This is a genomic window from Bacillus sp. OTU530, from assembly GCF_038440375.1.
Map to the genome: position 1 here is coordinate 1 of NZ_JASATP010000043.1, position 50,890 is coordinate 50,890.

The following is a 50,890-nucleotide window of genomic DNA, read 5'->3' on the forward strand; positions in this document are numbered from 1 at the left end:
ATTCAAAATTTAATTATTCCGCAATAGCTCAGCGGTAGAGCAATCGGCTGTTAACCGATAGGTCGTAGGTTCGAATCCTACTTGCGGAGCCATACAGAGAAGTACCCAAGTGGCTCAAGGGGCTCCCCTGCTAAGGGAGTAGATCGGGTAACCGGTGCGAGGGTTCGAATCCCTTCTTCTCTGCCATTTAGGCCCGTTGGTCAAGCGGTTAAGACACCGCCCTTTCACGGCGGTAACACGGGTTCGAATCCCGTACGGGTCATATAAAAAAGAGTTAGCGAAATTTCGCTAACTCTTTTTTATTTTGTGCTTTAAGAAAGAAACCCGCTAGCCAATTACGGCAGAGTAAAAAGGAACAAATCAGCATCTCTCCACGTACATTCATAACGAATACTCGCAAGTTTCGTTCCTCCTTAGAGTTTGTTTCCCTTCGTCCATGTTGAATCAGCTTCCTGCACCAGGTTGACCGTTCCTACCTCTTAGAACTGTTACAGAGCCTGAACGACAGATTGTGCTTGGGAATCACACAAAGCCGTATTGACTGACCCAACGTAGTCCCTCGCTATGGCTCACCATATACCAGAGACTCAGACTAGACAACTAAGCTTTTTCAAGCCCCCACTTTCGACCAACGGAAGTCCCCTTGTGGGAAAAACGTGTTAACGTTTAAGCGATGGGTAGTTGACTGTGCCCTATTTTGTCTACTGCAAGGATCTAATTAAATCCCCCCTCTAGCTCTTCTCTGAAAACGTCTGGTTCATTTTTGTTGATGAAATATTTTACAATTGATCAAAGCTTTTTTAATAAAGTTATGTGGATCATTAATATCGCTATTTCCTCTAAAAGTATAACTTAAAAGAATAACATGCCATATTAAAATCAAGTTTTTCTCCAAAAGGAATAACGCTTTTTAGGTTCAAAACGATTTTAATTTATTTATCGCCAATATATGATATAAAACGCCTGATTCGGCGAAAAATGACATATTTTAGCGAACGAAACTATGGGATTTTGCTCGAATTTTGCAAGGGATTTAAGCTTTTTTACAGAATACCTTTATGTAAGAAATGTTATTTATCTTTGTGAGGTGAAACACATGGTTACAACCCATCCTACAGATTATGAAGTTCATTTGTTCCATGAAGGGAGTTTGTACGAAAGCTATCAGGCCTTTGGAGCACATATAACAACCGAGGGTGGAATTGAGGGGACTCGTTTCTCTGTCTGGGCTCCCCATGCTAAAAGCATCAGTGTTGTTGGTGAGTTTAACGACTGGAGCAGAGAAGATTATGTAATGGAGAAGCTAAATCCCGAGGGCATTTGGTCCTTGTTTATTCCAAGTATTGGTCAAGGAGAGTTATATAAGTATGCGATTCAAACAAAGGACGGCCGAGTCCTGTTAAAAGCAGATCCTTATGCATTTTTCTCTGAATTAAGGCCGAATACAGCTTCTATTGTCCATCCTTTGGGAGAATATAAGTGGAATGATCAAAAATGGATGCGTGCTAAAAAGCGAAAGAAAGTATTTGAAGAACCTATGGCCATTTATGAGCTTCATTTTGGTTCGTGGAAGCTAAAAGAGGATGGTTCTTTTTATTCATATCGTGAGATGGCAGAGGAACTGATTCCATATGTTCTGGAGCATCAGTTTACACATATTGAAATTATGCCGCTTGTTGAGCATCCATATGATCGCTCATGGGGATATCAAGGAACCGGTTACTATTCTCCAACAAGCCGTTATGGTAAGCCTGAGGATTTAATGTATTTCATTGACCGTTGTCATGAGCATGGCCTCAGCGTGATTTTAGACTGGGTGCCTGGGCATTATTGTAAGGATGCACATGGGTTATATATGTTTGATGGAGAACCTACATACGAATACACAGACATCCATGTAAGGGAAAATCCAGTATGGGGGACAGCAAACTTTGATGTAGGAAAGCCTGAGGTTCAGAGTTTTCTCATTTCCAACGCATTATTTTGGCTGAAATATTATCATGTAGATGGATTTCGGGTTGATGCTGTTGCGAACATGCTGTATTGGAATGCACATGGACAGTTTCAAAAAAATGAATTAGCCGTTTCTTTTTTACAGAAACTGCATGAGGCAGTGTTCGAGTATGATCCAAGTGTTCTTATGATCGCAGAAGACTCTACCGATTGGCCTCTTGTAACGGCCCCAACATATGAAGGGGGTCTCGGCTTCAATTATAAGTGGAATATGGGCTGGATGAATGACGTGCTAAAGTATATGGAATGCGAGCCGGAGCATCGGAAGCATATCCATGATAAAATCACGTTTTCTTTGCTGTATGCCTATTCGGAAAACTTTGTTTTACCGCTCTCTCATGATGAAGTGGTACATGGAAAGAAATCACTCTTAAATAAAATGCCTGGAGATTATTGGCGTAAATTTGCACAACTTCGGCTTCTATATGGCTACTTTATGACACATCCCGGGAAAAAGCTGCTGTTCATGGGCGGGGAATTTGGGCAATTTGATGAATGGAAAGACCTAGAAGACTTGGATTGGGATCTTCATGAGTTTGAAATGCACCGTCTTATGAATGATTATTTCAAAGAATTAATGACGCTGTACAGGAATTCTAAACCGTTTTGGCAGCTTGACCATACACATGAAGGCTTTGAATGGATTGATGCGGATAATCGTGAGCAAAGTATTTTCTCCTTCATTCGCAAAGGGAGCAAGGAAGACGATATGCTGATTGTTATTTGTAACTTTACGGAACATGTGTATGAGAACTACCGAATAGGAGTTCCATCGTTCAATTCGTATTCAGAAATTCTGAATAGTGATGGCACGCAATATGGAGGGTCTGGGCAAATAAATGGAAAAAGAATCAAAACGGTTCATGAGCCATATCATAGTCAGCCGTCTCATATTGAAATGACAATACCGCCTTTTGGAATAGCTATATTAAAACCAGCGAAAGCAAGGAAGGGGAATAAAAGCGATGGGACAGAGAAAAAAGTGCGTAGCCATGCTGTTGGCCGGGGGACAAGGTAGTCGTTTAAGTGCTCTTACAAAATATTTAGCCAAGCCTGCTGTACCGTTTGGGGGAAAATATCGTATTATTGATTTCACTTTAAGCAATTGTGTAAACTCAGGCATTGAAACAGTCGGTGTTCTTACACAATATCAGCCTCTTGTGCTTAACTCTTATATTGGAATCGGCAGTGCTTGGGACTTGGATCGAAATAATGGGGGAGTTACAGTGCTGCCCCCTTATTCGGAATCATCAGGCGTAAAGTGGTATACAGGTACGGCAAGTGCAATTTATCAAAATATAAACTATCTAAAGCAATATGACCCTGAGTATGTTTTAATTTTATCAGGTGACCATATTTATAAAATGGATTATTCTAAAATGCTTGATTATCATATTGAAAAGGATGCGGATGTTTCTATTTCTGTTATTGAGGTGCCTTGGGAGGAAGCGAGCCGCTTTGGCATTATGAATACAAACGAAGCTATGGAGATTGTGGAATTTGACGAAAAGCCGCAGTTCCCAAAAAGCAACCTTGCATCCATGGGGATTTATATATTTAAGTGGTCTATTCTAAAAGAATTTTTGGAGATGGATGAGCGAAATCCAGATTCAAGCAATGACTTCGGCAAGGACATTATCCCACTTTTACTTGACGAAAACAAAAAAATTGTTGCATATCCATTTCAAGGCTATTGGAAGGATGTTGGAACAATCAAAAGCCTATGGGAAGCGAATATGGATCTGTTAAAGGGTGATTCCACTCTTAATTTGTATGACCGGGATTGGCGCATTTATTCCGTTAATCCAAATCAGCCTCCGCAGTATATTGCACCGAATGCGGTTGTAGAGGAATCGCTTGTAAATGAAGGTTGTATGATTGAGGGAGAAATCCAGCATTCTGTAGTGTTTCAGGGTGTGATTGTTGGAGAAGGAAGTAGCATAAAAGATTCCGTTATTATGCCGGATGCACGTATAGGGAAAAATGTAAAAATTGAAAGGGCAATTATTGCGCCTGGAATGATCATAGAGGACAATGCTGTTATTCGTCCGTTAAAAAATAGCGAGGATGTTATTCTCTTGGCTGATGAAATCTGAAGGGGGACTAGGTAAATATGAACGAATCCATGTTAGGAATTATTAACGCAACGTATGACTTTTCATCTTTACAGGCACTGACACAGCATCGCTCTTTAGCTGCCCTTCCTTTTGGGGGGCGGTATCGCTTAGTTGATTTTATGTTATCAAATATGGTTAATTCTGACATTCATAGCGTGGCGATTTTTACTGGGCATAAGAACCGTTCCTTAATGGATCACCTCGGATCTGGTAAACAGTGGGATTTGGATCGCAAACGAGATGGCCTGTTCGTATTTACGCCAAACAGTCAAGGTGATAACGAAGAATTTGGTTCCTTCAATCATATTGCTAGAAATATGGACTATTTTCTGCGAAGCAAACAAAAATATATTGTGATTACGAATTGTCATATTGTCGCTGCAATGAACTTTAAACCAATTTTAAGGCGTCACATTGAAGCAGGGGCGGACATTACAGAAGTACTTCATGATGGACAATCCCTGCAAACATATATTATGGAAAAGGATTTGCTGCTGGATCTATTCCATCAATATAAAGATAAAGGATTCCATAGTTTAATAGATGTTGTTAAAGAGCAATGCAGTACTTTATGCTCACATAAATATGAGTATGATGGCTATGTTGCAATCATTGATTCAATAGAGAGCTATTATAAGCACAGCATCGAAGTGTTAAAGCCGGAAGTATGGAAACAATTATTTATGACAGGGGAGCCTATATTTACAAAGGTAAAGGATCAGCCTCCAACACGATATGGCAAGGAAGCGAAAGTAGGCAATTCCATGATTGCCAATGGCAGCATTATTGAGGGGCAGACAGATAATAGTATTATCTTCCGTTCTGTGAAAATTGGAAAAGGTTCTATTGTCCGAAATAGCATCATTATGCAAAAAAGCCAAATTGGAGAGAATTGTGTACTAGACGGCGTAATCATCGACAAAGATGTTAAAATTGAGGATGGAACAATTTTAACGGGGACAGCAGAGGTTCCGTATGTAGTCGAAAAAGGAACAGTACAAGGAGCGTTGATGAATTCGTGAATATTTTATTTGCAGTATCTGAGTGCGTACCATTTATTAAGTCGGGAGGTCTTGCCGACGTAGCGGGTGCGCTCCCAAAGGAATTGAAAAAGCTTGGCATGGACGTACGCGTAATGTTGCCCAAATATAGCCTTATCTCAGAGAGGTTACGTGAATCCAGCACTTTGCGAAAAGTGATTACAGTACAGCTTGGCTGGCGTAATCAGCATTGTGGTATTTTCGAAACAGAGCTAGATGGCATTACGTACTACTTAATAGATAACGAATATTACTTTAAAAGGGATTCTTTGTACGGTCATTATGATGACGGTGAGCGCTTCTCCTTCTTTTCTAAAGCTGTGTTGGAGAGTATTCCACATCTGGACTTTATTCCGGATGTTTTACATTGTCATGACTGGCATACAGCAATGGCCAACTACTTGTTGAAAGAGCAATATAAGGGAATTGAACCGTATTCAAATATAAAAACTGCATTTACAATCCATAATCTACAATTCCAAGGGATATTCCCTTATAGTGTGATGCACGATTTGCTTGGTCTTGGAACTGAGCATTTCACAAATGACCGGCTTGAATTTTATGGAAATATGAATTTTATGAAGGGTGGCATCGTCGCATCTGACGTGATTACGGCGGTCAGTCCGACATACAAAGAAGAAATTCAATACCCATTTTTTGGAGAAAAGCTAGACGGCTTACTGCGGGAATGTAACTATAAGCTAGCTGGTATTGTGAACGGAATTGATGATGCTTTTTATAATCCGCGCACTGACCAAGAAATTGCAGTGCAATATAGTGAAGCAACACAAGAGCTTAAACAGGAGAACAAGCGTGCGCTGCAGCGCCGGTTTGAATTGCCGGAACGTGCAAATGTACCTATCATTTCTATGGTAACCCGCCTTACAAAGCAAAAAGGGCTTGATTTAGTCCAGCGTGTATTTCATGAATTAGCAGCTGAGGATGTACAAATTTTAGTTGTTGGGTCAGGGGATCGGGAGTATGAGAGCTTTTTTAACGAAATGGCAGCTAGGTATCCTGACAAGGTGAAGGTATACATAGGATTTAATGAATCGCTCGCACATCAAGTGTATGCAGGTGCTGATTTATTTTTAATGCCATCTTTATTTGAGCCGTGCGGTCTTGGACAGCTTATAGCTTTACAATATGGCACCCTGCCGATTGTAAGAGAGACAGGGGGACTGAACGATACAGTACAGTCGTATAATGAGAGTACAGGAGAAGGCAACGGGTTCAGTTTTGCGAATTTCAATGCGCATGATATGCTGCATACTATTCTGAGAGCTGTTTCGTGCTATCACCAAAAAGAAGTATGGGATACGCTTGTAAAGAGAGCGATGAGTGAGGATTACAGCTGGGGACAGTCAGCAAGACAGTATAAGGAGCTGTATGAAAGCTTAGTCGACTAGTGATAGAGAGGTGAGGCGCATGTTTTCAAGTAAAGAAGGCTTTAAAGCAGCTTTTTTGGATAAGCTCGAAACCATGTACGGGAAAAGCTTCAAAGACTCCACACCAAGAGATCAATATAATACATTAGGGCATATGATTCGGGAGTATATTAGCTCCCGTTGGATTGCTACTAATGAGAGGAATCGTACAGAAAATCATAAACAAATGTACTACTTGTCTATTGAATTTTTGCTCGGTCGTTTATTAGGCAGTAATTTAATGAATCTCAGCATTTGGAAAACGTGCGAGGAAGGACTTCAAGAACTAGGGATTAGCTTGAACGAGTTAGAGGAAAATGAAGCGGACGCTGGACTTGGGAACGGTGGACTTGGAAGGCTTGCAGCATGCTTTCTTGATTCTTTGGCTTCTCTGAATTTACCAGGACATGGATGTGGGATTCGCTATAAGCATGGTTTGTTCGATCAAAAGATCGTAAATGGCTATCAGGTTGAACTGCCAGAGCAATGGCTTCGTCACGGGAATGTATGGGAAGTGCGCCGTCATGATCAAGCGGTTGAAGTTAGCTTTTGGGGAAATGTAGAAACATCCAAGATAGGTGGAAAGTTAGAGTTTCATCATCGTAAGGCGGAGGTCATTATGGCGGTGCCATATGATATCCCAGTTGTTGGATATGATACAGAAACGGTGAATACGCTGCGTCTGTGGAATGCGGAGCCTGTGCCGTTTCCGCCGAATAATCAAAACGTACTCGTATATAAACGAGAAACAGAGGCTGTTTCAGAGTTTCTGTATCCTGATGATACACATGATGAAGGGAAAATATTGCGCCTAAAGCAGCAGTATTTTCTCGTGTCAGCCAGTCTACAAAATATTGTAAAGCTGCATCGCGAACGAAATGGAACATTAAGAAACCTACATGAGAAGGTTGCCATTCATATTAATGATACCCATCCTGTTTTAGCTATTCCTGAATTAATGCGCATTTTGCTGGATGAGGAAAAGCTTAGCTGGGAGGAAGCCTGGAATATTACCGTAAATACAGTCTCATATACGAATCATACAACCTTATCCGAGGCGCTTGAAAAATGGCCTGTTCGTATTTTTCAACCGTTACTGCCTCGTATCTATATGATTGTGGAGGAGATTAACGAGCGTTTTTGCCGTGATTTATGGGATAAGTATCCGTATGATTGGAAGCGCATTGAGGACATGGCCATTATCGCTCATGATCTTGTTAAGATGGCACACCTTGCCATTGCAGGAAGCCATAGTGTGAACGGTGTTGCAAAAATTCATACAGATATTCTGAAGAAGCGGGAGATGCAGCTGTTTCATGAGTATTATCCTGAAAAGTTTAACAATAAAACAAATGGTATTACGCATCGACGTTGGCTGCTGAAGGCAAACCCGCAGCTTGCAAGCCTAATTACTGACACAATTGGTCCAGGCTGGATTCGAAAGCCTACGGAGCTGCAGGCTCTTGCGAGTTATAAGCAAGATGCCGCATTCCGTGAGAAATTTCATGGCGTTAAGCAGCTTCGAAAAGAGTTGCTGGCAAAGCGCATTGAAGAACAAACAGGAGTACGGGTTGATACGAATTCAATTTTTGATGTGCAAGTAAAGCGTCTGCATGCTTATAAACGGCAGCTGCTGAATGTATTACATATTATGCACTTATACAATCGTTTGAAGGAAGATCAAAGCTTTACGATGCATCCACGCACTTTTATTTTCGGGGCAAAGGCTTCTCCGGGCTACTACTATGCGAAAAAAATCATCAAGCTGATTAATGAAGTGGCAGAGAAGGTGAACAATGACCCGCAAACAAGGGACCGTTTAAAGGTTGTCTTTTTAGAAAATTATCGTGTTTCCTTAGCTGAAGATATTTTTCCTGCCGCTGATGTGAGCGAACAAATCTCTACAGCCAGCAAGGAAGCATCTGGTACAGGAAATATGAAATTTATGATGAATGGAGCAGTAACAGTCGGCACATTAGACGGAGCGAATATTGAAATTCAAGAAGAAGCAGGGACGGACAATATTTTCATCTTCGGTCTAACGGCGGAAGAGGTGCTGCACTATTATCAAAGCGGGGGCTATCGTTCTAGTGACTACTATCATCATGATAAACGAATTAAAAAGGTAGTTGATCAGCTTATCAATGGATTTTTCCCGGATGGGGGAGATGAGTTTGAAGCCATTTACGACTCCCTTATTGTCCAAAACGACGAATATTTTGTACTCCGTGATTTTGCACCGTACGTCGATGTGCAGGATCTGGTTGGAAAGACCTATGAAAATCGGAACCGTTGGCTCGAAATGAGCATCTCGAATGTAGCGCGGTCGGGTTATTTTACAAGCGACCGTACCATTTCCCAATATGCTTCTGATATTTGGCACATTAATCCTGTTTTTGCTAGAAAGTGAATACAGAATTTTGGATACTGATTATCTCTATAGGAGAAAATCAATGTAAATAACCCGCGTCGATAGCGCGGGTTATTTGTTGTACTATAGGAAAGTATGAATTTCCAGCTAGAAGTTCATTTTACATAATTGTGAACTTTAGGAATACAGTGCAAGTGCAACTACGCTTCTGTCTTCGCCCAAGGACAGGCTCGCCAATCGGCGAGGTTTCTGGGGATATCTATCTCTATTTGGCAAACTGTTTGAGGATGTCGTCTACCTTTCATGGCCAGCGTTCAATTGCCGACTTATAGGTGGTAATGTGATGATTTTTAGATATAGATCCAAGGTTTGAGGTAAATGTGATGCTATTGTTAACATGAAAATATTCATATTCTTGAGATGCTTTTTCAAACTTAATCTTGTGTGGCGGGAGGAGTGGGACCACATCAAAAAGATTGACAATCCGGAAGGTTTTGGAGACCTGTAAATTGTAGTAGTTGCGGAAAGCGATATCGCCTGTTTTGGGGGCAGCGAAATTATACATCATATAATCTGCAAATGAAGTATTTACTCTAGCATCAAGCATATGGAGAATGGCAAGAGCGCCTCCTAGACTATGACCGGTTACAAGTAATCTTTTTTGCTTTGGAAGCGTGACAAGCGTTTCCATAATAGAATCACGACACGTTTCGTAGATAGAAAGAAAGCCACTGTGAACGAGACCGCTGTTTGCTGTGTACGGATAGATACGTTGGTTGATGAGAGAATCGGCAATCCAATCAGTGTCGGACTGTGTCCCGCGAAATGCGACAACAATCTCTTGTTCTGATTCGGCAATAAAGCCGAACCATTCCGTTGTTCCGATGGCTTGGGCTTGAAAACCGCATATATGCTGAAAGCCTTTTGGCGGTTGAAATACACCGTTTTGTTTGTACTGTTCATACGTTAACTCGCAGCAGTCAGCCAGAAGCATGGCGAGCTCTTTGTCGGCGGCTGAAAATAACATATTGGACCCCCCTTAGCCCTATATCGTGATGCGCAAACACTATCCAATATATGAGGAGACAGAGGCAATCATGCAGACTGGATGCTGGAGCCCAGCCTGACAAAGCTGTACTTGCTTTTAAAAAAACATATCAATCGATGAGAATGGGCGGGAGAAAACTGTGGCGAGTCCTGCACTTGGGCGAAGACGGGGGCATAGTTACATCTATACTGTATTGCTAAAATTTCCTGCTACATCGAAGGATCTTCCAACTGGAAATTATACTTTCTTACAGTGAAATATGAAACGAACCAGCATCGCTTTCGATGCTGGTTCGCTTTGTTAATCGATCCCATCTAACATACGACCGATTCCTCCAAGAACACTGCCTTCTCCACCGCCTTTAACACCTGCTGCGGAGCCAGCGATACGCTGCGCTAAACGGCTGAGGGTTAAGGATTGAATCCAGACAGTACCTGGACCTTCTAATGTGGCAAAGAATAGTCCTTCTCCACCGAATAAAGCTGTTTTCACATTACCGACAAATTGGATATCGTAGTTGATTGTCTTTGTCATTGCTACAAGGCAGCCTGTATCAATACGGAGACGTTCTCCTGGCTGCAGGTCACGTTTGTATATTGTTCCCCCAGCATGCATAAAAGCCAAGCCATCACCTTCAAGCTTTTGCATAATGAAGCCTTCCCCGCCAAAGAAGCCTGTGCCCAGCTTTTTTGTGAACTCAATGCCGATAGAGACTCCTTTTGCTGCGCAAAGAAATGCATCCTTTTGACAAATAATCTTTTCGCCGTATTGCGTTAAGTCTACTGGAACAATTTTTCCTGGGTAGGATGCTGCAAAGGATACACGGCGTTTCACGCTACTGTTATTTGTAAAAACAGTCATAAACAAGCTTTCGCCAGTTACCATTCGTTTTCCAGCACCCATTAATTTTCCAAACAGTCCTTTTGGCTCAGAGCCGTCACCAAACACTGTTTCCATGTCAATACCATCTTCCATCATCATCATCGCACCAGCTTCTGCGATGACGCTCTCACGAGGATCTAACTCAATTTCGACGAATTGCATGTCATCTCCGTAAAGCTTGTAATCAATTTCATGTGCCTTCATTTTAATTCACCTCTCCTGTTGTTTGCTGCCCTGCCTATTATCCTGTATGTATATCTCCATTTTATCGAAAAGACAGTAAGAGTGGAATGAATTTTTTGTTATTTTTTACAATTCAATCCGTAGTTTTCAGTTGACTGAATATACGTTTTCATGATAAATTAAAGTAACTATTGAACTACATATAGTCTTTCGGAAATAAAGCACGTCTTTACCCATGGTTTGATGTTTTCGTCACATGCTTGGAACAGATCGTTTTCTTTATATCCTCCTATATGTGGGGTAAATAGTTTCATTTTTTTCTTATATTTAGGAGGTACTACAATGCAAGTAGGTAAAGTAAAATGGTTTAACGGTGAAAAAGGTTACGGATTTATCCAAGCAGAAGACGGAAACGACGTATTCGTTCACTTCTCCGCAATCCAAGGAGAAGGATTCAAAACTTTAGAAGAAGGCCAAGAAGTTTCTTTCGAAGTTGTTGAAGGAAACCGCGGACCACAAGCTGCTAACGTAGTAAAGAAGTAATAAGATAATGAGCATTCCAGTAATGGAATGCTCTTTTTGTATTATGGCAAGCAACTATATTGAAAGGTGTATCGTTCATATTGTTTGAAACAACTGTCCTATTGTCTCGGATAATAACTGTTTTCTGAGAGGTCTCCTCGATAGGCTTGCTCGTCGTAGTCATCAATCATATCTTCATACAGCTCATGGTCGTCTCCAGGGTAGACCTGTGGATTTTTTCCATATATATCTGTTCCGATGAAGTTTTCAAATGACTCTACATATCCTATGGGCTCATCAGATTCATTAAACATGGAGTTATAGTGCTTACTATCGCGTCTTTCAAAATCAGAAGGCGTCTCCGATGTTCCGTAATTCGCTACATCCTGCCAGCTATCCTCGGAATCATACGCAACATTTTCCCTTTTGTTGTCCATATCATGAATACCGAAAGGCGGGTACAACACCTCTTCCTCAACTGGACGTATATCCAATCGGAGCTTATTATGTGTATGTTCTATCAGCGTTGTAGCAGTCGGCATAGCTTCTAAACGCTCAAAAGGAATCTCTTCGCCAGATACCTCGCAAATACCATATGTGCCATTTTCGATCTTTTCTAATGCATATCTTACATCCGCTAGTTGCTTTTCACGAAATTCAATGATGCCAAAATCCTTTTCTCGCTCAAATAAATCGGTCGCTGTATCGCCTGGGTGGTTGTCGTATAGAGAAAGCTCACTTGTAGCGTCGCGCATGCCATCTTTATCGTTATTGTGATGCATTTGAATGCTGTATTCCAGTTCTTTTTCTTCATGGAGCAGCGTTGCTTTGAACTCGTCCAGCTGTTGTTGAGAAAGCATACTGGTCACCTTCCTCTGTGTAATCTCTTTTGTAGTATGAACCATTTTGCTAAAAATATAAGGAAGGGAAGCGTGTAAGCCAACATTCAATTCGGTTGCTAAAATTCGTTGATTGGCGAGCCGTTAGGCAAAGAGAGAAGCATAGCTGTATTTACACTTTATTTCTAAAACTTTCTAACGATTCAATACGCTTCCAGTTGGAATTTTATCCTCCTAAAGTGTAAAAAAACGCAGGTAAGGCCTGCGTTTTAAAAGAGATAATCCAATAATAAACCAAGTGCAAACAGGAATCCAAAAATGGTGTTCGTCTGCGCAGTCGCTTTCATTGCCGGCATCATTTCAAGCGGAATGCGTTTGCCAATGAAGCCTTTTGTCGCAGCGATTGCTTTAGGAATACTCAGAAATACGATAAAAATCCAAGCCGATACCATGCCTGTAAAAACAAGTGCGACACACCAAATATAAGAGATGATGAACATCCCAGCTAGCACGCGAATCGCATTTTGACGCCCGACGAGAATAGCCAGCGTCTTACGGCCATTTTCTTGATCCCCGTCTAAATCGCGAATGTTGTTCGAAAGCAGAATAGCTCCAATTAAGATAGAGGTTGGAACCGACAGGATGATAATCTCCGGTACAATCGTTCCTGTTTGGATAAAGAAAGCGATCCCGATAATAATAACGCCCATAAATAATCCAGCTGTTACTTCACCAAACGGTGTATAAGCAATTGGCAGAGGACCGCCCGTGTAAAAATAACCGACGGCCATACTAAGAAGACCGATTAAGGCAAGCCACCAGCTCGAATGTATACAAATGTAAATGCCGATTAGCATAGAAGCAGCAAAGAAGCTATATGCCAAATATAAGACTGTTTTTGCTTGGATGCCTTCGCGTACAATCGCGCCTCCAATTCCTACAGAGCCTTCATGATCCAAACCTCTTTTATAATCGAAATATTCATTGAACATATTCGTTGCCGCTTGTATGAGAATACAGGCAAGAAGCATCATAAAAAAAAGAGGAAGATTTATCTTATCGATCCCTCCGATGTGAAGTGCATAAACAGTTCCGATAAAAACCGGAATAAATGCAGCTGTTAGCGTATGTGGACGAAGTAAGTTCCACCATACATGCCAGCTTTTTCGCTGCTTTGTTTTCGGCTCTGTAAAAGAGGAGTTCGTTTCTATTTTCATATTCATAAGAATCCTCCTTTTTGTCACATAAAGTACAAAATTAAGTTTAGGTAACCGACGTATACAGTGTCAACGTTTTCCTTCAGGAGGCTGTAATTTCCGCAAAAATGCTAAAGATTGACACAGGTTTCGTTCGGGGTGTATCTTAAAAATACAAGGGTAATTTCAGTATGTTTACCCGAGTAAGGGGGAAATCAAAGTGCTTCGAACAGAACACAAGGGATTACATCAATCGCTCCTTACTGCTATACAACAAGCTGCAATAGACACGAAAGTATTAGTCAGTGCCGTAAAGAAGGTAGAGTGGACAGATCCGCTTCTTTTTTATGCGGCCGCAAAACAATTCGGGTACACGGAGCGGTTTTATTGGTCCGATCCAGAACAACATATAGTTTTCGCAGGAATTGGATCTGCTTTCACTATAGCAAATTCTTCTCAAAAGCGCTTTCAGGATACGCAGAATCGATGGCAGCAGCTTCTAAATGGTGTCATTGTGCACGGACCGGCCTATTCGTTTGGGACAGGACCTCTGCTGTTTGGCGGATTTTCCTTTGATCCGCTAAAGCAGAAAACGCAGCTTTGGGAGACGCTTTCCGATACAGTCTTAGTATTGCCGTCCTTCCTGCTTACAATGAAGGAAGGAGAATCTTGGCTGACAATTAATCAGCTTGTAGGGCATGATGATTGTGCAGAGGATCTGTATGAGCGTATGCAAAATATGGAGGAACAGCTGCTCCAGCATAGCAGACAGCCTTTGTCAGAACAAGGAAGCGTTATTGTTAGCCAACATGAGGTACAAACGAAAAGCTGGATGGAAGCAATTCAAGCCGTTCAAAGTGAAATGAAGCAAGGACGTGTGCAAAAGGTTGTATTAGCGCGTGAATTGCGATTAACAGCAGAAAATGAATTTGATTCGGCGCATATTGTTCAAGCATTACGCATCGGACAGCCGGATTGCTATATTTTTTCAATTGATTATCAAGATACCTGCTTTCTTGGTGCAACGCCTGAGAGGCTCGTTAAAAAGGAAGACCAATTGTTCACCTCTATGTGCTTAGCCGGTTCTATTGGACGCGGCAATACGGAAGAGGAGGATGAACAGAATGCAGCAGAACTGCTGCAGGATGAGAAAAACTTAGTAGAGCATCGCTATGTTGTAGATATGATCCGTAAGGTTATGACATCCGTTTGCACTGAGGTAAATATTCCGCATCAGCCCGGAGTTATGAGGACAAAGAACCTAATTCATCTCTATACGCCAGTAGAAGGGAGGGGGGTGTGCAATTTGTTTGAAATGGTAGAGAAATTGCACCCCACTCCTGCTCTGGGAGGTACCCCGCGCGAAGAGGCGATGGAGCTGATTCGTGAACAAGAAGACCTAGACCGCGGTTTGTATGCAGGTCCAATTGGTTGGATTGACTATAAGGGAAATGGAGAGTTTGCGGTTGGGATTCGTTCTGCACTTATACGGGGGGCGAATGCTTCCTTGTTTGCAGGGTGCGGTATTGTAGAAAGCTCACAGCCGCACATGGAGTATGAAGAAACAAAAATGAAGTTCAAACCTATGCTATCCGCATTAGGAGGAAGTATGAAATGAGCTATACAGAAGCGTTATCCTATTATTTAGGGGCTTTTGTTGATGAGTTAACACGTCTTGGCGTGTGCGAAACCGTCATCAGCCCCGGTTCCCGCTCAACGCCGTTAGCTATGCTAATGGCAGAGCATGAAAGCATGAAAACCTATGTACATGTGGATGAGCGATCGGCTGCTTATTTTGCGCTTGGCATTGCCAAGGCAAAGAGGAGGCCTGTAGCTATTCTTTGTACATCTGGTACAGCGGCAGCCAATTATTGGCCGGCTGTAAGTGAAGCATTTCACTCCCGTGTGCCGCTGCTGATTCTAACGGCCGATCGACCGCACGAGCTGAGAGATGTAGGGGCGCCGCAAGCCATGAATCAGCTGAACTTGTTTGGATCCTTTACGAAGGAGTTTATCGAAATGGCGTTGCCTGAAGCATCAGAACGAATGTATCAATACGTTCGTACGACGACGGCAAGAGCCATTGCTGTCATGAACGGGGCGCCAAGCGGTCCTGTTCATATGAATTTTCCGCTTCGGGAGCCGCTTATTCCGAATTTCTCTCTGCCAAACCTTTGGGAAGGAGGGAAGGCTGGGCGCGCGAATCAGTATACATCTGTTACGTTTGGGAATTCAGTCCTTCCACCCTTCCATGCGGGATCGCTAAGTAAACGTCTTGCATCTATGGAAAAGGGGCTGATTGTCTGCGGTGAAATGAATGATCCTTCGTTTGCTGAAGAGGTTGCTGCCTTCGCCGCAGCATATCAATACCCGATTTTGGCAGATCCGCTCTCTAATGTGCGCAGCGGTAAGCACGAGAAAGAAAATGTGTTAGAGTGCTATGATGCCTTCTTGCGTAATGAGGAGATTCAGAATTTGCAGCCGGACATCATCATTCGTTTTGGAGCTATGCCTGTTTCGAAAGCATTAACACAGTATATACAGTCCAGAACGTCAGCAGTCCATCTCGTGATTGAAAAAGGGGGCTGGCGTGACCCTGCTTTAATTGCATCCGAGATGATATATGCGGACGAGGTCTCTGTTTGCAGACAATTAACCGCATTTGCTTCTGCAAATCAGAGGGAAACAGCCTGGCTTCGTATGTGGCGTGAGCTGAATGCACTTGCACGCGAGCACCTATCCTACGCTGGTTTGGATGAAGAGCCATTTGAAGGGCGTGTGATGATGGAGCTGGCAGATGTATTACCGGATCAATCGGCACTCTTTGTAGGTAACAGCATGCCGATTCGAGACGTGGACACTTTCTTTTTGACGAGAGATAAAAAGATCAACATTTTGGCCAACCGCGGCGTGAACGGAATTGATGGAACTGTTTCGACCGCTTTAGGTGCTAGTACGCATTATGAGCCGCTTGTGCTTGTCCTTGGCGATTTATCTTTTTATCATGACTTAAATGGATTATTGGCGGCAAAACTGCACAACTTAAATGCGACAATCGTTGTGATTAACAATGATGGCGGGGGGATTTTTTCATTTTTGCCGCAATATGCAGAGAAGAAGCATTTTGAAGCATTATTTGGAACGCCGCTCGGACTTGATTACGAGCATGTTGTCAACATGTATCATGGGGTTTTCAGCCGTCCAAAAACATGGGAGCAATTCCGGAGTGCAGTAGCTAACGGCATTTCCTCTAACGGCTTACATGTGATTGAGATTCGTACAAACCGTGAATCCAATCTGCAAATGCATCGTGCTTTGTGGGCAACCATTTCCACGTCTGTAACAGAGAGGCTGCGAGGGAACCGTAATGCTGATTAAGCTTGGTGGCATGCATTATGAATATGAAATTACAGGAAGCGGTGACGCGCTTTTACTGCTGCATGGCTTTACCGGAAGTAAAGATGTGTGGCGCCGCTTTCTTCCCTTGTGGAGCCATGACTTACAGGTCATTACTGTTGACCTGCCGGGTCATGGGAAAACGGACAGCCCGAGCGATTGGGCGCGTTACAGCATTGAACAGACTGCTGCTGATATGATTGCCCTTCTTGATGCCTTAAAGATAAAACAGGCGCATGTGCTCGGCTATTCAATGGGGGGACGGCTTGCTATTACGATTGCTTCTTTATATGCAGAACGGGTACGGTCGCTTGTGCTTGAGAGCTGCACCCCGGGTTTAGAAAGTGAAGAGGAGCGCGAGGAACGCAAGCGGCAAGATCAGCAGCAGGCAGATTTTATCATGGAGCATGGTCTAGAGGCTTTTGTGGAGAGGTGGGAGAATATCCCCTTGTTTGCCTCTCAACAGCAGCTGCCCTATTCTGTGAGGGAACAAATGCGGCAGCAGCGTTTGCAAAATAACACGCTCGGTTTAGCAAATAGCTTGCGCGGTATGGGGACGGGAATGCAGCCCTCTTGGTGGAGTTCCTTGCATAGGCTGTGCATGCCCGTTTTATTGCTTGGGGGAGAATATGACGAAAAGTTTCTCCGTATTTTACAATGTATGGAGCAGCGGCTTCCTAATGCTGAATTTGTACAAGTTTCTGGTGCGGGTCATACAATTCATGTGGAACAACCAGAAAAGTTTGATACAATAGTAAGGAGCTTTTTCCAAGCACAATATTTAGAAGGAGGTTTATAACATGGCTTTTGAATGGGTACAACAAGGAAAGTATGAAGATATTATTTATTCTACATACAACGGTATCGCTAAAATTTCGATCAATCGTCCAGAAGTACATAACGCATTTCGTCCAAAAACAGTGTCTGAGTTAATTGATGCATTTGCGCGTGCGCGTGATGACGCTTCTATTGGTGTGATCATTTTAACAGGTGAAGGCGGTCGTGCATTTTGTTCCGGCGGTGACCAAAAGGTACGCGGTCACGGCGGATATGTAGGAGAGGACGAAATTCCTCGTTTGAATGTACTTGATTTACAACGCTTAATCCGTGTGATTCCAAAACCGGTTATTGCAATGGTAGCAGGATATGCAATTGGCGGAGGCCACGTTCTTCACATCGTCTGCGATCTAACGATTGCAGCGGATAATGCGGTATTTGGCCAGACTGGACCGAAGGTAGGTAGCTTCGATGCTGGCTACGGATCAGGTTATTTAGCTCGTATTGTTGGCCATAAAAAGGCGCGTGAAATTTGGTATTTATGCCGTCAATATAACGCGCAGGAAGCGCTGGACATGGGCCTTGTAAATACAGTGGTTCCGCTTGAACAGCTAGAAGAAGAAACAGTAAAATGGTGTGAGGAAATTTTAGAGAAAAGTCCAACAGCAATTCGTTTCCTAAAAGCAGCCTTTAATGCAGATACAGACGGTCTTGCAGGTATTCAGCAATTTGCTGGAGATGCAACATTATTGTATTACACAACGGAGGAAGCAAAAGAAGGACGCGATGCGTTTAAGGAAAAACGCAAGCCAGATTTCGGTCAATTCCCTCGTTTTCCTTGATAGAAAAAAGGCTTGATGCATTGTCATCAAGTCTTTTTTTCACTGTAAGAAAGTAGAAATTTCCAGCTGGAAGCCAGTCGGCGTAGTCGGAAATTTTAGGAATAAAGTATAAGTGCAACTACGCCGCTGTCTTCGCCCAAGAGCGGGGCTCGCCAATCGGCGTGTTTTCGTTACTATCAAAATTTTACCGCAATCCGTAGAAAGGAGTGATGATGATGGAGACAATGCCAAATTGGCTCAAGCAACGAGAATTTTTAACACCGGATCGCATTGCTCTTGAAACAGAGAGGGAGCGGCTGACATTTCGGGAGCTTCATCAAAGAGTTGCTTCACTTGCCGGTAAGCTATGCAGCGCTGGAGTTGAGAAAGGAAGCCAGGTTGCAGTTTTAATGCGTAACAGCATGCAAATGGTGCTGACAATTCATGCCTTAGCCTATGTCGGAGCGACTGCTGTGCTGCTAAATACGAGGCTCTCAGAGGAAGAGCTTGCCTGGCAAATGAACGATGCTGAAGTGTCCCTTTTGCTAACAGACGAGGCTCTTCGGCATTATGGGAGACATGTGACTACATATACAATAGGGGAGCTCTCCTCCCTTCAGGAGCAACCTTATGTTATACAAGAGGATTTTTATTCGGATACCGTCATGACGATCATATACACATCCGGCACGACAGGGAACCCAAAGGGTGTATTGTTGACATATGGAAACCATTGGAGCAGCGCTGTCGGTTCTGCGCTTAATATAGGGTTTCGGGAGAATGATTGCTGGCTTGCCTGTCTGCCTTTTTTTCATGTTGGAGGTTTGTCGATTCTGCTGAAAAGTGTTATATACGGCATGCGCGTTGTACTTATGGAGAAGGTCGATGCAGCCGCCCTAAATCAAGCAATTCAAGAAAGGGGCGTTACGATCATTTCCGTTGTAACGAAGGTGCTTACAGATATGGTGCGCGGTCTTGGGGAGAATACGTATCCAAAGGCGCTGCGTTGCGTGCTTCTTGGCGGTGGGCCCGCTCCGAAGCCTTTGTTAGAGGAGTGTATGAAAAAAGATATCCCTGTATACCAAACGTATGGTATGACAGAGACCGCTTCGCAAATTTGTACTCTGTCCTCGGATTATATGCTAACAAAGGTGGGTTCAGCGGGTAAGCCGTTATTTTTCTGTCAACTACGGATCGAAGCAAACGGAGAGGCAGCTCCTGCAAATGTACCAGGGGAAATTGTTGTTAAAGGGCCGAATGTCGCAAAGGGGTACTTTAAGCGAGATGTGCAGCTAGAGGAGGGTTGGCTGCGAACGGGTGATATTGGCTACGTGGATCAGGAAGGATTTTTGTATGTACTTGATCGCCGGAGTGACCTGATTATCTCTGGAGGAGAGAATATTTATCCTGCCCAAATTGAAGAGGTGCTTCTCGCTCATCCAGACGTAGAAGAAGCAGGCGTTGTTGGACGAAAGGATGAAATATGGGGACAAGTGCCGGTTGCGTTTGTTCGAAAAGCAGGAACGAGTCCCGTCACGGAGGAGGAACTTCTTGTGTTTTGCGACAAAAGGCTGGCCCGCTATAAGGTTCCTCGGGAGATTCAATTTGTAGACGAGCTGCCGCGCAATGCTTCCAATAAGCTGTTGCGTCGCGAACTGAAGAAAAAGGTCGAGGGAGAATTCGTATGAACATTAAGCGAGTCACGCTCCATATTACGGAAATGAAGCTCGTTTTTCCTTTTGCAACAAGCTACGGAACATATCGGGAGCGGGAGAGTATTTTAATTGAAATAGAGGATATGGACGGCTGCATTGGCTGGGGAGAGGTCGTTGCCTTTTCGCAGCCATGGTATACGGAGGAGACTGTTCAAACCTCCTTACATATGTTACGTGAATTTCTTGTTCCAAGCTTACTGGGGAGGACTATTGAACATCCAAGCGAGCTGCCTCAGCTATTTTCAAATGTGAAGCGAAATCGTATGGCAAAGGCAGGACTTGAAGGGGCTATTTGGGATATATATGCACAGCATAAAAATCAACCGCTCGCAGCAGTGCTTGGCGGGGTACGAAGCGACATTGAAGTAGGAGTAGTAATTGGAATCGATACGTTGCCGCACATGCTCCAGCAAATTGAACGCTATGCTGCGGAGGGGTATCAAAGATTTAAAGTGAAAATTAAACCAGGGTATGATTCTGAGCTGCTGCAAGGGATTCGTCAGGCGTTTCCAAATCTCCCTCTCATGGCTGATGCTAACTCGGCTTATACACTGCAAGATAAGGATCAGCTAAAGAAGCTTGATGATTTCGGACTGATGATGATTGAACAGCCGTTAGCTGATGATGATATTTTGGATCATGCATTGCTGCAAAAAGAGCTGCAAACACCCATTTGTTTAGATGAGAGTATTCATTCTCTTGAAGATGCCCGCGTGGCGATCACGCTTGGAAGCTGCCGCGTTGTAAATATTAAGGCGGGGCGAGTGGGAGGATTGACCGAGGCGATTCGTATTCATGATTATTGCCAAGCTCATCATATTCCAGTTTGGTGCGGGGGGATGATTGAGACCGGCATATCTCGTGCTCAAAATGTGGCGCTTGCGGCTCTCCCAAATTTCACGATTCCGGGTGATATCTCTGCATCTTCACGCCATTGGGAAGAGGATGTGATTATTCCTGACATAACATTGTCCGATGGAAGAGTGCCTGTATCATCTGTGCCGGGTCTCGGGTATAAGGTGAACCGGAAAAGGCTAAGGAATATCACAATGCAAACAATCGTACTTGAAAATCACTCATGAGTAAGTTCGACTTCTTCCCATACCATCTGATTTGTTGTATAGTGAAGAAGTGAGCATTTTTTGTCGAAAGTGTTACAGAATCTTGTGAATCATGGTGTTTTTTGTCAGCTGTAAAAAGTAGAGGGTCAGTTCTTAGCTATTTTTAACCTCTTCCTCTTGACTTGTTTTCAAGCAAGGGAAGATTAAATAAAGGAGGAATTAATGTATGAGTTTATTACATGAAGTGTTAACTTTTAACGAGAAGTTTGTGCAGGAGAAGGAATATGAGAAGTTCCAAACAGATAAATATCCTGAGAAAAAGCTCGTTATTATTTCCTGCATGGATACGAGACTTGTTGAGCTTCTTCCAAAGGCAATGAACATTCGCAATGGGGATGTTAAAATTATAAAGGTGGCTGGAGCGGTTATTGCCCATCCATTTGGTAGTATTATGCGCAGCGTCCTTGTTGCTTTATACGAGCTTGGCGCTGACGAGGTATGTGTTATCGGCCATTACGATTGCGGTATGGCAAGTCTGCAAGCAGAAAAGACAATCGAGAAAATGAAGGCTCGCGGTGTTTCAGAAGAGAAACTGGATACACTTCGCTTTTCAGGCATTGATTTAGAGCGCTTCCTACATGGCTTTGAAAATGTAGAAGATAGCGTGAAGCATAGTGTCGATATTATCCGCCAGCATCCATTAATGCCAGAGGGCATACCGGTTCATGGCTTGGTTATTGATCCGAAAACAGGACGTCTTGATTTGGTTACGGACGGGTACAAAGCCTAATGATATTTTTCCGTTTTTTCCGGCACAGGGTCAAAGCCGCCTGGATGAAACGGATGACATTTACAAATACGTTTGATTGTGAGCCAGCCTCCTTTTGCCGCGCCGTGACGGCGGATTGCCTCTAAACCATAGTGTGAGCATGTGGGATAAAAACGGCATGACGGCGGCTTTATCGGAGAGATTACGAGCTGATAAAAGCGAATCAGTGCGAGAAGCATAGATTTCATGGGCTGGCTCCTTTTCATTGTCATTATTTTAGACAGTATTCTTTACTAAAATCCAACTTTCAAATATCATTATGGAGTGTATGTGAATACAATGCAGCACATCCAGAAAAAAGGAGGATTTGATTATGCCATCAGTAGAAAGCTTTGAGCTTGATCATAATATTGTAAAAGCGCCCTATGTGAGACATTGCGGTGTTCACCATGTAGGGAGCGACGGCGTTGTGAATAAGTTTGATATTCGCTTTTGTCAGCCGAATAAGCAGGCGATGAAGCCGGATGTTATTCATACATTAGAGCATTTGCTTGCTTATAACTTAAGAAAGCATGTAGAAAAATACGGTCATTTTGATATTATCGATATTTCTCCAATGGGATGCCAAACAGGCTTTTATCTTGTTGTCAGCGGTACGCCGACTGTTCGTGAAATCATCGATTTATTAGAAGACACGATGAAGGACGCGGTTGAAATAGTAGAGGTTCCAGCTGCAAACGAAACGCAATGTGGGCAGGCTAAGCTTCATGACTTAGAAGGTGCAAAGCGTCTTATGAATTTCTGGCTACAACAAGAAAAAGCCGAGTTGGAAAAAGTATTCGGTTAATGACCTGAGGGTTTATCCTCGTCTTGTTTTACATAAGGGCTATCTTCGGCACGATCGACAGAGTGTTTGTAAGAGTAGCCCTTATTAATTGTGACAACAGATAAAAGCAGCACAACAATCACAACTATTACAGCAATAACTAGTATATGAAACATTCCTCTCTCCTCCCCTTTCCTGCTTTAAAGGATAAGAATGTATTTCTTTTTACACTGTAGGAGTATAAAATTCCAGCAAGAAGCCATTCGACATAATCGGAAATTTTAGGAATACAGCGTAAGTGCAGCTACACCTCTATCTTCGCCAATCGGCGAGTTTTCTTTACAAGCAAGATAAGAAAGTATAACTTTTCGGGGTGATATCTAGCTCCCAAGGCCCGCCTTTTTTCAGTTATTGGCCTTCCCTTTTCTTTGAGACAGCGAAACAGGCTTTTCTTACATAGTACCATGTCCGCAGCGTTCTGCATATTTCTTGTATGAATTAGGAACAATTAGGAATAGAGACATTATCAGCGCGATGGCACTGTTTAAGGAACCGTAGTATTTCGCAAAGTGAGGGATAATAAATGGAGAAACAAACATACTATGTATCGATTGCAGACGGTGAGATTTCTAAGGTGAAATCCGCGAATACGTACAGCTTTGAAATTCAAGCAAGCGATATAGAAATTGTGCAGCTTCGTCAATATTTCGATGAAGCATATCAGGCAGATTTAAAAACCTTTGTTAGATCACATATCCCATTCCTTGAGTATCATCATGACCCAGAAAACCATGAATATGACGATAGCCTTCAAAAAGCATATCAAATGATTTATAGCCTGAGCAATCAGGAGACACAAGAAATCATCGCACAATTGGGCATTATAGACGGACTGTAATAATAGGCATAGGCGCGAAGAATGTGCTACAATTTGTGGTAAGAAAAATTCGCCACAATTGTTAGGGGAGCGTGTGAATGTACACTTTTAAAGATTATTACCACAATACAGTACAGTTATCCTTTGAAGATCGTCCGTTTTCCCATGAACCTAAGCATGTATGGGTTGTTTGCCGGCGTGGAGATGAGTGGCTGCTGACGCATCATTTACGACGCGGATTAGAATTTCCGGGTGGAAAAGTAGAGGACGGAGAGAAACCTGAAGAAGCCGCTGTACGTGAAGTGCGGGAAGAAACAGGCGGGATTGTATCCTATTTGCAATATATAGGACAATATAAGGTCTCAGGAAGGGATAAAATTATTATTAAGAATATTTATTTTGCTACAATTAGCGATTTGCAGGATCATACACATTACAATGAAACAAACGGATCTGTTCTGCTTAAGAAGATACCGGATGACATTAAAGAGGATAAGCGCTTTAGCTTTATTATGCGCGACGATGTGCTGCGGCACAGCCTGGCGTATATTCAAAAACATTGTTTACATGGCACAGGGATGCTAGAGAGCAAAGTACAGGAATTCTAAAGCAGATATATATCTATATACAAACAGACCGAGTCATTTATAGGCTAGGTCTGTTTGTATTACATTGTAGGAAGCATAAATTCTCAGCTAGAAGCGAATTTGACGCAGTCGGAAATTTTAGGATTACAGTGTAAGTGCAACTACGCCTCTGTCTTCGCCAATTGGTGAGTTTTCTTTACATATATTCATTCGATATGTTGACTTAATATACGTTCAAACCACTCGACAAGCACATACATAACAGTAGCCAATACGCATGTAAGCAAAACGCTCATAAGAACAAGGGTAAAGTTGAATACTTGAAAGCCATAGCTAATTAAGTATCCTAAACCTTGCTTAGAAACAAGAAGTTCACCAAAAATAACGCCAACCCAAGAAAGACCAACGTTTACCTTTAAGGTTGAAATAATGATTGGCAATGAAGCAGGAAGGATAACCTTCTGATAGCATTGCCATCTATTAGCGCCGAATGTTTGCAGCACCTTTAAATAATTTGGGTCCACCTCACGAAATGCAGAGTAAATAACAAGAATTGTGATGATGATGGAAACGATCACACCCATGGCAATGGAGGATGTAATGGTCGGTCCGAAAATAACAATAATAATTGGCCCGAGTGCTACCTTTGGCATGGCATTTAATACGACGAGATACGGATCAAGAACCTTAGCAAGAAACGGTAAGGCCCATAATATCGTTGCAATAAGTGTTCCGAGGGCAGTACCAAGAAGAAAGCCAGTAAATGTTTCTAGAAGCGTCGTCCAAATATGAGGATATAATGAGCCATCCAGTAGTTTGTCAGCCAGCATGTTAAAAATCCTGGAAGGGGAGCTGAAAAGCAGCGGGTCAATCCACTGGCTGCGGCTTCCGATCTCCCAAAGAACAAAGAAGATAACTAATATGAAAGCCTGTAACAATGCGATGGCTCGCCTTTTCTTTTGTTCTTTTTGTATATACGCTCGATGCAGGAAGGATAAATCTAAGTTTTTATACTTCAAGTTTTTCCAGCTCCCTCCATATAGATTGAAATAGATTCCTGAATTTTGGATGCTGGCGTGCCTGAAATGGAGAAAGTAAACGAATATCTTCTGGGACGAGAATGGTTTTAGCAATACGGCCGGGATTGGTGTGGAGCAAGAAAATGCGGTCACTCATAGAAATAGCCTCTTCGATATCATGAGTGACAAGGATAGCTGTTTTTTTAAACTGCTTCAGCAAGGTGCACACGAGTTCCTCCAGCTTGATTTTGGTTTGATGGTCTAGAGCTGAGAATGGTTCATCTAGCAGCAGTATTTTGGGATTGGTGGCAAGTGTACGCACGAGCGCCACTCGTTGGCGCATACCGCCTGACAACTGGCGCGGATACAGCGTCTCGACATTTTTGAGTCCAACTTCACTAAGCAGCTTCAGTGCTTGCAGCCTTTTGTCTTCATTATATGCCTTAGTAATGCGAAGACCCGTCATGATATTTTCCTCGATTGTTTTCCATGGAAACAAGTAGTCCTGCTGGAGCATATAGCCGATTGAGGAGGTCGGTCTCCATACACGCTCTCCCTCAATCTCAATGGTTCCTTCTAGCGGCCGAAGCAATCCGGCGATGATCGAGAGAAGAGTTGTTTTGCCGCAGCCGCTTGGTCCTAAGAAAGAAATGAATTCTCCCTGCTCCACCTGAAGATGAATATCAGCCAGCACGAGCCTCGCTTCCTTGGCATCGAAAAAGCAATGGTATAAATTTTGGATCGTCAAAAAGCTCATGCGGAATCACTCCTATTGATTAATGACATTTTCCGCAATCGAAGTGTCCACTAATATGTCATATGGCACTTCTTTTGGCAGTTCTCCAGCTTCCTTCATAATACTTTGCAGGTTGTTCCACTCTTCTGTATCTAAAATCGGATTTGTTGCATAAGAGTTTTGGTTTTTATAGCGCTCAATGACCTTAACGATAATATCCTGTGGTGTATCCTCGAAGAGTGGTGTTACTACTTTTGCGATTTCTTCCGGACTATGTGTATCCACCCATTGCTGCCCTTTATAGAGGGCTCTTGTGAATTTTTCGATGACCTTCTTGTTATCTTTTAAGTAGCTTTCTTTTGTCATAAAAGATGTATAGGGAACTTTACCGGATTCCTTGCCAAAGGATGCTACGATATAACCTTTTCCTTCTTTTTCGAAAATACTTGCGGTTGGTTCAAATAATTGAACGAAGTCACCTGTACCAGAAGCAAAGGCGTTTGCAATATTGGCAAACTCAACGTTTTGAATTAAAGTTAAATCTTGCTGCGGGTTGATCCCGTATTTCTTCAAGACGTATTCCCCAACCATTTGCGGCATACCGCCTTTTCTTTGCCCCAAAAATACACTTCCCTCTAAGTCGCTCCAGTTAAAGGAGTCGAGTTTCTTGCGGGAAACGAGAAATGTTCCATCTGTTTGTGTGAGCTGTGCAAAGTTAATAACAGGATCTTTCGCCCCTTGATTATACACATAAATCGATGTTTCCGAACCAACGAGAGCAATATCAATGCCATTTGAGAGAAGCGCAGTCATTGTTTTGTCGCCGCCAGCTGTTGTTTGTAAATCAATGTCCAGACCCTCATCTTTGAAATATCCATTTTGTAACGCCACATATAATGGTGCGTAGAATAAGGAGTGTGTTACCTCTCCGACACGAACTTTTTGCATATTTACTTGTTTTGTTTGATTGCATGCGACAAATGTAAAGAAGCTTAACATTATAATTGTTAATACGCTAACCAGCTTTTTCATAGATGCACCTCCTAAAGTAAGCCTATTTTACTGTATGTGAAAAAACGCCCATATGTGAGCGCCTAGAAAAATTTTTGCTTGTCCCAGAACGGAAATAGCCAAGATTGTATTAGAAAAAGAGCAGCCACGATAGGCTGCTCTTTTTCTAATATAATTCGTTTCCAACAAGCCAAGGTTTTGTTAGAAGAGTAGGCTTTCCCTAAGCGGTATGAGACAACAGGTTACATCATGGGACCGCCAAGCTTCACGATACGCTCAGGAACCGTTTTGAACTTTTTGAAGTTTTCTTTGAATTGTGCCGCAAGCTTTAATGCTGTTGCCTTGTAGGCAGCTGGATCAGCCCATGTTTTTTTCGGTGTTAAGACATCATCTGGTACACCTGGCACATGAAGTGGAATGTCTAGACCGAAAATATCGTCTTTCACCGTTTCCGTACGGTCGAGCTCACCGCTTAGCGCGGCCTGCACCATTGCACGCGTATACGCAAGATTCATTCGTTTTCCAGTTCCGTATTCTCCGCCCGTCCAACCAGTATTCACAAGGAATACCTTTGCCCCGTGCTTTTCAATCTTTTGACCAAGCATATCTGCGTAGCGGGATGCATGTAATGGCAGAAACGGGGAGCCAAAGCATGTTGAGAAGGTCGCCTGCGGAGATGTAACACCGCGTTCTGTACCGGCAAGCTTACTTGTGTAGCCGCTTAAAAAATGGTACATGGCTTGCTCCTTTGTTAATTTACTGATAGGAGGCAGTACGCCAAATGCATCCGCGGTTAAAAAGACAATTGTATTCGGATGACCGGCAACACTTGGAAGTACAATATTTTCAATTGCATCAATCCGATACGCGGCACGTGTATTCTCTGTTAAGGAGGTATCATTATAATCTGCAAATCTAGTATTCTCATCTAACACAACATTCTCTAATACAGAGCCGAAAGTAATCGCGTCGAAAATTTGAGGTTCCTTCTTGCGGGATAGGTTTACGCATTTTGCATAGCAGCCGCCTTCAATATTGAATACGCCGTTGTCAGACCAACCGTGCTCATCATCACCGATTAATTTACGGTTTGAATCGGCAGACAAGGTTGTTTTTCCTGTACCGGATAAACCAAAGAATAGTGCAACGTCTCCTTCTTCCCCTACATTGGCCGAGCAGTGCATAGAAAGGATATCTTTCTCTGGAAGTAAATAGTTCATAATGGAGAAGATGGATTTCTTCATTTCTCCTGCATATTCTGTACCTCCAATCAGTACAATCCGCTTTTCAAAGGAAATGATAATGAATGTCTCCGATTTTGTTCCATCGAGTGCTGGGTCTGCTTTGAATGTCGGAGCAGACACGATGGTGAATTGTGCTTCGTGGTTTGCAAGCTCCTGTGTTGTCGGGCGGATGAATAGCTGCTGGGCAAATAAGTTGTGCCATGCGAATTCATTTACAACCTGGATGGGAAGGCGGTAGTTACGGTCTGCGCCAGCAAAGCCCTTGAATACGAAAAGCTCCTCTTTTTCTCTTAAATGCTCCAGTACCTTTGTGTATAAGTGGTGAAAGGTTTCTTCAGCAATTGGCTGGTTCACTACGCCCCAGTCAATTTTATCCTTGACGGATGCTTCGCTGACAATAAATTTGTCCTTGGGAGAACGCCCTGTATATTTTCCGGTTGAAACAGAAACAGCACCTGTTGAAGTTAGGCTTCCTTCTTCTCGGATTAAAACCTTTTCTACCAATTGCGGTACGCTTAATTGAACATGTGCATTGCTTCCGTTTAATAGTTCATTTAACCCGATTTGGACATTCACAGTATTCATCATCAAAACCATCCTTTGTTTGAATTATAGAAAAATATCTCACATTACCCATAAAAAGTATAACACATTGTTTTAAATAGTGTATACTATTTATTGGTTTATGTTTGTGTGTTTACACTTTTTGGGGATTTTTCCTGTTATAAAAATTGATCAAGATGTTATTAGATGAATTGGTGTGTACTATTATTCGTTTTAGAATACATGTACCAACACATAATAAGCAGGATTTTTTTGCTGAAATTTAAGGGGAATGAATTGACAAAGTAGTGTTATTTCTATACTATAGCTTTAAGACGGATACTCTCTTATCCCGAGCTGGCAGAGGGACAGGCCCTATGAAGCCCAGCAACCTGACCGAAAAGGTAAAGGTGCTCAACCTGATGCAAGGCAGCAATGCTTTGAACGATAAGAGTGAAAGGCAAGAAATGACACATTCAACCTTTCCTCAGATGGAAAGGTTTTTTATTTTGCTTTCTTGGGAATTTTAAGAATGTCGTATGACAATTTAATTTAGGGATGAGTTCCGTACATAATAGATTAGGGGAGGTTTACCAATGACAAACAAGCGTCGTCTTTTCACGTCCGAGTCTGTAACCGAAGGGCATCCGGACAAAATTTGTGACCAAATTTCAGATTCTATTTTGGATGCGATTTTAACAAACGATCCAAACGCACGTGTAGCTTGTGAAACAACGGTAACAACAGGTTTAGTGCTAGTAGCTGGTGAAATTACAACTTCTACATACGTGGACATTCCAAAAATCGTTCGTGAAACAATCCGTGAAATTGGCTATACTCGTGCAAAGTACGGCTTTGATGCTGGAACATGTGCGGTATTAACTTCTATCGATGAACAGTCTGCTGATATCGCAGCGGGTGTAGATAAAGCGCTGGAAGCGCGTGAAGGCTCTATGTCTGACGAAGAAATCGAAGCAATCGGTGCTGGTGACCAAGGTTTAATGTTTGGTTTTGCATGTAACGAAACGAAAGAGCTTATGCCTCTTCCAATCTCTCTTGCACACAAGTTATCCCGCCGTTTAACAGAAGTGCGCAAGGATGATACATTACCGTACCTTCGTCCGGACGGTAAAACACAAGTAACGGTTGAATACGATGAAAATGGAAAGCCGGTTCGCGTTGATACAATCGTTATTTCCACGCAGCACCATCCAGAAGCAACGCATGAGCAAATCGAGCGTAATCTTAAAGAATATGTAATTAAGCCAGTTGTTCCAGCTGAGCTTGTTGATGAGAATACAAAATACTTTATTAACCCAACAGGCCGCTTCGTAATCGGTGGACCGCAAGGGGATGCTGGTTTAACAGGCCGTAAAATCATTGTTGATACATACGGCGGGTATGCTCGCCATGGCGGCGGTGCGTTCTCCGGTAAGGATCCTACAAAGGTAGACCGTTCTGCAGCATATGCCGCTCGTTACGTTGCGAAAAACATCGTAGCAGCAGGGCTTGCGGATAAAGCGGAAGTACAGCTTGCATACGCGATTGGTGTAGCGCAGCCAGTATCTATTTCTGTTGATACATTTGGAACAGGAAAAGTGTCTGAGGATGTATTGGTTGATTTGATTCGTAAAAATTTTGACCTTCGTCCAGCAGGTATCATTAAAATGCTTGATTTACGTCGCCCGATTTATAAGAAAACAGCAGCGTACGGTCACTTTGGCCGCAACGAGCTTGACCTTACTTGGGAGCGTATAGACAAAGCTGATACGCTTCGTCAGCAAGCAGGGGTATAATCATGAAAAAGATCTATGCAGCGCATGGGTCTTTTTTATTTGAAAAAGTATAAATTTCCGGCTAGAAGTGAGACGTAGCCGGAAATTTTAGGAATACAGTATAAGTAGAGCTACGTCAATCAGCTACACGATCAACACGGGCTGTTCGGTTCCCTGTAGTTGTGAAAAAAAGGAATGAGTGCATCGTTTCTTTTCCTCAAACAATAAGCCTGCAGATGCATTTTCTGTTCGTTCCCTTTGTGGAGCATAACCAGTGTAAAGGGGAAAGGAAGGATGGACTGCAATGATTAATAAAATTGCGTGTTTGTTTTGGCTGCTTTGTCTGAGTGTATTCTTAAGCGGGGTGGTTTGGACTACCTCCAAAGGATCCGAACATGAAAGAATTATGCATTCTGTTGTACATAAAGTACAAATACAAAGGATGTATGATACGAGGATATATGATACACAGCTATAAACTAGAGAGCAACAGCAGAATGACAAGTGCATTCGGATACAATTCCATCACATATGTGTGAAAAGCCTTGGGTCAAAGAACGTGACTCAAGGCTTTTATTACACTTTAAGAAAGTATAAATTTCTAGCTAGAAGCCAATTCGACGTAGTGAGAAATTTTAGGAATACAGTATAAGTAGGGCTACGCCTCTGTTTTCGACCAAAGGCAGGGCTCGCCAGTCGGCGGGTTTTCTTTAGTGAAACGAGTAGCATTGTTCTGGCTGTATGTTATATGCTTGAAAGGTGTTATACATAGCAAAGATCGATCTACAATTGTGTAAAGGGCGGGAGATAAAAATGGAACAAGATACTGTACAGTCTGAGCTTCGCCTCATTCGAGATCACAGGTACGCGGTGCCTGATGATACGGATGCTTATCCGTATACGCAAATAATTATGGAGGAAATTGGTTCAACTGATGCTGATTTCCGTGAGTTGATTTATGAGGTGTTAGCAAGCTGGATTGCAAACGGGGTGTTTCGTCATAAGGAGCTAAGAGGCCTATTGCTTCAAGCGTTAAGTCCAGATTATTTATTGTATGGAATTGGTGAGGATGGAACAGATTCTGTGTTTCGGCGAGCTGCTTCTGCTTCTATTTTGGCTGCTATTCTATCTTTTCATGAACGTGATCCGTTTTTATCAGAGGAGCAGCTAGAGAGTGTTGCCGAGCAAATGATAGAGTATCTGTATTTGGAACAAGATGTAAGAGGATATATAAAAGAAAAAGGAAAAGCACAGGCTGTTGTGCAGGCAGCTGATGCTCTTGCTGCAATTGCTCGTTGTTTAACAAAGGAGCAGGCATCTCTTGCATATGCGATGTTAGAGGTGATTAAGGAAAAGGTGTGTCAGGGAGAGCAAGTGTATGCTCATTTCGAAGATGAGCATTTTGTACGTGTGGTACTTGCGCTTTGGGAAAAGGGACTTATTAATGAAATGTATATGGCAGCTTGGATTGTAAACTTTGTTGAGCTAGAAGAGGCAGTGCAGCCGGCTCGAGATATTGTAACGCAAAACATCAAGATGTTTTTGTGCAGCTTATATTTTCGAGTAACAGATGATAATATTGCATCCATGTTACGTGAGACGTTGCAGCAGCTAAGATTACGGGAGCATGAATGAAAGGAAAGACTGTTCCTGCTAAATGGGACAGTCCTTTTTAAATATTTACAGTATTATGAAAAGCAGGACCTGGTAAGCAAAAAAGGGCTTCTAATGTATAGCTAATATTGGAGTGTGTATGATGAAGAAAATCTCTGGCTATGGTTATTGGATTGTATTAGTGATTGTTGCGGTTGCTCCACTTCAATCGATTTATCAATGGATAACAAATAGACAAAATTTTAAAACACCGGATTATCTCTCCCTAGGATTTGGAGTAGTTGGTTTTTTAGCTATGTTTTATTTGATCGTTGTTATGCAAAAGGCTAAGAAGAAACAGATGTAAATCGTTTTATTTATAGAACCGATGAAAATCCCCGCTTGGCGGGGATTTTTTTACACTGTAGGAAAGTATAAGTGCAACTACGCCTCTGTCTACGCCTCTGTCTACGCCTCTGTCTACGCCTCTGTCTTCGCCTCTGTCTTCGCCTACCGGCTCGCCAGTCAGCGAGTTTTCTTTAAAATCTCTGCTCCGCCTCTAATACAAGCGCCTCCCCATGAAGGGTTGCTTCCCCTTCTGAAGTAAGTAATGTGCAGCTTGTAATTGCAAATGCCTCTCCTTCCTTGCTCATTTCATACTCCAATAAAATACCGCTTTCAAGAAGTTCGCTGTTCGCGTATACATGGACATATTCTCCTTGAGAGGAGTGCAATTTTTTCTCATGTAAAAAGCGGCTCCACTCATCCCAGTTTGTTACGATGTAAGCAGGGGTGCCATCTTGCAAATAGCCGAGCATGCTGCCTTTATCGAAGATGCGTCCATTTATTTTTTCTGCCAGTATAATAAGAAAACGATGGATTAAGGCGTATTGTGCGTATGATAGCTTTTCGGAAAAAGAAACAGAAACCTCCTTCGTTTCCTCACGTACCTCTATCGTAACCAATTTATCTAAAGCGCTTGTGGTAAGCGCTTGGATATACTCCGCGGGATTGCCAGTCTGATATGTAATTCTCGTCTTTAACATCGTAAAGCCCCCTTCATTACTATTGTAATTTTATTATGGCTTACTGGTGATGAATATTCTGTGAACATGGTCACAGGTAAGCCTGATTTTGTGATAAATATCACATTTCTTTTTCTGCAACCACTATAAGATAAAAGCATAGAGAGCGCACTCCATACTATCAAAATTGAAATGAAAATAACTCAAATGCAGAGAGGGGAATGTATATGGCCACTGTTGTAGAGAAACAGTTTAAGAAAAAACAAGGTCGTATCGGTGCTAACTGGGATCCTGAAAACCCAACATTTTGGGCAGCGGAAGGAAGGCGCCATGCGACAAGAAATCTTTGGATCTCTGTTCCAGCGTTAATGCTTTCTTTTATTGTTTGGCAAATTTGGTCTGTTGTTGCAGTAAGATTAAATGATATCGGTTTTGCCTTTTCGCAAGAGCAATTATTTACATTAGCGGCAATTCCGGGCCTTGTCGGCGCAACACTTCGTTTCGTATATACGTTCGGTGTGGGACAGTTTGGGGGACGTAACTGGACTGTATTCTCTACAGCTATTCTCGCAGTTCCGGCAATTGGAATTGGAGTGGCGGTGCAAAATCCAGACACGCCATATTCCACTATGCTTCTATTAGCAGCGCTTTGTGGACTTGGCGGCGGAAGCTTTTCTTCTTCTGTTGCAAATATTAGCTTCTTCTTCCCAAAAAAAGAAAAAGGCACAGCACTTGGTATTAATGGCGGTCTAGGAAACATGGGTGTCTCCGTCGTACAGTTTGTTACACCTTTAATTATTACAACAGGCACATTCGCAGCAATTGGCGGCGAAGGGCAAGTATTGCAAAATGGTCAAGAGCTTTGGCTGCAAAATGCAGCATTTATTTGGGTCATTCCAATTATCATTGTAACGCTTGCAGCATTGCTCGGAATGGATAATGTTCCGGGGGTGAAGCAATCTCCAGCTGCACAATTTGTGATTGTAAAGCGTAAACATACTTGGATTATGACTTGGTTATACGTTGCAACATTCGGTTCCTTTATTGGGTATTCTGCAGCATTTCCGTTATTATTAAAAGCACAATTCCCTGAAAAATTATCGCTTGCCTTCTTAGGTGCATTGTTAGCAGCAGCAGGTCGTCCGATTGGCGGCTGGATTTCTGATAAATTTGGCGGCTCTAGAGTAACGGCATTTACGCTTGTTGTGATGACAATCGGGGCGCTAGGCGTTATTCATTTCTTGGCTCAAAAGGATTTTAATGGCTTTTTAGCATCCTTCCTTGTATTATTTGTGGCAGCGGGTATTGGTTCTGGCTCTACATTCCAAATGATTCCAAACATCTTTCCTGTTAAAGAAGCTGCACCAGTACTAGGATTCACAGCAGCGTTTGCAGCTTACGGCTCCTTCTTTATTCCGAAATTGTTTGGATGGTCTGTAGAAACGACAGGAACACATGCAACAGCGTTCTACGTTTTTATCGTCTTTTATATCATTTCCTTTGGTTTAAATTGGTATTTCTATCAAAGGAGGAATGCGAAAATAAAATGTTAATGCTAAAGGGAAAGAAGTACTCTTTCCCTTTTTTTTCAATGTAAGAAAGCATAAATTTCTAGCCCGATGCCAATTCGACGTAGTCGGAAATCTTAGGAATATAGTGGGGGTGTGTCAGATTTTCTCACGCAACAAAAAGGGGATTTTTGGATTGCTATCTAGCTCCCATGGCTTACTTCTTCACAAAATAACTTCAACACCAAAGGAAAAAGGCGCCTTCTGTGGTGAAAATAAAGGGAAAGCCTCCATGAAGGATTAATTTCGCTAAAGCCGTGCATTTTATGCAAAGGATGTTTTACTGCGGGAGTAAAAGCGGGATGTAGCCGCTTTTCTTAATAACTACAACGTTTATGTTGGAATTTCTAACGTTTCAGCGTTACAATAAAAGATGTTCTAACAAGAGTAAGAGTGACAGAAAGGAGAGCGCTGCGATGGAAGAGAGAAAAGTACAGGATACGCATAAACGTTCGCTCCGTGATTTGCGCATTTCAGTGACAGACCGCTGTAACTTTCGTTGCATTTATTGTATGCCGATTGAGGAATTTGGTCCGAATCACTGTTTTATGCCGCGTGAGCAACTGCTCACCTTTGAGGAAATCACTCGGCTTGCCAAACAATTTGTCCGCCTTGGTGTAGAAAAGATTCGCTTGACTGGAGGAGAGCCTCTCCTTCGCAAGGATTTACCCGTGCTCATCGAGATGCTTGCAGCAATTGATGGAGTGAAGGATTTGTCTCTTACAACAAATGGTCTTTTGTTAAAGAAATATGCACCGATTTTAAAGCAAGCGGGTATCCAAAGGATTAATGCGAGCCTTGATGCGCTCGATAATGATATATTTACGAAGATGAACGGAGTAGGTGTTCGTTCCGAGAGAGTATTAGAAGGAATTGAGGCAGCCGTGCAAGCCGGGTTAAAAGTCAAGGTTAACATGGTCGTGAAAAAAGGTATGAATGATTCGCAAATATTGCCGATGGCCCATTTCTTCAGGGAAAAGGGAATTACACTTAGATTCATTGAATTTATGGATGTAGGTTCAACGAATAATTGGAAGCTTGATGAGGTAATTACAAGCAAACAAATTCACGATATGATTCATAGCGAGACGCCGATTGAGCCTATTGCTCCTGATTATGCAGGAGAGGTAGCGAAGCGGTATCGTTATGTAGGTACTCAAGCAGAAGTTGGTTTTATTTCTTCTGTATCCGCAGCTTTTTGTTCTTCGTGTACACGTGCACGTTTATCGGCTGATGGTCACCTATACACATGTTTGTTTGCCGAAAAGGGCACGCCGCTTCGTGAGTTTATCCGTTCCGGTGCTTCAGATGAGGAACTGTTTGCAACAATATGCGGGACATGGGAAAAGCGTGATGATCGTTATTCTGAGGAGCGGTCCTCCTATTATGAGCAAGGAAAACAAAGAAAGCCGATTGAAATGTCGTATATCGGCGGGTAAGAAGGGGATAGTGTATGAGCGTACAAGAGCATAAAAGACGAGGAGCGGAGCATGTTCGCTGTAAGGTGATTACAATTTCGGATACAAGAACAAAGGAAACGGATAAAAGCGGCGCTGCTATGATTGGACTGCTGGAAGAGAACGGGATAACTGTCGGTGCTTACGAGATTGTAACAGATGACAAAGAAAGCATTCAGCAGGCTGTGTTGTCCGGCTGCCATGATCCTCATATTGATGTCGTTCTTACAAACGGCGGTACAGGTATTACGCGAAGAGATGTAACGATTGAGGCAGTGCGTGAACTCATTGAGAAAGAAATTGTAGGGTTTGGCGAATTGTTTCGGATGCTAAGTTACACGGAGGATATCGGCAGTGCAGCGATCATGAGCCGTGCGATTGCCGGTACGATTGATAGAAAGGCAGTGTTTTCCATGCCAGGCTCTACAGGTGCTGTCCGTCTTGCGATGAATAAGCTTGTTTTGCCGGAACTTGGGCATGTTGTATGGGAATTGAACCGTCAATGAGGACGGTTGGCATTGTTTTAGCTGGCGGACAGTCACACCGATTTGGGGAACCGAAGGCGCTTCAACATTGGAAGGGGAAGTCATTTCTAACCTATTCTATTGATGCGCTGCAGCCTAGCGTAGATGAAATTGTCGTGATTAGTCATCTTAAGGAACTAGTTCATCTACCTGGGGTTGTTGTCCGCGAGGATTTGGAAGAGTATAGCGGGATGGGGCCCCTTGCTGGTATTTTAACCGGAATGGAAGCATCAGCCGGCGATTGGTATATTGTCTTGCCTTGTGACGTTCCGCTTGTAACAAATGAAATTATAATGAAAATAGTCGGCAGAGTAGAGGAAAACGTGGATGCGGTTGTTCCGATTGTAGCGGGACGGATACAACCATTGTTCGCATGCTATCACAAAAGTGTAAAAGAGAAGCTGGGGTTGCTTTTACAAGAAGGTAAACGAAGCATGAAGGAGCTTCTTTCTCTATGCACAGTTGCGTACGTGAAAGAGGAAAGGCTAGGAATAGACACGCGAGCGTTCGTAAATGTGAACACGAAGGAAGACTATATGAATTTACCATGAGCCGATTTCGTATGAAGGGATCGGCTGTTTCTTTACACTTTAAGATTGGATAAAGGGCCAGCTAGAAGCGAACTCGACATAGCAAGAAATTTAAATGATAATACGTGCAAAAGTAAATCAATGCACGTATTCCGAACGCTCCCGTCTTCATAAGCATGGGATAGGATGTTTTCTTGGCTAAGGAGATAAAAGATAATACAATACAAATAGGACAAAGGGGTGGTTCTAGTGACACTGTTTCGAAAGCCAATTCCGATTGAAGAAGCGTTGATAAAGCTGATGCAGTTTCCAAAACAAATAGAAGAAGAATACATAGAATTAACAGCGAGTGCGGGCAGGGTGTTGTCCCGTGATGTGTATGCACCTCACCCGGTTCCTTGGTTTATTCGTTCTCCGTATGATGGCTATGCGGTTCGGGCAAGTTCAACTAAGGAAGCAGGAGAACACAATCCAATTTGGCTGGAGCTCCTCGGGATTGTGGCTGCTGGTGATGTGTGGCATGGTACATTGCAAGAAGGACAGGCAGTCAAAATTATGACAGGCGGTGCTGTTCCTGACGGGGCAAATGCTGTAATTATGCGTGAACTTACAAAGGAAGAGGAGCGGGATGGGAAGATATTCGTTCAGCTAAAACGAAAGCTTAAAGAAGGCGAAAATATTTCCAGCGTTGGAGAAGATATAGAAGAAGGAACGCGTCTCCTTACGAAAGGGACGTATATTAATGCTGGCGTTATCGCGTTATTAGCGACCTTTGGATATGAGAAGGTTCCTGTTACCCGGAAGCCCAAGGTTGCGATTATTGCAACGGGAAGTGAGCTTCTTGGCACAGATGAACCACTTATGCCAGGGAAAATCCGCAATAGCAATGGTTTTATGCTTTACATGCAGGCGCTCCGCAGCGGTGCTGAACCGATTTCCTTCGGCGTTGTGAAGGATACATTTGAACAAACGTTAGAGACGGTGCGAGCAGCGCTGAAGGCAGCAGATATTGTCGTGACTACAGGCGGTGTTTCTGTTGGGGATTTTGATTATATACCAGCTGTTTATAAGGAGCTTGGTGCAGAGCTTCTATTTAATAAAATTGCGATGCGCCCAGGAAGTGTGACGTCGGCAGCGGTATTAGGAGATCAGCTTCTCTTTGGGTTATCAGGTAATCCATCCGCTTGCTATGTTGGATTTGAATTGTTTACAAGACCGGTAATTCGGACGATGCTTGGCATGGAGAATGTCTATTTGCAAAAAGTAGAGGCAACGCTAAAGCAGGATGTGTTAAAGGCGAACCCATTTACGCGGTTTGTGAGAAGCAAGCTGTCCTTTGAGGGAGGCCGCTTGTACGTTCAACCATCAGGGAAGGATAAATCTAATATTGTTTCCTCACTCCCAGGAGCGGACTGTTTTATGGTTCTGCCGGGCGGTACAAGAGGCTGGCAGGCAGGAAGCATGGTTGAGGTTGTGCTGATTGAGGGGCAGGATGGTATGAGGGAATGGAAGTGAGACCTGTCATCTTGCAAATTGCCGGCTATCAAAATAGCGGCAAAACAACAGTAGCGGAACAGATTATCTCTTCTTTGACGAAGGAGGGCTTACGTGTTGCTTCTTTTAAGCATCACGGTCATGGCGGAAAACCAGCCCTTCCTGAGGGGAAGGATTCGACACGTCATATGCATGCGGGTTCGCTTGCTGCTGCGGTAGAGGGAGACGGAACATTTGCGATAACGATTCAGGATGAACAATTTCAATTAGAGCAGTGGATAGAGCTATGCGATTCCATTAACATCGATGTGTTGCTCATAGAAGGATATAAAGAGAAGCCGTATGAAAAAATTGTCTGCATTCGCAGTGAGGAAGATCGGAAGTTATTACGGCTTTCTAATGTTATTGCGGTTATATCGTGGATACCAATTGAGAGCGATTTTCCTGTTTTCTCCGTTCAGGAGGAGGAACTGTATTGTACATGGATGAGCGGCTATTTAAGGAGGAAGAGGCATGTTTGAAATTATAGCATCTCCTATTTCTGCTCAGGAGGTAACGGAGCAGGTGATGCACCGAAATGCTGGTGCGGTTGTAAATTTTATCGGTACGGTGCGCGAGATTACGAAGGGCAGAAAAACTTTATATTTGGAATATGAAGCGTATGTTCCAATGGCAAAGGCGAAGCTGGAGCAAATCGGCAGGGAAATAGCAGAAAAATGGCCAGGAGCAAAATCTGCAATTGTGCATCGCGTTGGCCGCTTGGAAATTGGTGAAGCAGCGGTTGTGATTGCTACGTCTTCTCCTCATCGCGCCGATGCATATGAAGCAAACCGGTATGCGATTGAGCGGATTAAAGAAATGGTTCCAATTTGGAAGAAGGAGCATTGGGAAGATGGCGAGCTCTGGATCGGCAATCAGCAAGGAACGATTTCATATGAAAATGGCAAGCCTGAGGTGAATGAAGGATGATTACAGTATTATTATTCGCTCATTTACGTGAGCAATTCGGCACACGTGATTTGCAAATAGAGGAAAATTCAATAACAGTAGCAGATTTAAGAAAGCAGCTGGAGGAGAAGTACGAATTCTTGGATACGAAAAGCATCATGATTGCGGTAAATGAAGAATTTGCTGATGATGAGGATGTTATTCAAGCTGGTGATACAGTGGCACTGATTCCACCGGTAAGCGGGGGATAAGGGGGAAAAAAGATGAGTGAATTTACACATTTCAATGCGGAAGGAAAAGCACGCATGGTGGATATTTCCGAAAAACATGAAACAGCACGTACAGCACACGCCGCATCGAGTGTCATTGTGTCTAAGGAAGTATATGAAAAAATGACCAAGGGTGAAGTGAAAAAAGGAGATGTCTTATCCGTCGCACAAGTTGCTGGAATTATGGGTGCAAAGAAAACAGCAGACATCATTCCAATGTGCCATCCTCTCTCTTTAACGGGAGTAGACCTTTCGTTTCATTGGGAGGAGCGGGACGATGAGTACGAACTGCATATTGAATCCTTCGTGAAAACAAAAGGCAGCACGGGGGTAGAGATGGAAGCTTTAACAGCAGCTTCTGTTTGTGCGTTAACGATTTATGATATGTGTAAGGCGATTGATAAGGGGATTATCATTGGTCCGACTTATTTAATGGAGAAAACAGGCGGGAAAAATGGTGACTATAAACGGTTAAAGGCGTGACCTGCATGGATAGATATTCAAGGCAAACACTTTTTTCACCAATTGGAGAGCAGGGGCAGAAATTGTTGAGGGAGGCACATGTGCTCATTGTTGGAGCTGGTGCTCTTGGCTGCGGTAATGCTGAAATGCTTGTCCGCGCAGGTGTGGGGAAAATTACAATTGTTGATCGTGATTATGTAGATTGGAGCAATTTACAGCGGCAGCAGCTGTACGAGGAACGTGATGCTGAGCAAGGATTGCCAAAAGCAATTGCGGCGAGAAATAGGCTCAGCCGCATTAATAGCGAGGTAGAGATTACAACGCATGTCTTAGATCTTACACCTGATGAAATTAACACTATGTGCGAACAGAGACTCGATGTTATGATAGACGCAACGGATAACTTTGAAACACGTCTTCTCATTAATGATGCATCGCAAGCATACAATATACCGTGGATTTTCGGGTCTTGTACAGGTAGCTATGGGCTATCGATGACAATTATTCCGGGACAAACGCCTTGTTTTCGCTGTTTGCTCCCGCATCTTCCATCCTATAGTTTAACGTGCGATACCGTGGGTGTAATCGGTCCTGCTATTGGTATGACAGTGTCTTATCAGGCAGCGGAAGCTTTAAAAATACTGACTGGAAATATGCAAGCAGTGCGACCGTCATTGGCTTTGTTCGATATTTGGAATAATGAGCATATGTTTTTACGTGTCGGGAAGCGAAAGAGCAAGAAATGTCCGTCATGTGGAGAAGAAAGAACGTATCCGGCTTTAACGGAAGAAGATAGAAGCAAGGCGGCTGTTTTATGTGGCAGAGATACAGTTCAGCTGCGGGGAACGAAGCCGTTTGAGTTAGAAAAGCTCGCTTCGCACCTGAAGCGTTCTGGACATAATATACAGAGCAATCCGTATTTGGCTATGATGCAGCTGGAAAGGCACCGTATTGTCCTGTTCCGTGATGGCAGAGTGCTTATCCATGGAACGAAGGATGTTACAGAAGCTCGTTCTATCTATCAGCGTTATTTTGGATAACGTGCAGAAGGGAGCAAATCAATGCCGACAGTTTTGAGCACCGAAAGTGTAGACTGTTTATCCAAACTGGCCTATCAAACATTGAAGGTAAGAAAAGGAGCTCATTTGTTTCAAGAAGGTCAGGATGGAGATCGATTTTTTGTGGTGTTAAAAGGGAAATTTCAAATTAATAAGCTTTCAGGTGATGGAAAGCAGCTTTGTTTGCGTCTGTGCGGACCAAGCTCCATTATGGGAGAGCTTATGATTTTTGCGAAAAACTGAAAATACTTGTTTAGCGCACGTGCACTTGAGGATAGTGAGGTACTTGCCATCAAGAATGAAGCAATCGAAAGAGAATTGCTCACAAATCCGTTGTTTGCAGCAGATTTTATGCCTGTTATGACGGATCATATTCGTAAGCAGCATACGAAGTTCCGCGACCTTGTTTTGTATGGAAAGAAGGGAGCGCTCTATTCCACTTTAATTCGTATGACCAATAGCTACGGTGTACCAGTAGAAAACGGTATATTACTTGATGTACAAATGACGAATCAGGATTTAGCGAACTTCAGCTCAACAACTCGGGAAAGTGTGAACCGTGCTCTAAATGAATTGAAGGGGATGGGTATTCTTTCTTTTGAAGGAAGAAAAATTATCATTCATGATTTAGAGTATTTGAAGCAGGAGATTAATTGTGAAAATTGCCCAACTTCATATTGTAATATCGAATAAGCAGCAGCTATCTAATGGTAGCTGCTTTTTTTCGCTTTAAGAAAGTATAAATTTCCAGCTAGAAGTGAATTTGCCGTAGTATGAAACTTTAGGTAAGGGCAACTGTCACTACATTGTCAAATAAATATGTGACATGCGTCACAGTGATTCTGCTCACTCATGTGTATAATGAAGGCAACAAGGCGGCTTTCAAAAATAAGGGGGGAAACGACATGAATATAATCGAGCGCAAGTTTTATTCAAAAGCGCGGTTTTATTCATTTGTTATAACAGTACTGTTAGTTTTGACAGTTTGGTACGCTACCGATCAATTTACCCATATTGATTTAGCGACGCTCGGGTATTTACTTTCTTCTATTATCGTGAATGTTATATCGTTACAGCATACGATCGAAGCGTACTACGGCAGGGAATATGGCGCAGTGGCAACCTGTATGATTGTGAGTATAGCCTCAGTGATTGTAGCATTGACGGCATATATCAACTGGAGAAAATTAGAATATAATTAATAAAAAGCAAAGGTGAGCGGCCTTTGCTTTTCTGCACTATAAGAAGTATAAATTTGCAGCTCGGAGTCAGATCACTTGGATAGATAGGAATTTTAGGAATATAATATAAGTGCAACTGTGCCTCTATCTTTGCCAATTGGCGAGTTTTCTTGATTGAGAAAAGAATTGAATGAACATGCTTTTAACTATGCTAACAATTTATTTTGAGGTGCTTGAATGACATCCTTGTAATGACCGAGAAGCTTTTCGAAAATCGTATCCCAATTTTGTGACAAGGCGTATTCTCGTCCGGATTGTCCCATCTTCTCAATTATGGGACCAGAATCGAGAAGATCCTCGATTGCAGCGCAAAATGCATCAGTGTCTTTTGGGTTACATAGATATCCTGTTGTGCCATGCTGCAAAATATTCTTTACACCCCCCGCGTTCGCTCCAATTACAGGCGTACCGGAAGCAAGAGATTCTAGCACAACGTTGCCAAATGTTTCTGTTGCCGATGGAAACACCATGAGATCTGAGGAAGCGTAGACAGCCGCGAGTTCTTTTCCTTTTAAATAGCCAGTGAATGTTACGTTTTCAGTTACATTTGCTTTCATTTCTTCTGTGAGCGGTCCATCTCCGACGAGGAGCCAGTGAACAGAGTCTCCAAGCGTTTGGTTTATTTTTTGAATAATTTCTGTCAGTGTATCGATATCCTTCTCGGGAGCCATCCGTCCCACGTATGAGAGAATATACTTCGCTCCGATGCCGTATGTATCACGCACGGTTTGTTTCTCATAATGTGGATGGTAGAGGTTACAATCAACACCGCGTGCCCAAATATGCAAGTCCCGGAATCCTTTGTTCTGTAGCTGTTTTAGTGTTTCATGGGAAGGAACGAATGTTTTTTGAAGAGAGCTATGGAACCAGCGTAAATAATTCCAGAGAAAGCGAGAGAGAAACTCAACCTTGTAGTATTTTAAGTAAGCATCAAAATCAGTGTGATACGATCCGACAAGCGGGATTCCTAACCTCTTCGCGTAATACATGCCAAACAGTCCCATGTTGAAGGGGGTTGCGATGTGAATGAGGTCAGGCTGAAAACGTTGCAATTCTTTTTTTATAAATACTGGATTTGGAATCGCCAGTCTGCATTCCGGATAGATAGAAAGTGGAAGGCTTTTCATCTTTTTGACATTTGTAACAAAGCTGTCCTCGGTGGTATTTTCAGGCGCAAATACATAGTATTCTATACCGTTACACTGCAGGTATCTTGTGAAGCGTTCTAATGTTTTCGCAACCCCGTTTACTTGTGGTATAAAGGTATCAGTAAAGATAGCGATTTTCATAAGACGCCCTCCCCACTTACAGTAGTTGTATAATTTGAAAGTAAGACAGAATGCCAGTGAGCGTTCCAAGAAACATGCCTGCCAGCACATCGGATGGATAGTGAAGACCAAGATAAATACGAGATACACCGACACTTAAGGCAAGAGGAAGAAGCAAAAATACGGATGCAGGTACATCAACAATGAATGGGATGACGACCGAAAAAATAGCAGTCGTATGCCCGGATGGAAAGGAATGGTCTTGCAACGGATTCAAATGATGCTTTGTTCCAACAATCATCATATACGGGCGTTTTCGTGGATACAGCTTCTTGAAAATCTGCACCGGAATATGGCTGATAGCAAGGGAAGCCATGCTTACTATTGCCGTTTTGTGAATTGTGCCCTTTGATAGGAGCATGAGGAGCAATACAGACAGAATGGTGCATCTTGCCCCGCCCGCGTGTGTGATTGTGCGAAAGTATATGTTTAGCACCTTTCGCTCAAAATAACGGTTAATTCCTTTGAAAATGCAACACTCTATTTCATATAAGGCGTTGATAGAACGTGCTATCATCAGCAGCTCCTCCCTAATGTCAGTATATTTCGTATTGCATTTCCATTGTAATAAGAATTTGTTGAGAAAGTGATAAGGGATTGTAAAAAATAGTGGACAGCTTCTAAACAGTGATAGGGGAAAAGGGGAAGAGAATTTGTTGGACATAAGATCGATGTCTAGCTCCACGGCTTACTCCCTTCCGCAAAATAACCTTCCCCACAAAAGGCAAAAAGCGCCCTCCGTGGTGAAGAACATTTTACTTCGGGAGTAAAGGCGGGCCATGTCCGCTTTTCTTACACTTTAAGAAAGCATAAATTCCCAGCTAGAGTTCAGTCGAGGCAGTGGGGAATTTTAGGAATAAAGTATAAGTAGGGCTACGCCTCTGCCTTCGTTCGGGAGGCAGGGCTTGTCAATCGGCGAGTTTTCTTTATATTGATTTATTTCTTTTGTACACTTTTATAAAATTGTCCTTTTTCTACATATTCGCGACGAATGCGGGCCATATCTTGTTTATCTTCTTCTGTTAGTTCGCGGACTACCTTTGCTGGGCGTCCAAATGCCAATGTATTCGGAGGAATGATTTTTCCTTGCGGTACGAGGCTGCCAGCACCGATAAACGCACCTTCTCCAACTTCCGCTCCGTCAAGTACGATAGAGCCCATGCCAACCAACGCGTTTTTTCGGATTGTGCAGCTATGTAAAGTAACCTGATGGCCAATTGTTACATCATCTTCTAAGATGAGTGCACATCTTGGGCTTTGGTGGAGTACACATAAATCTTGCACATTTACACGATCACCGATAATTGTAGGAGACACGTCACCGCGGATAATAGTGTTAAACCAAATGCTGGAGTACTCGCCAATTGTCACATCTCCTGTAATTGTGACATAATCAGCAATAAAAGCACTGTCTGCGATGCTTGGGTATTTATCCTTATATGGATAGATCATCAATCGAAACCGCCTTTCTTTTTATGTACTGTTAGTGTATCAACAATATCCTGAAATGAAAATAGGGGGATGCACATGTGGAAATGGGAAGCTGAAGCGGCCAAAGCTGTTGTGGTAATTGTTCACGGAGCGATGGAGCATCATGGCCGTTATACAGCGCTTGCCGATATGTGGACAGCTGCCGGCTATCATGTTGTCATGGGGGACTTACCGGGGCATGGGACATCTTCAAGACAACGAGGACATATTAACAGCTTTGAGGAATATATACATACGGTGCGAAAATGGATTAGAGAAGCAGGACACTACCATCTTCCTATTTTTTTGCTTGGTCACAGTATGGGGGGATTGATTATCATTCGTCTTCTTCAGGAAATCGAGCTGCGGGTGCAGGGCATCATTTTAAGCTCGCCATGTTTAGGAGTATTGGCAGAGCCCTCTATGCCGTTAAAGGCTGCAGCAAAGGTATTGAATGTGCTTGCACCAAAAATGAAGTTTTCTTCCCGATTAACAGCCGAGATGGCAACGCGCAATAGGGATATTCGTGATGCTATGGAGAACGATTCTTTACTTTTGCAAAAGGTATCGGTGCGCTGGTTTATTGAGCTGAAAAAAGCGGTCTCGATTGCGCACGAGAGGATTTTGAACTTTCCGGATATTCCGCTCCTGATTATGCAGGCGTACGAGGACAAACTGGTGGACCGGATGCAAGTACGTAAATGGTTTAATGAAGTGGACAGCAGTGATAAAGCGTATAAGGAATGGAAAGAGTGCTATCATGAATTGTTTAATGAATATGAACGTGAACAGATTTTTACGTTTGCGAAAGCTTTTACTGAAGTGCATGTAGTAAAAGGAGTGAAGTAAAGTGAAGATTCCTACAAATCCTATATCTCTTATGTCGAAGGTATATCGGAATGTAATGCCGCCAGTGCACCAGGAGCTGATGAGATGGACGGAGCAGGCGCAGTGTATTCCAAATGAGGAGCTGCGTAAGCAGGCGCTCGCAAGCATTGAACATAAAACGTTTCATTGTGAGGGGGGCGGCATTCTTGCCATTTTGGCAGGCCCGGGGATGAATGAATGCGTTCGTTTTATTGTTGCCTATCAAACCATCAGTGATTATTTAGATAACTTATGCGACCGCAGTACCTCCTTGGATCCGCTTGATTTTGAAGCATTACATGAGTCGATGCTTCATGCGCTTACTCCGGGAAGCGCTACAGAAAATTATTATCGCTTCCGTGAAGATCAGAATGATGGCGGTTATTTGGAGGCACTCGTCCGAACGTGCCAGGACGTTTTGCAGCATACGAAGCATTATCCGAAAATAGCTGGCATATTGCAGGAGCTTGCTCGTTACTATTGTGACCTGCAGGTGCACAAGCACGTAGCTCTCACAGAAAGAGAAGGGCGGCTTCAGGAATGGTTTGCTCTACATAAAGAACAGCTTCCTGCGATGAGCTGGTATGAGTTTTCCGCTTGTGCTGGTTCAACACTCGGTATTTTCTGTTTAGTAGCATATTCCTTCCATCATGAGTTAAGTGAATCACAAATTACCAAAATTAAAAAGGGCTACTTCCCTTATTTGCAGGGACTGCATATTTTGCTTGATTATTTTATTGATCAGGAGGAAGATCGGCTCGGTGGCGATTTGAATTTTTGCAGCTATTATGAAAGTCGTGAAGAAACGCTTGAACGCCTAAAACATTTTGTGCAAGAAACAGATAGATATCTACAGGATTTACCGCATTCAAAATTTCACCGTTTGATCAGCAAAGGGCTGCTTGGCATCTATTTGTCTGACCAAAAGGTGTCGGAGCAAAAAGAAATGCAGCAAATGGCGCGTCGCATCGTCAAATATGGCGGAGCTGCCTCCTATTTCTTTTATGTGAATGCGAGGCTGTACCGTATGCGGGCTTAGGAGAAAGGAGTACATTAGTTTCAAACGTTATCGACAATTTAAAACAAATTGTAGAAAGAAGCTCGCTGATTAGCGAGCCGTTAGGAGAAGCTAGAGGCGTAGCTGCACTTACACTGTATTCCTAAAATTTCCGGCTACGTCGAATTGCACTGCTAGCTGGAAATTTATACTTTTCTACAGTGACAGAAAACACTCGGCGCCGATTCGTTTACCGAGTGTTTTTTACGTAAGATACGCTCCTGACTAACTATCGCTTTTCAATCGCAATGATAAAAGGCGGATGGTTACTCTGGTTAATAAATTCATATCGCAGTACGTGCGCCATTTGCTGGTCAAGATTCATCGCAAATTCTACGACTGCATCACGCTCTGCTTGTCCTTCTTCATGACCATGATAAATCACGAGCACAATAATTCCTTCCGGAGCCATGATTTGCAGCAGCTGTTCAATTGCATCAATGGTTGAATTTGGCTTTGTGACGATGCTTTTATCACCACCTGGCAAGTAGCCGAGGTTAAACACAGCGCCTGTTACGTTTCCCTTTGCATCGGCAGGCAGCATTTCTAGCAGTCTGCCGTGGCTTTCATGAAACAATATCGCGCGGCTCAGCAAGTTTTGTTCAGTAAGCCGAGCTTGTGTATTAAGAATTGCTTGTTCCTGAATATCAAAGCCGAACACCTTTCCAGCTTCTCCGACAAGTTGGGCGAGAAGTGCTGTATCATGTCCATTTCCTATTGTTGCATCGACCGCATAGCTTCCGTCCTTTACTGCCATTTGCAGCAGGGTACGCGCAAACGGCAAAATGCGTTCAAGCTTCATAGGTTCATCCCCTTTTCCGCAAATTTTCCTTGCCAGCTGCCCCGGCGTACAAATTCCGCATCAATTGTATTGAGCACTTCCCACTTGCGCAGACTCCACATCGGGCCAATCATTAAATCAGCCGGACCGTCCCCTGTAATGCGGTGCACAATGACCTCCGGTGGAATAATTTCGAGCTGATCAACGACAAGCTTTATATAATCGTCAAAGGAGAGGAGTTCCAGCAGTCCCTTTTCATATTGCTTGACCATCGGCGTGCCTTTTAATAAATGAAGCAAATGGATTTTAATGCCTTGAATATCAAGCTTTGCGACTTCGCGCGCTGTTTCCATCATCATGTCATAATTTTCAAGAGGTAATCCGTTAATGATATGAGAGCAAACTCGAATATGATGCTTGCGCAGCTTTTCCACTCCTCTTACATATGTCTCATAATCATGCGCACGGTTGATGAGCTGAGCAGTTCGTTCGTGAACCGTCTGTAAACCGAGCTCAAGCCATAAATACGTGCGTTCATTAAGCTCCGCCAAATATTCCACAACATCATCGGGCAAACAATCGGGACGGGTTGCGATGGAAAGGCCAACAACCCCCTCTTCTTCTAAAATAGGTTCAAATGTTCGCTTCAGTACATCGAGCGGGGCATGCGTGTTTGTGAATGCTTGGAAGTAGGCCATATATTTGCCTGTCTTCCATTTTTCGTGCATTTTCGTTTTAATGGTATGAAATTGTGTAATTACATCCTCGGTACGATTACCCGCAAAGTCACCAGAGCCGGCAGCGCTGCAAAACGTACAACCGCCGAAGGCAACTGTACCATCGCGGTTTGGGCAATCAAAGCCTGCATCTAATGATACCTTAAACACCTTGCTGCCAAATGTTTGGCGCAGATGGTAGTTCCATGTGTGATAACGTTTGTTATCGGTTGAATACGGAAATGGGTTATTCATCGAATGTCCCTCCTTTGAGCAAGTACTATTTATGTGAGCGATTCGATCCATTCAAAAGGAAACAGTATTCATTATAGCACACGGGCTCATATAGTTTGCAGGATGGGAGATAATAAAACGAGACTTCCATCGGCGCATCCTGCCGTTTGGTAGTTAGTGATATACAGAAACATTAGGGGGGTTAAGCATGACGACACGTGATTCGTTAAACCAATGCATTGACAACGCGGAGCAAGCATTGCAATATGCAAAGGAGCAGCTTGATCGAGGTAAGCAACAGGAGCACTACAATATGATGGAATATTCAGACGCGCAATTGCAGCTTGAGCAAGCTGTGATAGCTCTTGAAAAAATGGAGCATAATGCGAATGAACAGCAGCGTGAGCGGATTGACCGTGCGCTGATCCAACTGCGCAACATGCAGCATGAAATGATTACCACACTTCACTAAAAGGAGAAATGGAACAATGAAGAAACGCTCAAAGCAAAACAATCCAGAACAAAAAACACAAAACGGTCATAACCAGGAGTTTTCCAATGAGATGGACCCAGTTGTGCAAGCAAAGAAAAACTATGCACGTCAAGGACAGCCTCAAAGAGCAAAGCAATAATATCGTACTGACGATAAACGAAACGGCAGTTCACCTGCCTAATTATTAAATGAAAAGAGCCCTCAGAGAAACACTATTAGCACTTAAGGTTCCTCTGAGGGCTTGCCAATTGTTTTTATATTCCTCCGTCACTTGATAAGCTAGAGTATCTAGATAGTGAGGAAATAACGAACTCTAGATCCATTTCGAGCCGTGTGTTATGTCGCATTCTTTATTTGAAGAGGATCGAGCGGAAATTATAAATATTGTAAAATTGGGGCAAAGCGCTAAGAGAAGCAACTATCAATATTTCTGTAGATATAACAGATCCATGGGATCTATCAAATAAACAAAGAGAAAGGAGTTCCCATTCTTTAAAGGAAGAATGGGAACTCCTTTTTATAATGGAGGTGCATTACTGGTAAGCGATTTTATCCCTCTATAGTTATTTATGAGAATTTAGCCCGATTTTTTGTTTTGAGGAACAACCTATTTCTTAAGTTGATAGATGTGGAGAAGGATCCCCATAAAAGAAGGGATAGAAGCTATGCCTAAGGCCGCGAATGAGTTGAGAAAACTTTTTTTTTATTATAAAAGCTGTAAACGCTTAAATTTTTTAAAAATAGTTTTGAAGGTTTTTGTCGTTTTTTGTAGATCGGTTTATAAGATGATTTCAGATTCATTAGTTCTAAATGAAAGCGTTAACAAGGAGGATGTACATGAAAAAGTTTGGCTTAGCTACACAAATTTTTGTTGCACTTGTACTAGGTATTATTGTTGGAGCTGTTTTTTATGGAAACCAAACAGCAATTGCTTATATTGTACCAATTGGTGATATTTTCATTCATGCAATTAAAATGAT

At 42.8% G+C, this 50,890-nt stretch carries 51 protein-coding genes, 3 tRNA genes, 2 pseudogenes and 1 riboswitch; of the genes and pseudogenes, 39 read left to right on the top strand and 17 right to left on the bottom strand.

Translation table 11 applies throughout. The features are described 5' to 3' along the window. The first annotated feature begins 17 nt into the window (after nucleotides 1-17). From AAHB12_RS23520 to AAHB12_RS23530, 3 genes are all read left to right on the top strand, one after another. A tRNA-Asn gene (locus tag AAHB12_RS23520) sits at nucleotides 18-92 on the top strand. Nucleotides 93-95: 3 nt separating this feature from the next. Continuing rightward, a tRNA-Ser gene (locus tag AAHB12_RS23525) sits at nucleotides 96-186 on the top strand. A 4-nt stretch (nucleotides 187-190) separates the two neighbouring features. Further along, nucleotides 191-262: transfer RNA gene (locus tag AAHB12_RS23530), tRNA-Glu, on the top strand. 12 nt (nucleotides 263-274) lie between these two features. On the opposite strand, the gene AAHB12_RS23535 is transcribed toward AAHB12_RS23530, so the two are convergent. Then, nucleotides 275-400, bottom strand: a complete 126-nt coding sequence (locus AAHB12_RS23535; protein ID WP_281278913.1) for a hypothetical protein — start codon at nucleotides 398-400, stop codon at nucleotides 275-277. 696 nt (nucleotides 401-1,096) lie between these two features. On the opposite strand from AAHB12_RS23535, the gene glgB reads away from it, so the two are divergent. Genes glgB through AAHB12_RS23560 form a run of 5 tightly spaced genes read left to right on the top strand, consistent with a single transcriptional unit; the run spans nucleotide 1,097 to nucleotide 9,007 of the window. Next, the gene (gene glgB / locus AAHB12_RS23540; RefSeq protein ID WP_342047445.1) at nucleotides 1,097-3,031 is read left to right on the top strand and encodes a 1,4-alpha-glucan branching protein GlgB; all 1,935 of its coding nucleotides are present in this window, start codon (nucleotides 1,097-1,099) and stop codon (nucleotides 3,029-3,031) included. Then, a complete protein-coding gene (locus tag AAHB12_RS23545; RefSeq protein WP_342047484.1) occupies nucleotides 3,006-4,109 on the top strand; it encodes a glucose-1-phosphate adenylyltransferase in 1,104 nt (367 codons plus the stop codon). The genes glgB and AAHB12_RS23545 overlap by 26 nt, the downstream gene beginning before the upstream one ends. A 17-nt stretch (nucleotides 4,110-4,126) precedes the next feature. Then, entirely contained in the window at nucleotides 4,127-5,152 is a 1,026-nt protein-coding gene (locus AAHB12_RS23550) for a sugar phosphate nucleotidyltransferase (RefSeq protein ID WP_129730700.1), read from the top strand. Continuing rightward, nucleotides 5,149-6,579, top strand: coding sequence for a glycogen synthase GlgA (gene glgA / locus AAHB12_RS23555; protein ID WP_342047446.1), 1,431 nt, complete (start codon nucleotides 5,149-5,151; stop codon nucleotides 6,577-6,579). The genes AAHB12_RS23550 and glgA overlap by 4 nt, the downstream gene beginning before the upstream one ends. 19 nt (nucleotides 6,580-6,598) lie before the next feature. Beyond that, nucleotides 6,599-9,007: a glycogen/starch/alpha-glucan phosphorylase gene (locus AAHB12_RS23560; RefSeq protein WP_129730696.1), complete on the top strand. Its 2,409-nt coding sequence runs from the start codon at nucleotides 6,599-6,601 to the stop codon at nucleotides 9,005-9,007. A 262-nt stretch (nucleotides 9,008-9,269) separates the two neighbouring features. Here AAHB12_RS23560 and AAHB12_RS23565 read toward each other — a convergent pair whose 3' ends face one another. Next, the gene (locus AAHB12_RS23565; RefSeq protein ID WP_129730694.1) at nucleotides 9,270-9,995 is read right to left on the bottom strand and encodes a lipase family protein; all 726 of its coding nucleotides are present in this window, start codon (nucleotides 9,993-9,995) and stop codon (nucleotides 9,270-9,272) included. 321 nt (nucleotides 9,996-10,316) lie between these two features. Next, nucleotides 10,317-11,102, bottom strand: a complete 786-nt coding sequence (locus AAHB12_RS23570; RefSeq protein WP_342047447.1) for a TIGR00266 family protein — start codon at nucleotides 11,100-11,102, stop codon at nucleotides 10,317-10,319. 321 nt (nucleotides 11,103-11,423) lie between these two features. Here AAHB12_RS23570 and AAHB12_RS23575 point away from each other — a divergent pair, with 321 nt between their 5' ends. Continuing rightward, nucleotides 11,424-11,624: a cold-shock protein gene (locus AAHB12_RS23575; RefSeq protein WP_129730690.1), complete on the top strand. Its 201-nt coding sequence runs from the start codon at nucleotides 11,424-11,426 to the stop codon at nucleotides 11,622-11,624. Between the two features lie 98 nt (nucleotides 11,625-11,722). Here the strand turns inward: AAHB12_RS23575 and AAHB12_RS23580 are convergent, their stop codons facing one another. Both AAHB12_RS23580 and AAHB12_RS23585 read right to left on the bottom strand, forming a co-directional pair. Beyond that, nucleotides 11,723-12,463: a TraR/DksA C4-type zinc finger protein gene (locus AAHB12_RS23580; protein WP_129730688.1), complete on the bottom strand. Its 741-nt coding sequence runs from the start codon at nucleotides 12,461-12,463 to the stop codon at nucleotides 11,723-11,725. 248 nt (nucleotides 12,464-12,711) lie between these two features. Continuing rightward, nucleotides 12,712-13,665 (bottom strand): 1,4-dihydroxy-2-naphthoate polyprenyltransferase, encoded by a 954-nt coding sequence (locus tag AAHB12_RS23585; protein ID WP_129730686.1) that lies wholly within the window; start codon nucleotides 13,663-13,665, stop codon nucleotides 12,712-12,714. A 193-nt stretch (nucleotides 13,666-13,858) separates the two neighbouring features. Between AAHB12_RS23585 and AAHB12_RS23590 the strand changes: the two genes are divergently transcribed. The 7 genes from AAHB12_RS23590 (at nucleotide 13,859) to AAHB12_RS23620 (ending at nucleotide 22,198) form a co-directional block, all read left to right on the top strand. After that, on the top strand, nucleotides 13,859-15,256 hold the full coding sequence (locus tag AAHB12_RS23590; RefSeq protein ID WP_129730684.1) for an isochorismate synthase: 1,398 nt from the start codon (nucleotides 13,859-13,861) through the stop codon (nucleotides 15,254-15,256). Beyond that, complete coding sequence (gene menD, locus AAHB12_RS23595; protein WP_342047449.1) at nucleotides 15,253-17,016, top strand: 2-succinyl-5-enolpyruvyl-6-hydroxy-3-cyclohexene-1-carboxylic-acid synthase; 1,764 nt, start codon at nucleotides 15,253-15,255, stop codon at nucleotides 17,014-17,016. Before AAHB12_RS23590 ends, menD begins: the two co-directional genes overlap by 4 nt. Then, nucleotides 17,006-17,833 (top strand): 2-succinyl-6-hydroxy-2,4-cyclohexadiene-1-carboxylate synthase, encoded by an 828-nt coding sequence (menH, locus tag AAHB12_RS23600; RefSeq protein ID WP_342047450.1) that lies wholly within the window; start codon nucleotides 17,006-17,008, stop codon nucleotides 17,831-17,833. Before menD ends, menH begins: the two co-directional genes overlap by 11 nt. A 1-nt stretch (nucleotide 17,834) precedes the next feature. Then, on the top strand, nucleotides 17,835-18,653 hold the full coding sequence (gene menB / locus AAHB12_RS23605) for a 1,4-dihydroxy-2-naphthoyl-CoA synthase (protein WP_129730678.1): 819 nt from the start codon (nucleotides 17,835-17,837) through the stop codon (nucleotides 18,651-18,653). Between the two features lie 215 nt (nucleotides 18,654-18,868). After that, nucleotides 18,869-20,320: an o-succinylbenzoate--CoA ligase gene (locus AAHB12_RS23610; RefSeq protein ID WP_342047486.1), complete on the top strand. Its 1,452-nt coding sequence runs from the start codon at nucleotides 18,869-18,871 to the stop codon at nucleotides 20,318-20,320. Continuing rightward, nucleotides 20,317-21,429, top strand: a complete 1,113-nt coding sequence (gene menC / locus AAHB12_RS23615) for an o-succinylbenzoate synthase (protein WP_342047451.1) — start codon at nucleotides 20,317-20,319, stop codon at nucleotides 21,427-21,429. Before AAHB12_RS23610 ends, menC begins: the two co-directional genes overlap by 4 nt. A gap of 205 nt (nucleotides 21,430-21,634) precedes the next feature. After that, nucleotides 21,635-22,198 (top strand): beta-class carbonic anhydrase, encoded by a 564-nt coding sequence (locus AAHB12_RS23620; protein WP_342047453.1) that lies wholly within the window; start codon nucleotides 21,635-21,637, stop codon nucleotides 22,196-22,198. On the opposite strand, the gene yidD is transcribed toward AAHB12_RS23620, so the two are convergent. Further along, nucleotides 22,195-22,425, bottom strand: a complete 231-nt coding sequence (gene yidD, locus AAHB12_RS23625) for a membrane protein insertion efficiency factor YidD (RefSeq protein WP_205650994.1) — start codon at nucleotides 22,423-22,425, stop codon at nucleotides 22,195-22,197. The two genes, AAHB12_RS23620 and yidD, sit on opposite strands and share 4 nt — an antisense overlap. 125 nt (nucleotides 22,426-22,550) lie before the next feature. On the opposite strand from yidD, the gene AAHB12_RS23630 reads away from it, so the two are divergent. Then, nucleotides 22,551-23,024, top strand: coding sequence for an S-ribosylhomocysteine lyase (locus tag AAHB12_RS23630; RefSeq protein ID WP_129730670.1), 474 nt, complete (start codon nucleotides 22,551-22,553; stop codon nucleotides 23,022-23,024). Here the strand turns inward: AAHB12_RS23630 and ytzI are convergent. After that, nucleotides 23,021-23,179 carry a YtzI protein gene (gene ytzI / locus AAHB12_RS23635; RefSeq protein ID WP_129730668.1) on the bottom strand — a complete coding sequence of 53 codons (159 nt, stop codon included), beginning with the start codon at nucleotides 23,177-23,179 and terminating at the stop codon, nucleotides 23,021-23,023. The two genes, AAHB12_RS23630 and ytzI, sit on opposite strands and share 4 nt — an antisense overlap. 407 nt (nucleotides 23,180-23,586) lie before the next feature. Here ytzI and AAHB12_RS23640 point away from each other — a divergent pair, with 407 nt between their 5' ends. Continuing rightward, entirely contained in the window at nucleotides 23,587-23,901 is a 315-nt protein-coding gene (locus AAHB12_RS23640) for a hydrolase (RefSeq protein ID WP_129730666.1), read from the top strand. A 77-nt stretch (nucleotides 23,902-23,978) separates the two neighbouring features. Further along, nucleotides 23,979-24,488: an RNA deprotection pyrophosphohydrolase gene (gene ytkD, locus AAHB12_RS23645; RefSeq protein ID WP_342047455.1), complete on the top strand. Its 510-nt coding sequence runs from the start codon at nucleotides 23,979-23,981 to the stop codon at nucleotides 24,486-24,488. Between the two features lie 185 nt (nucleotides 24,489-24,673). On the opposite strand, the gene AAHB12_RS23650 is transcribed toward ytkD, so the two are convergent. The 4 genes from AAHB12_RS23650 to pckA all read right to left on the bottom strand — a co-directional run bounded on the left by AAHB12_RS23650 (nucleotide 24,674) and on the right by pckA (nucleotide 29,062). Then, nucleotides 24,674-25,441 (bottom strand): ABC transporter permease, encoded by a 768-nt coding sequence (locus tag AAHB12_RS23650; protein ID WP_446715603.1) that lies wholly within the window; start codon nucleotides 25,439-25,441, stop codon nucleotides 24,674-24,676. 34 nt (nucleotides 25,442-25,475) lie between these two features. Then, on the bottom strand, nucleotides 25,476-26,243 hold the full coding sequence (locus tag AAHB12_RS23655) for an ABC transporter ATP-binding protein (protein WP_129730660.1): 768 nt from the start codon (nucleotides 26,241-26,243) through the stop codon (nucleotides 25,476-25,478). Between the two features lie 12 nt (nucleotides 26,244-26,255). Then, nucleotides 26,256-27,254, bottom strand: coding sequence for an ABC transporter substrate-binding protein (locus tag AAHB12_RS23660; protein WP_129730658.1), 999 nt, complete (start codon nucleotides 27,252-27,254; stop codon nucleotides 26,256-26,258). Between the two features lie 221 nt (nucleotides 27,255-27,475). Next, a complete protein-coding gene (gene pckA / locus AAHB12_RS23665; RefSeq protein ID WP_342047489.1) occupies nucleotides 27,476-29,062 on the bottom strand; it encodes a phosphoenolpyruvate carboxykinase (ATP) in 1,587 nt (528 codons plus the stop codon). A gap of 302 nt (nucleotides 29,063-29,364) precedes the next feature. Further along, a riboswitch (SAM riboswitch) is annotated at nucleotides 29,365-29,474 on the top strand. A 142-nt stretch (nucleotides 29,475-29,616) separates the two neighbouring features. On the opposite strand from pckA, the gene metK reads away from it, so the two are divergent. The 3 genes from metK (at nucleotide 29,617) to AAHB12_RS23680 (ending at nucleotide 32,755) form a co-directional block, all read left to right on the top strand. Further along, on the top strand, nucleotides 29,617-30,816 hold the full coding sequence (gene metK / locus AAHB12_RS23670) for a methionine adenosyltransferase (protein WP_129730656.1): 1,200 nt from the start codon (nucleotides 29,617-29,619) through the stop codon (nucleotides 30,814-30,816). Between the two features lie 792 nt (nucleotides 30,817-31,608). Continuing rightward, nucleotides 31,609-32,430, top strand: a complete 822-nt coding sequence (locus tag AAHB12_RS23675; protein ID WP_342047457.1) for a DUF2785 domain-containing protein — start codon at nucleotides 31,609-31,611, stop codon at nucleotides 32,428-32,430. 118 nt (nucleotides 32,431-32,548) lie between these two features. Further along, on the top strand, nucleotides 32,549-32,755 hold the full coding sequence (locus AAHB12_RS23680) for a hypothetical protein (RefSeq protein WP_342047459.1): 207 nt from the start codon (nucleotides 32,549-32,551) through the stop codon (nucleotides 32,753-32,755). A 172-nt stretch (nucleotides 32,756-32,927) separates the two neighbouring features. On the opposite strand, the gene AAHB12_RS23685 is transcribed toward AAHB12_RS23680, so the two are convergent. Beyond that, entirely contained in the window at nucleotides 32,928-33,434 is a 507-nt protein-coding gene (locus AAHB12_RS23685; RefSeq protein WP_342047461.1) for a hypothetical protein, read from the bottom strand. Between the two features lie 206 nt (nucleotides 33,435-33,640). On the opposite strand from AAHB12_RS23685, the gene AAHB12_RS23690 reads away from it, so the two are divergent. From AAHB12_RS23690 to AAHB12_RS23745, 12 genes and pseudogenes are all read left to right on the top strand, one after another. Beyond that, on the top strand, nucleotides 33,641-34,966 hold the full coding sequence (locus AAHB12_RS23690) for a NarK family nitrate/nitrite MFS transporter (protein ID WP_342047462.1): 1,326 nt from the start codon (nucleotides 33,641-33,643) through the stop codon (nucleotides 34,964-34,966). 431 nt (nucleotides 34,967-35,397) lie between these two features. Further along, on the top strand, nucleotides 35,398-36,420 hold the full coding sequence (moaA, locus tag AAHB12_RS23695; protein ID WP_342047464.1) for a GTP 3',8-cyclase MoaA: 1,023 nt from the start codon (nucleotides 35,398-35,400) through the stop codon (nucleotides 36,418-36,420). A 14-nt stretch (nucleotides 36,421-36,434) separates the two neighbouring features. After that, the gene (locus AAHB12_RS23700; RefSeq protein ID WP_342047465.1) at nucleotides 36,435-36,944 is read left to right on the top strand and encodes a MogA/MoaB family molybdenum cofactor biosynthesis protein; all 510 of its coding nucleotides are present in this window, start codon (nucleotides 36,435-36,437) and stop codon (nucleotides 36,942-36,944) included. Continuing rightward, nucleotides 36,941-37,513 (top strand): molybdenum cofactor guanylyltransferase, encoded by a 573-nt coding sequence (locus AAHB12_RS23705; protein WP_342047491.1) that lies wholly within the window; start codon nucleotides 36,941-36,943, stop codon nucleotides 37,511-37,513. The genes AAHB12_RS23700 and AAHB12_RS23705 overlap by 4 nt, the downstream gene beginning before the upstream one ends. A 228-nt stretch (nucleotides 37,514-37,741) precedes the next feature. Continuing rightward, entirely contained in the window at nucleotides 37,742-39,007 is a 1,266-nt protein-coding gene (locus tag AAHB12_RS23710; protein WP_342047467.1) for a molybdopterin molybdotransferase MoeA, read from the top strand. Continuing rightward, entirely contained in the window at nucleotides 38,998-39,507 is a 510-nt protein-coding gene (gene mobB / locus AAHB12_RS23715) for a molybdopterin-guanine dinucleotide biosynthesis protein B (protein ID WP_342047468.1), read from the top strand. Before AAHB12_RS23710 ends, mobB begins: the two co-directional genes overlap by 10 nt. Next, on the top strand, nucleotides 39,500-39,955 hold the full coding sequence (locus AAHB12_RS23720; protein ID WP_129730634.1) for a molybdenum cofactor biosynthesis protein MoaE: 456 nt from the start codon (nucleotides 39,500-39,502) through the stop codon (nucleotides 39,953-39,955). The genes mobB and AAHB12_RS23720 overlap by 8 nt, the downstream gene beginning before the upstream one ends. Then, complete coding sequence (gene moaD / locus AAHB12_RS23725) at nucleotides 39,952-40,185, top strand: molybdopterin converting factor subunit 1 (protein WP_129730632.1); 234 nt, start codon at nucleotides 39,952-39,954, stop codon at nucleotides 40,183-40,185. Before AAHB12_RS23720 ends, moaD begins: the two co-directional genes overlap by 4 nt. A gap of 12 nt (nucleotides 40,186-40,197) precedes the next feature. Beyond that, complete coding sequence (moaC, locus tag AAHB12_RS23730; protein WP_129730630.1) at nucleotides 40,198-40,686, top strand: cyclic pyranopterin monophosphate synthase MoaC; 489 nt, start codon at nucleotides 40,198-40,200, stop codon at nucleotides 40,684-40,686. A gap of 5 nt (nucleotides 40,687-40,691) precedes the next feature. Next, the gene (locus AAHB12_RS23735; protein ID WP_342047471.1) at nucleotides 40,692-41,705 is read left to right on the top strand and encodes a ThiF family adenylyltransferase; all 1,014 of its coding nucleotides are present in this window, start codon (nucleotides 40,692-40,694) and stop codon (nucleotides 41,703-41,705) included. A gap of 21 nt (nucleotides 41,706-41,726) precedes the next feature. After that, nucleotides 41,727-42,416: pseudogene (locus AAHB12_RS23740) on the top strand (Crp/Fnr family transcriptional regulator). Between the two features lie 212 nt (nucleotides 42,417-42,628). Continuing rightward, nucleotides 42,629-42,925 carry a hypothetical protein gene (locus AAHB12_RS23745; RefSeq protein ID WP_342047473.1) on the top strand — a complete coding sequence of 99 codons (297 nt, stop codon included), beginning with the start codon at nucleotides 42,629-42,631 and terminating at the stop codon, nucleotides 42,923-42,925. 185 nt (nucleotides 42,926-43,110) lie between these two features. Here AAHB12_RS23745 and AAHB12_RS23750 read toward each other — a convergent pair whose 3' ends face one another. The 3 genes from AAHB12_RS23750 to AAHB12_RS23760 all read right to left on the bottom strand — a co-directional run bounded on the left by AAHB12_RS23750 (nucleotide 43,111) and on the right by AAHB12_RS23760 (nucleotide 45,744). Then, nucleotides 43,111-44,253 (bottom strand): glycosyltransferase family 4 protein, encoded by a 1,143-nt coding sequence (locus tag AAHB12_RS23750; protein ID WP_342047474.1) that lies wholly within the window; start codon nucleotides 44,251-44,253, stop codon nucleotides 43,111-43,113. Nucleotides 44,254-44,269: 16 nt separating this feature from the next. Then, nucleotides 44,270-44,809 (bottom strand): phosphatase PAP2 family protein, encoded by a 540-nt coding sequence (locus tag AAHB12_RS23755; protein ID WP_342047476.1) that lies wholly within the window; start codon nucleotides 44,807-44,809, stop codon nucleotides 44,270-44,272. A 419-nt stretch (nucleotides 44,810-45,228) separates the two neighbouring features. Continuing rightward, the gene (locus AAHB12_RS23760; RefSeq protein WP_342047478.1) at nucleotides 45,229-45,744 is read right to left on the bottom strand and encodes a gamma carbonic anhydrase; all 516 of its coding nucleotides are present in this window, start codon (nucleotides 45,742-45,744) and stop codon (nucleotides 45,229-45,231) included. Nucleotides 45,745-45,819: 75 nt separating this feature from the next. On the opposite strand from AAHB12_RS23760, the gene AAHB12_RS23765 reads away from it, so the two are divergent. Then, nucleotides 45,820-46,611 carry an alpha/beta hydrolase gene (locus tag AAHB12_RS23765; protein ID WP_129730607.1) on the top strand — a complete coding sequence of 264 codons (792 nt, stop codon included), beginning with the start codon at nucleotides 45,820-45,822 and terminating at the stop codon, nucleotides 46,609-46,611. Nucleotide 46,612: 1 nt separating this feature from the next. Next, complete coding sequence (locus tag AAHB12_RS23770) at nucleotides 46,613-47,668, top strand: tetraprenyl-beta-curcumene synthase family protein (protein WP_342047479.1); 1,056 nt, start codon at nucleotides 46,613-46,615, stop codon at nucleotides 47,666-47,668. Between the two features lie 247 nt (nucleotides 47,669-47,915). Here the strand turns inward: AAHB12_RS23770 and AAHB12_RS23775 are convergent, their stop codons facing one another. Both AAHB12_RS23775 and AAHB12_RS23780 read right to left on the bottom strand, forming a co-directional pair. Next, entirely contained in the window at nucleotides 47,916-48,488 is a 573-nt protein-coding gene (locus AAHB12_RS23775; RefSeq protein WP_129730603.1) for a class I SAM-dependent methyltransferase, read from the bottom strand. After that, nucleotides 48,485-49,438: a TIGR01212 family radical SAM protein gene (locus tag AAHB12_RS23780; protein ID WP_342047482.1), complete on the bottom strand. Its 954-nt coding sequence runs from the start codon at nucleotides 49,436-49,438 to the stop codon at nucleotides 48,485-48,487. Before AAHB12_RS23780 ends, AAHB12_RS23775 begins: the two co-directional genes overlap by 4 nt. A gap of 187 nt (nucleotides 49,439-49,625) precedes the next feature. Between AAHB12_RS23780 and AAHB12_RS23785 the strand changes: the two genes are divergently transcribed. The 3 genes and pseudogenes from AAHB12_RS23785 to AAHB12_RS23795 all read left to right on the top strand — a co-directional run. Then, nucleotides 49,626-49,889, top strand: coding sequence for a DUF2524 family protein (locus AAHB12_RS23785; RefSeq protein WP_129730599.1), 264 nt, complete (start codon nucleotides 49,626-49,628; stop codon nucleotides 49,887-49,889). A gap of 16 nt (nucleotides 49,890-49,905) precedes the next feature. Beyond that, nucleotides 49,906-50,049, top strand: coding sequence for a glycogen biosynthesis protein GlgD (locus tag AAHB12_RS23790; RefSeq protein WP_129730597.1), 144 nt, complete (start codon nucleotides 49,906-49,908; stop codon nucleotides 50,047-50,049). Nucleotides 50,050-50,747: 698 nt separating this feature from the next. Beyond that, nucleotides 50,748-50,890, top strand: a pseudogene (locus tag AAHB12_RS23795) (glutamate:protein symporter); the annotation flags it as partial.

What these genes read in the sequence shown, in the direction of transcription:
- metK (WP_129730656.1), top strand. Translation starts at nt 29,617, where the DNA reads ATGACAAACAAGCGTCGTCTTTTCACGTCCGAGTCTGTAACCGAAGGG.
- AAHB12_RS23690 (WP_342047462.1), top strand. Translation starts at nt 33,641, where the DNA reads ATGGCCACTGTTGTAGAGAAACAGTTTAAGAAAAAACAAGGTCGTATC.
- AAHB12_RS23575 (WP_129730690.1), top strand. Translation starts at nt 11,424, where the DNA reads ATGCAAGTAGGTAAAGTAAAATGGTTTAACGGTGAAAAAGGTTACGGA.
- AAHB12_RS23570 (WP_342047447.1), bottom strand. Translation starts at nt 11,102, where the DNA reads ATGAAGGCACATGAAATTGATTACAAGCTTTACGGAGATGACATGCAA.
- menH (WP_342047450.1), top strand. Translation starts at nt 17,006, where the DNA reads ATGCTGATTAAGCTTGGTGGCATGCATTATGAATATGAAATTACAGGA.
- AAHB12_RS23620 (WP_342047453.1), top strand. Translation starts at nt 21,635, where the DNA reads ATGAGTTTATTACATGAAGTGTTAACTTTTAACGAGAAGTTTGTGCAG.
- moaD (WP_129730632.1), top strand. Translation starts at nt 39,952, where the DNA reads ATGATTACAGTATTATTATTCGCTCATTTACGTGAGCAATTCGGCACA.
- AAHB12_RS23610 (WP_342047486.1), top strand. Translation starts at nt 18,869, where the DNA reads ATGGAGACAATGCCAAATTGGCTCAAGCAACGAGAATTTTTAACACCG.
- AAHB12_RS23755 (WP_342047476.1), bottom strand. Translation starts at nt 44,809, where the DNA reads ATGATAGCACGTTCTATCAACGCCTTATATGAAATAGAGTGTTGCATT.
- AAHB12_RS23565 (WP_129730694.1), bottom strand. Translation starts at nt 9,995, where the DNA reads ATGTTATTTTCAGCCGCCGACAAAGAGCTCGCCATGCTTCTGGCTGAC.
- AAHB12_RS23720 (WP_129730634.1), top strand. Translation starts at nt 39,500, where the DNA reads ATGTTTGAAATTATAGCATCTCCTATTTCTGCTCAGGAGGTAACGGAG.
- AAHB12_RS23655 (WP_129730660.1), bottom strand. Translation starts at nt 26,243, where the DNA reads ATGAGCTTTTTGACGATCCAAAATTTATACCATTGCTTTTTCGATGCC.
- moaC (WP_129730630.1), top strand. Translation starts at nt 40,198, where the DNA reads ATGAGTGAATTTACACATTTCAATGCGGAAGGAAAAGCACGCATGGTG.
- glgB (WP_342047445.1), top strand. Translation starts at nt 1,097, where the DNA reads ATGGTTACAACCCATCCTACAGATTATGAAGTTCATTTGTTCCATGAA.
- AAHB12_RS23560 (WP_129730696.1), top strand. Translation starts at nt 6,599, where the DNA reads ATGTTTTCAAGTAAAGAAGGCTTTAAAGCAGCTTTTTTGGATAAGCTC.
- AAHB12_RS23775 (WP_129730603.1), bottom strand. Translation starts at nt 48,488, where the DNA reads ATGAAGCTTGAACGCATTTTGCCGTTTGCGCGTACCCTGCTGCAAATG.
- menC (WP_342047451.1), top strand. Translation starts at nt 20,317, where the DNA reads ATGAACATTAAGCGAGTCACGCTCCATATTACGGAAATGAAGCTCGTT.
- menB (WP_129730678.1), top strand. Translation starts at nt 17,835, where the DNA reads ATGGCTTTTGAATGGGTACAACAAGGAAAGTATGAAGATATTATTTAT.
- yidD (WP_205650994.1), bottom strand. Translation starts at nt 22,425, where the DNA reads ATGAAATCTATGCTTCTCGCACTGATTCGCTTTTATCAGCTCGTAATC.
- ytzI (WP_129730668.1), bottom strand. Translation starts at nt 23,179, where the DNA reads ATGTTTCATATACTAGTTATTGCTGTAATAGTTGTGATTGTTGTGCTG.
- AAHB12_RS23630 (WP_129730670.1), top strand. Translation starts at nt 22,551, where the DNA reads ATGCCATCAGTAGAAAGCTTTGAGCTTGATCATAATATTGTAAAAGCG.
- AAHB12_RS23745 (WP_342047473.1), top strand. Translation starts at nt 42,629, where the DNA reads ATGAATATAATCGAGCGCAAGTTTTATTCAAAAGCGCGGTTTTATTCA.
- moaA (WP_342047464.1), top strand. Translation starts at nt 35,398, where the DNA reads ATGGAAGAGAGAAAAGTACAGGATACGCATAAACGTTCGCTCCGTGAT.
- AAHB12_RS23705 (WP_342047491.1), top strand. Translation starts at nt 36,941, where the DNA reads ATGAGGACGGTTGGCATTGTTTTAGCTGGCGGACAGTCACACCGATTT.
- AAHB12_RS23735 (WP_342047471.1), top strand. Translation starts at nt 40,692, where the DNA reads ATGGATAGATATTCAAGGCAAACACTTTTTTCACCAATTGGAGAGCAG.
- AAHB12_RS23550 (WP_129730700.1), top strand. Translation starts at nt 4,127, where the DNA reads ATGAACGAATCCATGTTAGGAATTATTAACGCAACGTATGACTTTTCA.
- menD (WP_342047449.1), top strand. Translation starts at nt 15,253, where the DNA reads ATGAGCTATACAGAAGCGTTATCCTATTATTTAGGGGCTTTTGTTGAT.
- AAHB12_RS23790 (WP_129730597.1), top strand. Translation starts at nt 49,906, where the DNA reads ATGAAGAAACGCTCAAAGCAAAACAATCCAGAACAAAAAACACAAAAC.
- mobB (WP_342047468.1), top strand. Translation starts at nt 38,998, where the DNA reads ATGGAAGTGAGACCTGTCATCTTGCAAATTGCCGGCTATCAAAATAGC.
- AAHB12_RS23680 (WP_342047459.1), top strand. Translation starts at nt 32,549, where the DNA reads ATGATGAAGAAAATCTCTGGCTATGGTTATTGGATTGTATTAGTGATT.
- AAHB12_RS23685 (WP_342047461.1), bottom strand. Translation starts at nt 33,434, where the DNA reads ATGTTAAAGACGAGAATTACATATCAGACTGGCAATCCCGCGGAGTAT.
- AAHB12_RS23580 (WP_129730688.1), bottom strand. Translation starts at nt 12,463, where the DNA reads ATGCTTTCTCAACAACAGCTGGACGAGTTCAAAGCAACGCTGCTCCAT.
- AAHB12_RS23675 (WP_342047457.1), top strand. Translation starts at nt 31,609, where the DNA reads ATGGAACAAGATACTGTACAGTCTGAGCTTCGCCTCATTCGAGATCAC.
- AAHB12_RS23765 (WP_129730607.1), top strand. Translation starts at nt 45,820, where the DNA reads ATGTGGAAATGGGAAGCTGAAGCGGCCAAAGCTGTTGTGGTAATTGTT.
- AAHB12_RS23660 (WP_129730658.1), bottom strand. Translation starts at nt 27,254, where the DNA reads ATGAAAAAGCTGGTTAGCGTATTAACAATTATAATGTTAAGCTTCTTT.
- AAHB12_RS23585 (WP_129730686.1), bottom strand. Translation starts at nt 13,665, where the DNA reads ATGAATATGAAAATAGAAACGAACTCCTCTTTTACAGAGCCGAAAACA.
- AAHB12_RS23750 (WP_342047474.1), bottom strand. Translation starts at nt 44,253, where the DNA reads ATGAAAATCGCTATCTTTACTGATACCTTTATACCACAAGTAAACGGG.
- AAHB12_RS23760 (WP_342047478.1), bottom strand. Translation starts at nt 45,744, where the DNA reads ATGATCTATCCATATAAGGATAAATACCCAAGCATCGCAGACAGTGCT.
- ytkD (WP_342047455.1), top strand. Translation starts at nt 23,979, where the DNA reads ATGTACACTTTTAAAGATTATTACCACAATACAGTACAGTTATCCTTT.
- AAHB12_RS23640 (WP_129730666.1), top strand. Translation starts at nt 23,587, where the DNA reads ATGGAGAAACAAACATACTATGTATCGATTGCAGACGGTGAGATTTCT.
- AAHB12_RS23700 (WP_342047465.1), top strand. Translation starts at nt 36,435, where the DNA reads ATGAGCGTACAAGAGCATAAAAGACGAGGAGCGGAGCATGTTCGCTGT.
- AAHB12_RS23785 (WP_129730599.1), top strand. Translation starts at nt 49,626, where the DNA reads ATGACGACACGTGATTCGTTAAACCAATGCATTGACAACGCGGAGCAA.
- AAHB12_RS23780 (WP_342047482.1), bottom strand. Translation starts at nt 49,438, where the DNA reads ATGAATAACCCATTTCCGTATTCAACCGATAACAAACGTTATCACACA.
- AAHB12_RS23545 (WP_342047484.1), top strand. Translation starts at nt 3,006, where the DNA reads ATGCTGTTGGCCGGGGGACAAGGTAGTCGTTTAAGTGCTCTTACAAAA.
- pckA (WP_342047489.1), bottom strand. Translation starts at nt 29,062, where the DNA reads ATGAATACTGTGAATGTCCAAATCGGGTTAAATGAACTATTAAACGGA.